Origin of the sequence: Shuttleworthella sp. MSX8B, from assembly GCF_000524295.1 — a bacterium.
GTDB lineage: Bacteria > Bacillota > Clostridia > Lachnospirales > Lachnospiraceae > Shuttleworthia > Shuttleworthia satelles.
On sequence record NZ_JAQT01000009.1, the window covers coordinates 115,344 to 157,496 of the forward strand.

37 protein-coding genes and 1 pseudogene (1 of these 38 cut by a window edge) are annotated in these 42,153 nt (G+C 53.5%); 1 reads left to right on the forward strand and 37 read right to left on the reverse strand.

Annotation, left to right across the window (positions count from 1 at the left end):
- The 37 genes and pseudogenes from leuS to HMPREF1508_RS01950 all read right to left on the reverse strand — a co-directional run.
- A protein-coding gene (gene leuS / locus HMPREF1508_RS01770) for a leucine--tRNA ligase (protein WP_044958853.1) crosses the window boundary here: on the reverse strand, positions 1-1,209 show its 5' end (the start). Its footprint begins 1,224 nt before the window's first position; the window shows 1,209 of its 2,433 coding nt (coding positions 1-1,209); it begins with the start codon at positions 1,207-1,209; its stop codon lies off the left edge, out of view.
- A gap of 17 nt (positions 1,210-1,226) precedes the next feature.
- Complete coding sequence (locus tag HMPREF1508_RS01775; protein WP_044958856.1) at positions 1,227-2,522, reverse strand: adenylosuccinate synthase; 1,296 nt, start codon at positions 2,520-2,522, stop codon at positions 1,227-1,229.
- 29 nt (positions 2,523-2,551) lie between these two features.
- Positions 2,552-3,436 (reverse strand): DegV family protein, encoded by an 885-nt coding sequence (locus HMPREF1508_RS01780; protein WP_044958858.1) that lies wholly within the window; start codon positions 3,434-3,436, stop codon positions 2,552-2,554.
- A gap of 304 nt (positions 3,437-3,740) precedes the next feature.
- A complete protein-coding gene (groL, locus tag HMPREF1508_RS01785) occupies positions 3,741-5,357 on the reverse strand; it encodes a chaperonin GroEL (protein WP_006906123.1) in 1,617 nt (538 codons plus the stop codon).
- A 54-nt stretch (positions 5,358-5,411) separates the two neighbouring features.
- Complete coding sequence (locus tag HMPREF1508_RS01790) at positions 5,412-5,696, reverse strand: co-chaperone GroES (RefSeq protein ID WP_006906122.1); 285 nt, start codon at positions 5,694-5,696, stop codon at positions 5,412-5,414.
- Positions 5,697-5,839: 143 nt separating this feature from the next.
- Positions 5,840-6,559 carry a hypothetical protein gene (locus HMPREF1508_RS01795; RefSeq protein WP_044958860.1) on the reverse strand — a complete coding sequence of 240 codons (720 nt, stop codon included), beginning with the start codon at positions 6,557-6,559 and terminating at the stop codon, positions 5,840-5,842.
- A 45-nt stretch (positions 6,560-6,604) separates the two neighbouring features.
- The gene (locus HMPREF1508_RS01800) at positions 6,605-8,848 is read right to left on the reverse strand and encodes a DNA gyrase/topoisomerase IV subunit A (RefSeq protein ID WP_044958862.1); all 2,244 of its coding nucleotides are present in this window, start codon (positions 8,846-8,848) and stop codon (positions 6,605-6,607) included.
- A gap of 10 nt (positions 8,849-8,858) precedes the next feature.
- Complete coding sequence (locus HMPREF1508_RS01805) at positions 8,859-10,781, reverse strand: DNA gyrase/topoisomerase IV subunit B (protein WP_044958865.1); 1,923 nt, start codon at positions 10,779-10,781, stop codon at positions 8,859-8,861.
- Between the two features lie 11 nt (positions 10,782-10,792).
- On the reverse strand, positions 10,793-11,230 hold the full coding sequence (dut, locus tag HMPREF1508_RS01810; RefSeq protein ID WP_006906118.1) for a dUTP diphosphatase: 438 nt from the start codon (positions 11,228-11,230) through the stop codon (positions 10,793-10,795).
- Positions 11,231-11,253: 23 nt separating this feature from the next.
- Positions 11,254-12,261, reverse strand: coding sequence for an NAD(P)H-dependent glycerol-3-phosphate dehydrogenase (locus tag HMPREF1508_RS01815; protein ID WP_044958867.1), 1,008 nt, complete (start codon positions 12,259-12,261; stop codon positions 11,254-11,256).
- Positions 12,262-12,263: 2 nt separating this feature from the next.
- Entirely contained in the window at positions 12,264-12,929 is a 666-nt protein-coding gene (gene plsY, locus HMPREF1508_RS01820; RefSeq protein ID WP_044958869.1) for a glycerol-3-phosphate 1-O-acyltransferase PlsY, read from the reverse strand.
- Positions 12,926-14,251 carry a ribosome biogenesis GTPase Der gene (gene der, locus HMPREF1508_RS01825; protein WP_044958871.1) on the reverse strand — a complete coding sequence of 442 codons (1,326 nt, stop codon included), beginning with the start codon at positions 14,249-14,251 and terminating at the stop codon, positions 12,926-12,928. Before der ends, plsY begins: the two co-directional genes overlap by 4 nt.
- Positions 14,252-14,268: 17 nt before the next feature.
- Positions 14,269-15,618 carry a DUF512 domain-containing protein gene (locus HMPREF1508_RS01830; RefSeq protein WP_084640184.1) on the reverse strand — a complete coding sequence of 450 codons (1,350 nt, stop codon included), beginning with the start codon at positions 15,616-15,618 and terminating at the stop codon, positions 14,269-14,271.
- 18 nt (positions 15,619-15,636) lie between these two features.
- Positions 15,637-16,527, reverse strand: a complete 891-nt coding sequence (pgeF, locus tag HMPREF1508_RS01835; protein WP_242834479.1) for a peptidoglycan editing factor PgeF — start codon at positions 16,525-16,527, stop codon at positions 15,637-15,639.
- A gap of 78 nt (positions 16,528-16,605) precedes the next feature.
- The gene (locus tag HMPREF1508_RS01840; protein ID WP_044958874.1) at positions 16,606-16,956 is read right to left on the reverse strand and encodes a YraN family protein; all 351 of its coding nucleotides are present in this window, start codon (positions 16,954-16,956) and stop codon (positions 16,606-16,608) included.
- 18 nt (positions 16,957-16,974) lie between these two features.
- Positions 16,975-17,757 (reverse strand): ribonuclease HII, encoded by a 783-nt coding sequence (locus tag HMPREF1508_RS01845; RefSeq protein WP_044958875.1) that lies wholly within the window; start codon positions 17,755-17,757, stop codon positions 16,975-16,977.
- An 8-nt stretch (positions 17,758-17,765) separates the two neighbouring features.
- Complete coding sequence (lepB, locus tag HMPREF1508_RS01850; RefSeq protein WP_044958877.1) at positions 17,766-18,350, reverse strand: signal peptidase I; 585 nt, start codon at positions 18,348-18,350, stop codon at positions 17,766-17,768.
- 37 nt (positions 18,351-18,387) lie between these two features.
- Positions 18,388-19,233 (reverse strand): ribosome biogenesis GTPase YlqF, encoded by an 846-nt coding sequence (gene ylqF / locus HMPREF1508_RS01855; protein WP_044958879.1) that lies wholly within the window; start codon positions 19,231-19,233, stop codon positions 18,388-18,390.
- A gap of 11 nt (positions 19,234-19,244) precedes the next feature.
- Complete coding sequence (gene lepB / locus HMPREF1508_RS01860) at positions 19,245-19,898, reverse strand: signal peptidase I (protein ID WP_049906832.1); 654 nt, start codon at positions 19,896-19,898, stop codon at positions 19,245-19,247.
- A gap of 226 nt (positions 19,899-20,124) precedes the next feature.
- Entirely contained in the window at positions 20,125-20,478 is a 354-nt protein-coding gene (gene rplS / locus HMPREF1508_RS01865; protein ID WP_044958880.1) for a 50S ribosomal protein L19, read from the reverse strand.
- 194 nt (positions 20,479-20,672) lie between these two features.
- Positions 20,673-21,374 carry a ferric reductase-like transmembrane domain-containing protein gene (locus tag HMPREF1508_RS01870; RefSeq protein WP_044958881.1) on the reverse strand — a complete coding sequence of 234 codons (702 nt, stop codon included), beginning with the start codon at positions 21,372-21,374 and terminating at the stop codon, positions 20,673-20,675.
- Between the two features lie 9 nt (positions 21,375-21,383).
- The gene (locus HMPREF1508_RS01875; RefSeq protein WP_044958882.1) at positions 21,384-25,127 is read right to left on the reverse strand and encodes an FMN-binding protein; all 3,744 of its coding nucleotides are present in this window, start codon (positions 25,125-25,127) and stop codon (positions 21,384-21,386) included.
- Between the two features lie 163 nt (positions 25,128-25,290).
- Entirely contained in the window at positions 25,291-26,586 is a 1,296-nt protein-coding gene (trmD, locus tag HMPREF1508_RS10690) for a tRNA (guanosine(37)-N1)-methyltransferase TrmD (protein WP_084640188.1), read from the reverse strand.
- A 14-nt stretch (positions 26,587-26,600) separates the two neighbouring features.
- Positions 26,601-27,119, reverse strand: a complete 519-nt coding sequence (gene rimM / locus HMPREF1508_RS01885; protein ID WP_044958883.1) for a ribosome maturation factor RimM — start codon at positions 27,117-27,119, stop codon at positions 26,601-26,603.
- A gap of 126 nt (positions 27,120-27,245) precedes the next feature.
- Entirely contained in the window at positions 27,246-27,476 is a 231-nt protein-coding gene (locus HMPREF1508_RS01890) for a KH domain-containing protein (protein ID WP_044958946.1), read from the reverse strand.
- A gap of 36 nt (positions 27,477-27,512) precedes the next feature.
- Positions 27,513-27,758: a 30S ribosomal protein S16 gene (gene rpsP, locus HMPREF1508_RS01895; protein WP_044958884.1), complete on the reverse strand. Its 246-nt coding sequence runs from the start codon at positions 27,756-27,758 to the stop codon at positions 27,513-27,515.
- A gap of 75 nt (positions 27,759-27,833) precedes the next feature.
- Positions 27,834-29,189: a signal recognition particle protein gene (gene ffh, locus HMPREF1508_RS01900; protein WP_044958885.1), complete on the reverse strand. Its 1,356-nt coding sequence runs from the start codon at positions 29,187-29,189 to the stop codon at positions 27,834-27,836.
- Positions 29,189-29,527 carry a YlxM family DNA-binding protein gene (ylxM, locus tag HMPREF1508_RS01905; protein WP_006906098.1) on the reverse strand — a complete coding sequence of 113 codons (339 nt, stop codon included), beginning with the start codon at positions 29,525-29,527 and terminating at the stop codon, positions 29,189-29,191. Before ylxM ends, ffh begins: the two co-directional genes overlap by 1 nt.
- Before the next feature lie 93 nt (positions 29,528-29,620).
- Positions 29,621-30,832: a threonine ammonia-lyase gene (gene ilvA / locus HMPREF1508_RS01910; RefSeq protein ID WP_006906097.1), complete on the reverse strand. Its 1,212-nt coding sequence runs from the start codon at positions 30,830-30,832 to the stop codon at positions 29,621-29,623.
- Positions 30,833-31,305: 473 nt separating this feature from the next.
- Positions 31,306-32,232: pseudogene (ftsY, locus tag HMPREF1508_RS01915) on the reverse strand (signal recognition particle-docking protein FtsY); the annotation flags it as partial.
- 50 nt (positions 32,233-32,282) lie between these two features.
- The gene (gene smc, locus HMPREF1508_RS01920) at positions 32,283-35,843 is read right to left on the reverse strand and encodes a chromosome segregation protein SMC (protein WP_044958887.1); all 3,561 of its coding nucleotides are present in this window, start codon (positions 35,841-35,843) and stop codon (positions 32,283-32,285) included.
- Positions 35,833-36,525: a ribonuclease III gene (gene rnc, locus HMPREF1508_RS01925; protein WP_044958888.1), complete on the reverse strand. Its 693-nt coding sequence runs from the start codon at positions 36,523-36,525 to the stop codon at positions 35,833-35,835. Before rnc ends, smc begins: the two co-directional genes overlap by 11 nt.
- Positions 36,526-36,655: 130 nt before the next feature.
- On the reverse strand, positions 36,656-36,889 hold the full coding sequence (gene acpP, locus HMPREF1508_RS01930; protein WP_006906093.1) for an acyl carrier protein: 234 nt from the start codon (positions 36,887-36,889) through the stop codon (positions 36,656-36,658).
- Positions 36,879-37,916, reverse strand: a complete 1,038-nt coding sequence (gene plsX, locus HMPREF1508_RS01935) for a phosphate acyltransferase PlsX (RefSeq protein WP_044958948.1) — start codon at positions 37,914-37,916, stop codon at positions 36,879-36,881. Before plsX ends, acpP begins: the two co-directional genes overlap by 11 nt.
- A 361-nt stretch (positions 37,917-38,277) precedes the next feature.
- Positions 38,278-38,457, reverse strand: coding sequence for a 50S ribosomal protein L32 (gene rpmF, locus HMPREF1508_RS01940; RefSeq protein WP_044958890.1), 180 nt, complete (start codon positions 38,455-38,457; stop codon positions 38,278-38,280).
- A 2-nt stretch (positions 38,458-38,459) separates the two neighbouring features.
- The gene (locus HMPREF1508_RS01945; RefSeq protein ID WP_049906834.1) at positions 38,460-38,993 is read right to left on the reverse strand and encodes a YceD family protein; all 534 of its coding nucleotides are present in this window, start codon (positions 38,991-38,993) and stop codon (positions 38,460-38,462) included.
- Positions 38,994-39,164: 171 nt separating this feature from the next.
- On the reverse strand, positions 39,165-40,355 hold the full coding sequence (locus tag HMPREF1508_RS01950) for an acetate kinase (protein ID WP_044958892.1): 1,191 nt from the start codon (positions 40,353-40,355) through the stop codon (positions 39,165-39,167).
- A gap of 202 nt (positions 40,356-40,557) precedes the next feature.
- On the opposite strand from HMPREF1508_RS01950, the gene HMPREF1508_RS01955 reads away from it, so the two are divergent.
- Positions 40,558-41,940 (forward strand): nucleotidyltransferase family protein, encoded by a 1,383-nt coding sequence (locus HMPREF1508_RS01955; RefSeq protein WP_044958893.1) that lies wholly within the window; start codon positions 40,558-40,560, stop codon positions 41,938-41,940.
- The last annotated feature ends 213 nt before the right edge of the window (positions 41,941-42,153 follow it).

Sequence of the window (42,153 nt, forward strand, 5' to 3'; positions counted from 1 at the left end):
CATCCTGGCAATGGAGTCCTTCTTTTTGGTCAGACCATTTAAAATGCCGGAGTTGATCATGGGACCCTCGCCGGTATAGGCCTCCGTCTCGATATCTCCTCCCTCGATCACAGGGATGATCCTGACGCCGAACTTCCTGGCAAATTCCCAGTCTCTCTGATCATGCGCGGGCACAGCCATGATCGCCCCAGTACCGTAGCCCATCATGACATAGTCGGAGATAAAAATCGGGATCTCTTCCCCCGTGATGGGGTTTATGGCTGTCAGTCCATCAATCCTGACCCCGGTCTTGTCCTTGACAAGCTGCGTTCTCTCGAACTCGGTCTTTTTGGATGACTCCCTGCGATAGCCGGCGATGTCATCCCAGTTGCTGATACGATCCCTGTACTGATCCAAAATGGGATGTTCAGGGGCGCAGACCATGAAGGTGACCCCGTAGAGGGTGTCACAGCGAGTCGTATAGACCTCCAGCCTGCTGTCGTCCAGGGCTTTCCCCTCGCTGTCGGCGACGGGGAAATTGACGAAGGTCCCCTCGGACTTCCCGATCCAGGATATCTCCTGCTGCTTGACGGAGTCCGGATAATCCACATCATTCAGGCCGTCCAACAGCTTGTCCGCATAGTCTGTAATGCGCAAAAACCAGACGTCCTTGGACATCTGAACCACATCCGAACCGCAGATATCACACTTGCCCCCCTGAGAATCCTCGTTGGAGAGGACGACCTTGCAGTTGGGGCAGTAATTCACAAGCGTCTTGGAGCGGAATACCAGACCATGCTTGTAGAGCTGCAGGAAGATCCACTGGGTCCACTTATAATAGTCTGGCCGGCTGGTCGCGAAGCACCTGTCCCAGTCAAAGGAAAAACCCACTCTGCGAAGCTGCTCGGAAAAATGCTCGATATTTTTCTCCGTAATCACATGCGGATGCGTGTTGGTCTTGATGGCATAGTTCTCCGCCGGAAGGCCAAAGGAATCAAATCCGATGGGGAAGAGAACATTATAGCCCTGCATCCGGCGTTTTCTGGCCAGGACCTCGATGGAGGAATAGGCCTTAATATGTCCAACATGCATCCCTGCGCCGGAGGGATAAGGAAACTCTACCAGGCCATACCACTTGGGCTGATCCGCGAAGTCAACGGCCCGAAAGATCTGAGCGTCCGCCCAGCGCTTCTGCCACTTGGGCTCGATTTTCTTGAAGTTATACTGCATGGGAATCCTCTTTCCTCTTACTTCTTCAGGGGAGACTGGCGATAGATAATGTCTTCACGGGCAGGTCCGTTGGACACCATTGTAATGGGATAGCCCAACTCTGCCTCGATAAAATTGACATAGTCCCTGGCCTCTTTGGGCAGATCCTCAAAATTCTTAATTCCGCGGATATCGCACTTCCAGCCCTTGAAATACTGATAGACAGGCCTGCAGCGGGACAGATCCTTGGTCACTGGAAACTCCCTGATCTGCCTGCCATCCAGTTCATAGGCCACACAGACAGGAATCTGATCCAGGTATCCCAGATCATCCAATACCGTAAATGCCACATCCGTGCATCCCTGCAGACGACAGCCGTACTTTGAGGCGACGCAGTCATACCAGCCGACCCGGCGCGGGCGTCCGGTTGTCGCCCCATACTCACCGCCATCTCCGCCGTGATTTCGCAGGGAGGACGCCTCGTCACCAAAGATCTCTGAGACGAATTCGCCGGCGCCGACTGCGGAGGAATAGGCCTTGGAGACGACGACGATCTTCTTGATCTCATAGGGGGGGATTCCGGCGCCGATAGCCCCATAGGCCGCCAGGGGTGAGGAGGAAGTGACCATGGGATAGATTCCGTGGTCGGGATCCTTCATCGTCCCAAGCTGTCCCTCGAGAAGGATGGTCTTGTTCTCCCTGATTGCCCGATCCAGGTAGAGGGATACGTTGCCAAGATAGGGCTTGACGCGATCTCTCATCTCTTTGATCCAGGCCAAAAGCGCCTCCTGATCAATGGGATCCGCATCGTAGAGGTGAACCAGCATGGTGTCCTTGATCGCTGCAATACGGGCAATCTTCTCTCTCAGGACCTCATCGCTCTGGTAGAATTCATTGATCTGCCAGCCAATCTTTGCGTACTTATCGGAATAAAAGGGGGCGATACCGGACTTTGTGGACCCGAAGGACTTGCCTGCCAGACGGGCCTCCTCCAGAGAGTCGAACGTGACATGGTAGGGCATGAGCACCTGCACACGGTCTGAGACCATAATCTGAGGAACAGGCACACCCTTGGATGTGACGTCATCCAGTTCCGCCATAAACTTCTCGATATCGAAGGCCACACCGTTGCCGATGATATTCATGATACTGGGATGAAAGACGCCGGAGGGCATGGTGTGCAGGGCGAACTTTCCATACTCGTTGACGATGGTGTGACCGGCATTGGCGCCGCCCTGAAAGCGGATGACAACATCGGCGTCATCTGCCAGGGTATCCGTGATCTTTCCCTTGCCCTCATCGCCCCAATTGGCTCCAACGACTGCTTTAACCATGACAAATCCTCCTGTATCTATAGAACAGCTTACGCATAATAGGAATCATCCAGATTCCTGGTGCAGGTGATCGCAAGAGCGCCCGGGCCCAGATGACAGGCGATGCTCGACGGCAGGGGATCAATGATAATCTCCTGATCCGGCCAGAGAGCCCTCGCCTCCTGCCGGAAGAGGTCTGCCTCCTCCCTGCTCTGAATGTGGGCCATGGATATCGTGATGTCAGACATGGGCAATCCGGCAAAACGATTCCTGAGATCGGACGCGACCGCGTCTAACATAATCTGCTTTGCCTGTTTTATCGTTCTGGCCTTGGCAAAGGTGTCAAGCTTCTCTCCCTGGATCTGCAGCACCGGCTTGATGTGAAGCAGGGTCCCGATCATCGCGGCCGCCGGGGTGAGCCGTCCGCCTCTCTTTAGATACTCTAAGGTATCCAGCGTAATATAGATCGATGACTCATGCGCCGTCTTCTCGAGAACCCGGCGAATCTGATCGGCGGACTTTCCGGCGTCAGCCATTTTCTTAGCTTCGATAACAGAGAGCTTCAGTGTGACGGAAATCCGGTGATTGTCGACGACAAACACCTTCCCCTGATATTCCTCCTCCTCAGCGAAGTTCCTGGCCGTCAGGCAGGAGGAAGAAAGTCCGGAAGACATGGGAATATAGACCACTTCCTCATAATCCTTAAGAAGTCTGTTCCAGCAGTCCATGACATCGCCGACAGCAGGCATGGAGGTGGAAATGTCCCGGCTTGAGGTCAGTTTCTTATAGAATTCCTCAGAACTCAGATCAACTCCTTCCAGGTAAAGCTGTCCGTCAATATAAAAAGGCATCGGCAGGACCGTGACGCCAAGTCTTTTCGCCTCTTCCTGCGTAATGCCGCTGTTTGAATCCGTTGCAACTGCCACTCTGCTCATTGCCTGTATCCTTCTGTTTCCTGCGTCCACTCATGGCTTTTCACACGCGTCTAATACTAGCACATACACAGAGTTCACGCAACGAAGCTGCTGAAGCCAGACATGTAAAAGGTCTGGACAAGTAGGTGCAAAAAAGCCGGGCCAACCTTGTAAATGACCCGGGCCGGTTCACGCCAAAAAGCATCGGAAAAACAAATATGCAGTCACACAAAATTAAAGCAAAGAGACCTCTCCAACCGCGGCCAGAATATGGTCGCGTTCGAAGAGATCTCTCAGATTGGAAAAACTTATCCTGCGAATGACATTACATCATTCCGGGTGCAGCGGCGGGCATGGCCGGTGTATCCTCCTTGATGTCGGCAACGACAGACTCTGTTGTGAGCAGGGTGCTGGCAACAGACGCCGCGTTGAGAAGAGCGGTTCTGGAAACCTTGACCGGATCCAGGATCCCTGACTCTACCATGTCGACATAGTTCTCATGATAAGCGTCAAATCCAAAGCCGATTTCAGACTCTCTGACCTTGTTGATGATAACGGATCCCTCGAGACCGGCGTTGTCAACGATGTAGAAAAGGGGAGCTTCCAGGGCCTTCTCGATAACCTGAGCGCCCGTCTTCTCATCGCCTTCCAGCTGCTCGGCCAAATCGTGCACCTTCTTGGCAGCGTGGATATAAGCGGAACCGCCTCCTGCGATAATTCCCTCTTCCACTGCGGCGCGGGTCGCGTTTAAGGCATCCTCCATGCGAAGCTTGGCTTCCTTCATCTCTGTCTCGGTGGCTGCGCCCACGCGGATTACAGCGACGCCGCCTGCCAGCTTGGCCAGGCGCTCCTGCAGCTTCTCGCGGTCAAAGTCGGAAGTGGTCTCTTCAATCTGACCACGAATCTGCTTGATTCTGGCAGCAATGGCATCCTTATCACCGGCTCCGTCTACCAGAGTGGTGTTCTCCTTGGTGATCTTGGCGCTCTTGGCGCGACCCAGCTGATCCATGGTCGTCTCCTTGAGCTCAAGACCGAGCTCAGAAGAGATCACCGTTCCGCCGGTCAGGATTGCGATATCCTGCAGCATCTCCTTGCGGCGGTCGCCATAGCCGGGAGCCTTGACGGCAACCACATTGAACGTGCCGCGAAGCTTATTGAGGATCAGGGTCGTCAGAGCCTCTCCCTCGACGTCCTCGGCGATGATCAAAAGTCTCTGACCCTGCTGTACGATCTGCTCCAAGAGGGGCAGGATCTCCTGGATATTGGAGATCTTCTTATCTGTAATCAGAATATAGGGATCGTCCAATACAGCTTCCATCTTGTCCGTATCGGTCACCATATAAGAGCTGATATAACCGCGGTCGAACTGCATTCCCTCGACCACATCCAGCTCCGTCTGCATGGTCTTGGATTCCTCAATAGTGATGACTCCGTCATTGGAGACCTTCTCCATGGCGTCTGCAACCATCTCGCCGACCTGCTCGTCGGAGGCGGAAATCGCCGCAACCTTGGCGATCTGATCCTTGGATGCAACCGGAGAAGACATCTCAACCAGAGCGTCTGCGGCAACATTGGTTGCCTTCTTCATACCCTTGCGCAGTACGATGGGGTTGGCGCCCGCAGCCAGGTTGCGCATACCGGCGTGAATCATAGCCTGAGCCAAAACTGTCGCCGTTGTGGTTCCGTCGCCGGCAACATCATTGGTCTTGGTGGCGACCTCCTTCACAAGCTGAGCGCCCATGTTCTCAAAGCGATCCTCCAGTTCAATTTCCTTGGCGATCGAGACTCCGTCATTGGTAATCAGGGGTGCACCATAGGACTTGTCAAGGACGACATTGCGCCCCTTGGGACCGAGGGTGACCCGCACCGTGTCAGCCAGCTGGTCTACACCGGACTGCAGAGCCGCCCTGGCCTCCGCTCCAAACTTAATTTCCTTAGCCATTTTTCTTACCTTCTTTCACAGTAATTGATGCAAACTCATCGAAAACAGAAAACCTTACTCTACAACAGCGAGAATATCGTTCTGGCGGACAATGACATATTCCTGACCGTCCAGCTTCACCTCTGTGCCGGCATACTTGGAATAAATGACCTTCTGTCCCTGGCTGACCTGCATGGTGACCTCTTTGCCATCCACCAGACCTCCGGGACCAACAGCTATAACCAGAGCTTCCTGGGGCTTCTCCTGGGACGCGGATGACAGAAGAATGCCGGAAGCGGTCTTCTCCTCTGCCTCAACCTGCTGCAGAACAACTCTGTCAGATAAGGGAACTAATTTCATGTAATAACCTCCTTGATGTCTAGTTATTAGCACTCGTTAAAATAGAGTGCTAACTCATAGGACTATATTAGTTTTTCACCCGGAACACTTCAAGGGAAAAAGGCAATAAAAATATGAATATTTTGTGAACATCACATGGTCTTCTACTCCGACTCATCCTCCGAAAGGATCTGCATGTCATCCTCTGAAGCTATGTCCCCTGCCTCAGCTCCATCCGCAATCACTTCCGTAGATTCATCCGCCATGAAGCTGCGGTTTGCCTCCTGCATCCGCCTGAACTCCCTCTTCTCCAGGTGTCTGCTGAAAAGAAGCTGCATCAGGGATAAGATTTGCGAGAAGATCCCCATGACTCCGACAAATACCATGGCAAAACAGGCCCTCTCGAACTTGCCGCTGATCAGGGCTCCGGGATCCAGAATCAGAAGAATCGCGCAAATTGCGGTCAGAATGGCAAAGAGCAGGGGCAGATACCAGAACTTTCTTTTCAGGAGGAGAATCTGAAGAGCGGACTGGGCGAAGCCCGCTCCGGCATAGAGAAAGAGGACGCCCAAAAAGAGAGAAAAATGCTCTGTGACGGCCCCCATGCGAATCGCTGCCAGGGCACAGGCCAGGGTCAAAAGCAGGCCGCTTCGAAAGCTGTCATTGCCAAGACTCCGGTAATGTCCCTTGACCACATAGACCGCCATGGACGACAGACCCCGGATCAGAAATCCCGAGAGCAGGAGGTAGGCGGCCAGACTCTGTCCCTCCGCCGACTTTCTGAACAGATAAATTCCAAGGCCGATAAAGAGTCCCTGCAGGGCAAGATCAATACTCCAATTGACGACCAGACCTGGGCGAAGCCCGCCATTGAACTTGTCCATAATCCTCTTCTCCTTCTTGCTTCCGTCAAAAACAGGGCCCGATCCTCAGCGCTTGACCCCCTTTGTCGCCCGACTTCCGATATGAAGCCGGTTGAGAACCACCTTCTTATTGTGCAGAGAGGTCAATCCACCCTCCTGATCCGTCAGAAGATACATCTGGCTGACCCGGTCGGCCCGGCCCAGCTTGATTCCGATCACCCCGACAGCCGCCTTCTTCTTCTCCGGAATATCAGAAACCGGAATGCGGAGGAAGTAGCCGGACTTGGTCTCCATAACCAGCGTCTCCGCGCCCCGGATCGTCCCGACGGCCACGAGCTCATCTCCCTGCCCCAGTTTGCTCGCGATGGAGCTGTAGCGGGAGACGTCGAATTCTGCCCCGTCCACCTGCTTGATATAACCTGCCCTGGTCCCAAAGAAGACCTTGCTCTCCTTGACCGCGCCAAGCGCCTCCGCGAAAAGGATCCTTTCCCTGGCGGAGTCAAATTTGGACAAATTATCAATGGGAGTTCCCTTATCCCGGAATTTTCCCCCGGGCATATCCAAGACCTTGATCAGGTGCAGCTGTCCGGTCGAGCTGAACACTGCCAGCCGGTCCAGATTGGAGCAGTGAATCACATACTTGTTCTCCTTGTCCGCGGCCTCCTGATTGCGGTCATAGACAGACAGGTCAATCGCCTTGACATAGCCGAAGCGATCCATAAGAACGACCATCTCCTGCTCCTCAATGGGCTTTTCCTCAATGACGGCCTCAGCCACATTGTCAATCAGCGTTCTTCTCTTTCGGGCGAAGGTCTTCTTGATCTCCTTGAGATCTCTGATAATCACCCTGGCCATTGAAGCCCTGTGCTCCAGAATATCCATGTCCTCCTGGATATTTTGCATGGTTTTCTCATAATCGGCTCTTAACTGCTCGATCTCAAGGCCGATCAGACGATACATCCGCATCTGAAGAATAGCGTCCGCCTGCCGCTGGGTGAAGTGCAAAAGCCTGGCGTCCTTCTCTGACTGCTCGCTCTTAAAACGGATTCCCTCCGTGATACCGTCTACCAGACAGGCCCTGGCCATCTTGACGCTCCTGGACCCGCGCAGGATCTCGATGATCAGATCGATGACGTCAACCGCCTTGATCAGGCCCTCCTGGATTTCCTTCTTCTCCTTCTCCTTCTTGAGCAGGTTTGTGTACTTTCGGGTGGCAAGCTCATATTGAAAGTTCACATGATGACGGATGATGGGGACAATTCCCATCGTCTCCGGCTTCCCCTCGGCAACAGCCAGCATATTGACGCCGAAGGTATCCTCCAGACGTGTTTTCCTGTAGAGAAGATTCAGGACATTCTGCGCGTCCGCTCCCCGCTTTAATTCGATGACAATGCGGATCCCGTCCTTGGAGGACATATTGGAAATGTCGACAATATCAGACGTTTTCTTGGACTCGACCAGGGCATAGGTGTCATTTAAAAACTTGCCGATATTCGCCCCGATCATGGTGTAGGGAATTTCAGAGACAACAATCGCCTCTCTTCCCCCCTTGATCTTCTCAATCGAGGCCTTCCCCCGGATCTTGATCTTGCCTGCGCCGGTCGAGTAAATCGCCAGCAGCTCATCCCTGTTGGTCACAATGCCGCCGGTCGGAAAATCCGGGCCCGGAATATATTCCATCATCTGTCTGGTGTTGATCTCCGGGTTTTTCATGTAGGCGATGACGCCGTCGATCACCTCTCCCAGATTGTGCTGGGGAATGGATGTCGCCATCCCGACCGCGATTCCGTCCGCCCCGTTGACCAAGAGGTTGGGGATCCGAACCGGCAGAACCTCCGGCTCCTTTTCCGTCTCGTCAAAGTTGGGGATGAAGTCCACCAGGTCCTTGTCCAGGTCTGCTAAGTATGCCTCCTGGGCAATCTGAGACAGGCGGGCCTCCGTGTATCGCATGGCAGCCGCTCCGTCTCCCTCAATCGACCCGAAATTGCCGTGGCCGTCCACCAGAGGGACTGACTTTTTGAAATCCTGGGACATGACCACTAGGGCGTCATAAATCGAGGCGTCTCCATGAGGATGATATTTACCCATGGTGTCACCCACGATACGAGCAGACTTGCGGTAGGGCTTATCGTAGCGAATCCCCAATTCATGCATATCATAGAGGGTGCGCCTCTGGACGGGCTTTAAACCGTCTCTGACATCCGGCAGGGCTCTGGCCACAATGACCGACATGGCATAGTCGATATAGGACTTCTGCATGACATCCGAGTACTCGGTCTCAATAATCTCTTCTCTTATTTTCTCAGTCATTTACAGTCCCTCATACATCCAGATCAGCGTCATTGGCATTCTCGTAGATAAAATCGCGGCGGGGACCGACTTCATTGCCCATAAGCATCTCCGTGACGTCGGAGGCCATGCGTCCGTCCTCAATTCCGACCCTGCGAAGCCGCCGGGTCTTGGGATTCATGGTCGTCTCATAAAGCTGCGCGGCGTCCATCTCTCCCAGGCCCTTGTAGCGCTGGAGCGTAAAGGCTCCGGTCTGTCTTTTTCGGTATTTCTCCAGGGCAGCGTCATCGTAGAGATACTCCTCTTCTCCCTTCGCGGGCATGGCCTTATAGAGGGGAGGCATGGCCAGGTAGACATGGCCCTCATAGATCAGCTCCGGCATAAAGCGATAAAAGAGGGTCAAAAGCAGGGTGTCAATATGGGCTCCGTCAACATCGGCGTCCGTCATGACAATAATCTTGTCATAGCGGAGCTTTTTGATGTCGAAGTCATTGCCAAAGCCCTCGGAAAATCCGCAGCCGAAGGCATTGATCATAGTCTTGATCTCCGCGTTTGCCAAAACCTTGTCGATGGAAGCCTTCTCCACGTTCAAGATCTTGCCCCTGATGGGCATGATGGCCTGATAGAGACGATTTCTCGCCATCTTGGCAGACCCGCCCGCGGAGTCTCCCTCCACAATAAAGATCTCGCATTTGGAGGCGTCCCTGGACTCACAGTTGGCCAGCTTCCCATTCTGGTCAAAAGAGAACTTCTGCTTTGTCAGAAGATTGGTCTTGGTCCGCTCCTCTGTTCTTCGGATTTTGGCCGCCTTCTCGGCGCAGGAAATGACTGTCTTTAAGGTCTCTAAGTTCCGGTCGAAATAGAGAACGATCTCATCTCCGGTCACCTTGGCTGTGGCCTTGGAGGCGTCCTTATTGTCCAGCTTGGTCTTGGTCTGCCCCTCAAAACGGGGATCCGGATGCTTAATGGAGATGACGGCCGTCATGCCGTTTCTCACATCCGTTCCGGTAAAGTTGGCGTCCTTATCCTTCAGGATCCCTAACTCTCTGGCATAGGAATTGATCACCGTCGTGAACTGAGTCTTAAAGCCCGTGATGTGCTCTCCGCCCTCAGCGTTATAGATGTTGTTGCAGAAGCCCAGAATATTCTCGTGAAATTCATTGACATACTGAAAGGCAGCTTCCACCTGAATCCCCTCAAACTCTCCCTTGTAGTAGATGACATCGGTCAGCCCTTCCGCCTTCTTGTTGAGCTCCCTCACAAATCCCCGAATCCCCTCTTTCTCATGGAAAACCAGATGCTCCGCCGTCTCCTGCCGCAGGTCATCATAGATAATGGTCAGCCTGGGATTTAAGTAGGCGGTCTCATGCAGACGGGACTTGACATCCTTCTCTGAAAAACGGGTCTTTTCAAAGATCTGCGGGTCGGGCAGAAAGGTGATCTTGGTTCCGGTCTCTTTTGTCTTTCCGATGACGGGCAAAAGCCCCTTGACCAGCTTCTCCGTGGGCTTTCCCATGGCGTAGTGATCGTGATGAATCTCCCCGTCTCTCCTGATCTCAATGTCCATATAGCTTGAGAGGGCATTGACCACGGAGGAGCCCACACCGTGCAGGCCCCCGGACGTCTTATAGGCTTCATTGTCGAACTTGCCTCCGGCGTGCAGGGTGGAAAAAACGAGGCGGGCCGCGGAGACGCCCTTAGCATGCATGCCCACAGGAATTCCCCTTCCGTCATCCTCAACCGTGCAGGAGCCGTCCGGATTCAGGCTGACATGGATGGTATCGCAGTCACCGGCCAGGTGCTCGTCGACGGAATTATCGACAATTTCATAGATCAGATGATTGAGCCCCTTGGTCGATGTTGACCCGATATACATGCCGGGGCGCATGCGAACGGCGTCCAGCCCCTCCAGAACATGGATGCTGCTCTCGTCGTAGCTCTTCTTCTTCGCCATAGATCACTCCTTTAAAGCTTTCCGGTAGAGCCGAATCCGCCGCCTCCGCGTTCGGTTGCGTCCAGATCCTCTACGGTTTCAAACTCGACGGGCAAAAAAGCCTGTACTACCATTTGAGCGATTTTCTGGCCGGGCAGGATCGTTCTGCTCTCCTTTGAATCATTGTGCAGAGCGACCTTGATCTCTCCCCTGTAATCAGAGTCCACGACACCGGTGCAGTTGGCCGGACGCAGTCCCTCTTTCGCGGAGAGACCCGAGCGGGCATAAATCCCCCCGAAATAGCCCTCCGGAATGGCGCAGGCAATGCCGGTCCCGACCATTTTTGTCTCCTGAGGCAGAATCGTCACCGCCTCGGAAAGATCCGCAAACAAATCGTATCCCGCCGCCTGCAGACTCCCTCTGACAGGGATTTGGGCGCTTTCTGTCATTTTTCTCAGTGCAATTTTCATCTCATCCTCCCCACACAGATCTTCTACCAGGAACAGTGGTCCAACTCCGCCTTCTTCTCTCTTCCCATCAGTTCAAGAACCGCCTTCCTGACATCCATTTGCTCAAAGAGAACCCGGTTGACCTGCTCAATAATCGGAAGATCCACCCCGTATCTCTGGCCTAAGGCCCTGGCCGCCTTGGCGGAGTAGACTCCCTCGACCACCATTTTCACCTTGTCCATGGCCTCCTGCGCGGAATCGCCCTGTCCGATATAATAGCCCGCCATACGATTTCTGCTGTGCATGGACTGGCAGGTGACAATCAGGTCGCCGATGCCGGAGAGTCCGGCCAGGGTATCCTCTTTGGCTCCCATCGCGACCGCGAGGCGGGTGATCTCCTTGATGCCTCTGGTAATCAGAGCCGCCTTGGTATTGTCCCCATAGCCAAGGCCGTCGGACATCCCTGCCGCAAGAGCGATGACATTCTTGAGAGAGCCGCCGATTTCCACCCCAAGCAGGTCCGGGCTGATATAGACCCGGAAGTTGGCGTTCATAAAAAGCTCCTGAGTCAGAAGGGCCAGATCATGACTCTTCGAGGCCGCGACTACCAGGGTCGGAATCCTCCTGACAACCTCTTCCGCATGGGATGGTCCTGACAAGGCGGCGGTGAGGGCTCCTTTCAGAACGTCCTCGAGGATTTGGGTTTGACTGTAAAGGGTCCCCTCTTCAATCCCCTTTGAGACGGAGACGATCTTCTGATCCTCCGGGATCAGGTCCTTTATTTTTTTTGCCGTTTCTCTGGTCGCTTTTGATGGAACCGCAAAGACGAGGAGATCCTGATTTTTGACAGCCTCCTTCAGCTGGCTGCTGTAGCGGATCTCACGGGGCAAGACCACTCCGGGCAGCTTACTCTCATTGGCAGAGGTCCGCTGCATCGCAAGAACCTCTTCCGCCCGATGGGACCAGAGGGTCACCGTATGTCCGTTTCCGACAAGAAGGACGGCCAAGGCCGTCCCCCAGGAACCAGCTCCGAGAATGCAAATCCGAGCCATATTCACTCCTTCTTATGCAGGGAGATGGGATTCTCCTCTCCTGCCAAAAGCCGCTTGATGTTGCTGCGATGGCGAATCAAGATGAAAAGCAGGACAAGCCCGCTGACCAGATATGCCCAAGAGAGCTGATTCTGATAAAACATCAGATGACCGGTCGATCCGAGAACCAGCACCTGAACAAAAAAGATGAAGGCCGCCAGCATCGATCCCAGAGAGACAAAGCGGGTTTTGATCACCGCCGCGAAAAAAACAATGGCGATCAGGGGAAAGGTCTGCGGAAAACAGGCTAAAATCAAGCCGAGGGAGGTCGCCGCCCCCTTGCCGCCCTGAAAGCGCATATAAATTGGATAATCGTGTCCCATAACGGCCCCGAAGGCCGCCAGCAGAGCGAGAACATGGATCAGTTCTTTCGCGTAAAGGGGATTTCCTCCATAGATCAGATGTATGACAGCGACAGCAATCATGGATTTTAAGACATCCAGGATCAGAGTGACAAGGGCCGCTCTCGGCCCCAAAATGCGCAGGGCGTTGGTCGTTCCGATATTGCCGCTGCCCTCTTTTCTTAAGTCTACGTGAGCGTGCTTTCCCAGGAGAAAACCGGAGAGAAAATTCCCGCAGAAATATCCGATCCCCAGGGAAACCAGGACTGCAATTACAAATGGACTCATGACTTGTCATCCCTCTGTCTGGTGATCATGCGCAGGGGCGTTCCCTCAAATCCGAAATTCTGACGGATCTGATTCTCCAGATATCTGACATAGGAGAAATGCATGAGCTTCTTGTCATTTACAAACACAACAAACGTGGGCGGTTTGACGGCTACCTGGGTCACATAGAAGATCTTCAGGCGCTTTCCCTTGTCTGTGGGAGGCTGCTGCATGGCGACAGCCTCTGCGACGATCTCATTGAGAACGCCTGTCCCCACCCGCATGGTAGAGGCGGCAATCACCTGATCAATGGCTTCATAGAGCTGCCCCAGTCTCTGCCCGGTCAGGGCGGAAATAAAGATAATTCTGGCGTAGAGCATAAAAGACAGGGTCTTGTGAATCCTGTCAATCTGGTCAGACATGGTGTGATTATCCTTCTCAACCGCGTCCCATTTATTGACGGCGATGATCACGGCCTTGCCTCCCTCGTGCGCGATTCCGGCGATCTTGGCGTCCTGCTCAGAGACTCCCTCCGCCCCGTCGATCACAAGGACCACTACATCGGCCTTCTCCACTGCGGCGACCGCGCGAACAATGGAGTAGCGCTCAATGTCCCCCTGAATTCTGGATTTTCTTCTGAGTCCGGCGGTATCGACGAAGATATAGTCCTTTTTGTTGAACCTGACCCTGGTATCCACCGCGTCACGGGTCGTGCCCGCGATATCGGAGACGATCAGTCTCTGCTTGCCGCAGAGCCTGTTGATCAGAGAGGACTTGCCCACATTCGGCTTTCCAATGACGGCAATCCGCGGCGTGTCATCCTCCTGGTCCAGGATATCGGACTCCGGGAAATGCGCGATCACAGCATCGAGCATATCTCCAAAGCCCAGCTTGCCCGCAGCGGAAATCGGATGGGGATCCCCGATCCCAAGATTGTAGAACTCGTAGCTGTCCATCACATGCTTGTCGAAGTCGTCGACCTTGTTGACAACTAGGACAATCGGTTTTTTAGAGCGGCGGAGCATATCGGCCACCTTGGCGTCCGCGTCCACCAGCCCCTGGCGGACATCCGTCATGAAAATAATAACATCCGCCGTATCGATGGCAATCTGAGCCTGTTCTCTCATCTGGCTCAAGATAATATCCGAGGAATCCGGCTCAATTCCCCCGGTGTCGATCATTGTAAACTCATGATCAAGCCAGCTGACATCCGCATAGATACGATCTCTGGTCACCCCCGGCGTATCCTCGACGATGGATATGCGCTCGCCTGCCAGGGCATTGAACAGGGTTGATTTTCCTACATTTGGGCGTCCGACCACGGCCACAACCGCCTTGCTCATATGCTCCTCTTTCCCGCTTAACGTATATGATTCCTGCGGGACTTAAGAATTGCCTCCAGCAGGTCATCTCCGCCCGATTCTACAATATCGACCGGTACTTGTAAAGTTTGCTCCACTTCCTCTACTGTCACATCATCTAGAAATACATTCTCTCCGGAGCGCAACATATTGCATGGAAGGAGGAGTCTTTCTCCCAATTTCTGACCGGCCAGCTGGCTGATCAAGTCACCTCCTGTGATCAGTCCCGACACAGTAATCCGCTCCCCGTAAAAATGATTGTGAATGGTGTAGACCCTGACCTTAATTCCGGGAAATCTTGCCTGGGCCTGATCGCAGAGCGCGCGAATAAAGGGGGCGGCTAAAAGCCCTGTCGCGATGGACAGCTCCTGCTCCTTTTTCACCTCCTCATCCGCGTCCAGCTCCCGCAGAGCCGCCCGAAATTCCTCCATCAAAAGGCGAAGCATCCCCACGCCATTCTCCAGCTGGGTGTATCCGTCATAGACCTCCTCCGGGGGAATTTCCTCCTCAGCCAGAAGGTAAAACTCATCTCCGGCCTGGACGAAGGGATGACCAAATCGTTCCATGGAAAAGGCCTGCCATCTGCGAATCTGCTCGACAACCTCCCTCGCGTCCTCCTTCTTGAAGGGCTTCAGGGGATAGAGGCCCTGGCGAAATCTTGTCAGGCCGACGGGGACGACGGAGAGCGTCCCCATATAGGGATAGAAGGACAACAGGTCCTTTATGGTCCGGTCCAGATGCTCTTTGTCATTTAAGCCCTTACATAAGACCACCTGCCCGTTCATGGAAATTTCCGCGTCATAGAGCTTTTTGAGCTTGTCCATGAGCTGACCGGCAAAACGGTTGTGGAGCATTTTCTCCCGGAGCAGGGGCTCTGTGGCCTGGACAGAAACATTGATTGGTTCCATGCGATAGGCGATCAGACGATCGATCTCCTCTTCCTTCATATTGGTCAGAGTGACATAGTTGCCCTGCAGAAATGAGAGGCGGGTGTCGTCGTCCTTGAAGTAGATGGTCTTTCGCATCCCCGGCGGGTTCTGGTCAATAAAGCAAAAGAGGCATGCGTTGGAGCAGGATCGGTAGTCGTCTAAGAGGCCGTTGACAAAGGTGACGCCTAAGTCCTCGCCCTCATCCTTCTCTATTTCCACGAGATGCTCAAGTCCCTGGGCGTCCCGGATCAAAAGGGTCGGATCCTCCTCGTCCGAGTAGTAATGATAATCAAAAATATCGGCCAGCCTGTGTCCGTTGATGGAGACGATCACGTCTCCTGCCTCTAAGCCCGCGTCATAGGCAGCCGAACCCGGTCTGACATATTCAATTGTATGGGACGCGCTGGATTCCATACCCATCTTCCCGGCTCCTTATCTTCATCTGTCAATCACACGCGGGGTAATCATAAGAAAAGCCCCAAGATTTCCCCTTCGCCCATGGGAAGCCCGGTGGGAAAAGAGCTTATCTGAATTACAGCAGGTGCAGAGATTGCTGACAATGATCCGGTCAGAGGAGAGACCCGCGTCTGAAAACACGCGTCGGTTGCACTCCCAGAGGTCCAGCTGCCCATGCTCTTGATCCGTAAAATCCGCAACACCAGGACCGAATTCCTCTGTAAAGCTCTCCGCCAAATCGCGGCTGACCTCATAGCAATCGCGGCAGATCGAGGGGCCGATCGCGGCCAGCATATCCTGGGGCCTGCTCCCATAGGCCTCTCCCATGGCCCTGACGGTCTTGGCCCCCATACGTCCAAGGGTCCCCCTCCAGCCCGAGTGGGACAGGCCGATCGCCCTGTGCACGGGATCGATCAGATAGAGAGGGACGCAGTCGGCGTAGAAGGTCGCCAAAAGCAGACCTGGCACGTCCGTGATCAGGCCGTCCGTATCCCTGTAGTCCCTCTTTCTTGTGATTCCCTTGCCCGCGTCCTCAGCCGTCACCAGGCGGACATTGGTCGTGTGGGTCTGGTCAGAAGTCACAATGTGCGCCAGGTCCGTTCCCATAGCCCTGGCCACCCGTCGATAGTTCTCTGTCACAGCCTTTGGATCATCTCCCCTGGTGTAGGAGAGATTGAGACTCTGAAAAATCCCCCGGCTGACACCCCCGGCGCGGGTGGTAAAGCAGTGACGAATCCAGGCCTCCCTCGACAGACGCTCAAACGCAAGCAGGGGCAATCCATCCAATTCGTCCGCCTTTCTCTTTGCATTCTCTCTTCCCGAACCCTTTTGTTCATATGTGCGCAGGGAAAAGACGCTCTCTTTATTTTTCAATACAAAATTCTTCAGCTCAAAGGATGAATCCGATACGCTTGACGTCAAATTCTCACCTCTTATTCCATCAGATACCTGTCAGAAGGCCCCCCGGTAATGCCGGATCTCTTCTCCCTCGATCGCGACCAGATCAAAGCGGACAGGTGTCGTCTGGCAGATCCCGTGCGTCAGGCAGTAATAGTCAGCCACCTTGCGAATTGTCCTCATCTTGGACGGACCAACTGCCTCCTCCGGGAGGCCGAAGCGGCGGCTGCGTCGATATTTGACCTCGACAAAGACCAGACAGGGCCCCTCTCTTGCGACCAGGTCGATCTCTCCCAGGCGGCAGGAAAAGTTGAATTCAACAAGGGTCAAACCCTGCCCGGTCAGATAGTCGCCTGCCCTGCGCTCATAGAAGCTCCCCTCTTTTCTTCGATTGACACTCCCCATAGTATTCCCTGTTCCCCATCAGACAGACTGCGAGCCTGTGAAATGTCCGATAAAGGACCTTCGATGAATCGGAGTGGGACCCATCTTTCTTAAGGCCCTGATGTGATCCGCCGTTCCATATCCCTTGTTCTTGGCAAAGCCATAGCCCGGATAGGACTTGTCGTAATCTTCCATCATATGATCCCGGGTCACCTTGGCGACAATGGAAGCCGCGCCGATGCTGATCGACCTGGCATCCCCGTGTATGATCGGGATCTGCCTGACCAGAAGCCCCGGCACAGTCACGGCGTCATTCAAGACGAGCTCCGGCGCCGGATCCAGCTGACTGACCGCCTCTCGCATGGCCTCATAGGTGGCCTGGAGGACATTGATCTGATCGATCCTCTCGGGTGAATTCATCCCGATGCCGACCGCGAGAGCCTCCTCCATAATCTGTCTGTAGAGCTCCTCTCTCTTTTTGGGGGAGACCTTCTTGGAGTCATTGATTCCGAGGATTCGATGCCCCCTGGGAAGAATCACGGCTGCCGTCACAAGAGGTCCCGCCAGAGGTCCACGTCCCACCTCGTCCATTCCCGCGACATACTGACAGCTTTGCCAGGCCTCTCTCTCAAAGACCATGAGTTCATCGATGCGGGCTTCTTCCCTCCTTCGCCGATCCAGTTTCCTTCGTGCCTGTTCTACGATTGTCTTCACGCCGCTTCTGCCATCAGACGCATACACGTCGATGAAGGTCTTAAGCTTCTCCTCGGGACAGGCCCGCATATGCTCGCGAATCCGCCCGATGGGCTCCTGGTCTGTCATATTGCCTCCTACATACTGTGCCGGACCAGACCGAACTTATTCAGCGGCCAAATTCTGAGAAAGGCCTTGCCGACCATACTCTTTCCACTGATCAGGCCAACCCTCGAATCCCGGCTGTCCATAGAGTTGTTTCGGTTGTCCCCCAGGACAAAGTACTGGTCCTCTCCCAGCTTGATCGGCTCTTGCGCCAGGCCCGGATTGGAAATGACTTCTCTGCCGAAATTCTCCTCTAAGACCTGCCCATTGATGTAGATCTTGCCGGAACTGTCGATCTGCACTGTCTCGCCGGGAAGACCGATCACCCGCTTAATGAAATAGGTGGACGGGTTCTGGGGGTAGGGGAAAACCACGACGTCAAACCGCTTTGGACTTCCCAGGCGGTAGGATATCTTGTCGACAATCAGGTTGTCCCCGTTATCCAGCGTGTTCTCCATAGAAGAACCGTTGACCTCTGTTCTCTGTCCCACGAAAGTCACAATCAAATAGGCGGCCAAAATCACCAGGGCCAGATATAGAATTGTCGATAAGACCTCTCTGACCGGATTCTTCTCCTGTCTCTTCTCGCTTGTCTCCTGTCTCTTCTGCTCTTCCACGTGAACTCCTTATCATCTCTTTGGCAAAATACCGTTCTTACTCCGCCGTCATCTCAATGCTGATCCTGCCCAGCTGTCCCTTGCGGAACTCATCCAGGAACAGATCCGCTGTCTTTCGGTAGTCTATCTCATTTCCCCGCACAAGACAGCCCCTCTTTCGAGCAATTGCCGACAGAATATCGACATCCTCTTTCTCTTCGTCAACGGCATAGCGGTCCGATAGAGCTCCGGGATAAGCCTCTCTGAGAAAATGAATGACTTTTAGGGACAGATCTTCCACCTGCAAAACATGATCAGAGATGGCTCCGATCATGGCCAGATGGGTTCCTGTCTCCTGGTCCTCAAATTTGGGCCAGAGGATCCCCGGGGTATCCAAAAGATCAATATTGTCTCTCAGGTGAATCCACTGTTTTCCCTTGGTGACTCCCGGTTTGTTTCCGGTTCTGGCCGCTGCCCTGCCGGCCAGTGAGTTGATCAGAGTCGACTTGCCGACATTTGGAATACCCGCAATCATAGCTCTGACCGGTCGGTTTTTAATCCCCCGCCGCAGGTCGCGGATCCTCTTCTTTTCTGTCGCGTCCATAATCGCCTTTTGCATGGGCTTGCGCAAAGAAGCTGACCTGGAATCCAGCGCCAGAACCGTCATCCCCTGACGCTCAAAATATTCCTTCCAGCGGGAGGTGGCCTTGGGGTCAGACAGGTCGGCCTTATTGAGCAGGATCATCCGCGCCTTATCTCTGGCCAGTTGATCAATCTCCGGGTTTCTGCTGGCCAGAGGAATACGGGCATCCAGGAGCTCGATCACCAGATCGATCAGCCTGATATCCTCCTGCATCTGTCTTTTTGCCTTGGTCATATGGCCCGGAAACCATTGAATATTCATCTCAACTCCTCTTATGACGCGGGCCCGAAGTGGGACAGGCTGACATCAAACCAAATTTTACCGACAAAGTCCCTCCTGGAGAGCAGACCGATGCTCGCGTAGCGGGAATCCTCACTGTTGTTGAAGTTATCGCCCATCACCAGATATTGATCATCCCCCAGCTGCGTCTTCTCCGCCAAATTTCCGGCGTAACCGATACCACTGAAGCTGACGGTTCCCTGGCGGAAGGCACTGTTGTTGACATAGAGCTTGCCTCCGGAAATATAGACGGTATCGCCGGGTCTGGCAATCAGCCTCTTTACCATATACTGGGCATTTTGCCTGCCGGACGGGCGAAAGACAACCAGATCCCCGGCTCGGGGTTTTCGAATATGATATACCAGGCGATTGACAAGGACCCGATCCCCTGCCCGCAGGGTCGGCTCCATGGAAGAACCGGAAATCGTTATTGTCCTTCCAAACGAAAAAACCAGGAAAAAGGCCAGGAAAATAACCGAGCAGATCTGAGCAGTCCAGATCAGGCGGGCTTTGGTCTCCTCTTTTGATCTGGGTCTTCTTCGCTGTGAAAACGAGAGATTCTTTGTTGTCCGCCGGGTTGATTCCTCACTCTTCTGTAGAAAGATATTCTTGTTCATGTGTCCGGGATTAGGTCGAAATCTGGACATAAGGCGCTCCTTGGTCGAAAAAACTTGCTACTATTTTATCTGATCCCTCCCGGCCCTTCAAGAAAGCAGGTGTGCGCGTCAAAAGAAACAGCAAAAAAACAGTGCGCGCGCGTCAAAGGAAGACGAAAAAAGAGAGCCTCCTCTCATATCCCCGCTCACCCCGTCGAGCGTACAAGGCATATAAGAGTCAGCTCTCCCTTTTTCATGCTTCATTATTCCCGCAGAATCAGCGGATGATCTCCTTGACCTTGGCGGACTTGCCGACACGGTCGCGAAGATAATTGAGCTTGGCGCGGCGAACCTTACCCCGGCGAACCACCTCAACCTTCTCAACCCGGGGGCTGTGCAGGGGCCAGGTCTTCTCAACACCGATCCCGTTGGAGAACTTGCGGACTGTGAATGTCTCACGGTTGCTTCCGCCCTGCTTCTTCAAAACAGTTCCCTCAAAAATCTGGATACGCTCGCGGTTGCCCTCCTTAATCAGGTTATGTACGCGGACCGTATCACCCACGTTAAAGTCCGGGGCCTGATCCTTGAGCTGTTCCTTCTCAATGTTAGCTATTATCTCGTGTGCGTTCATGGGTTTCCTCCACATTCATCTCGATGTTCTTAATGCCGTCCGCAACAGAGGACCATCTCCAAATAAACAACATTGCAACTATAGCACAAGGTCCGATTGCCGGCAAGCTTTTTCGCCGGCAACGAAAGCGGGTATCCGTCACGGCATCCAAAGCGCCGCGTCGAAAGCCAGCGTCTCGCCCTGGATCCGGGCTCTTACGCCAGGCGCGCCCGCGCCGCACTCTTCTTCTGCATGTGGGCCAGGATGGCTTTCTTGAGACGCAGAACGACATAGGCGACATAAATTACCGTGTAGACGATGATCGAAAGCCGGTTCTTCTCCGGCGCCATGGAGAAAAGAACCATAACATGCACGTAGAGGAGGATGTAGAAGGGGTAGGCCAGCCTCTGGAGATTCTTCCAGGATTTTCCCTTCATTCTTCTTCGCACCGCCCCGAAGGATGTCACAAAAAGGGGAATCATCATCGCGATCAGCGTCATGCTGATCAGAGCCGCGATTCTGGTCTGAACTGGCATGAAAGCGTCCCTGTCAAAGAAAGCGACAAAATAGTGAATTCCAAAGAGAATGTTGTGGGTCAGAGCCATCAGGCAAGCCACAATGGACATCTCTCCCCGAATCCGCATATATCGCCTTGTGAGAGCGCTATGCTTTCTGATGACGCCCAGATACATGACGATGATAAAGGTCGCCGTTGCCATGACCCCTCTGTGAAAGAGGTCCGTGACAAATTTCAGCCCCGCCGGCATGACCTGATCATATCCTCTGCTGTAGATCACGACCATGAGAAGGACAAGAGCGTAAAAGCAGAGATAGAATCCTCTGCTGTATTTTTTCATTAGATCCGCTGCCGCGCCGTAAAAGACAAGCGCGATCAGCAAGCCTGCAATCAAATTCATAGATCTCTCCTACTCTACTCTGATCCCTATGCTCTTGCTGGAAACCCCGGTCACATAAGTGGAATGAAAGCGCAGCTTGACCACCGTGTAGCCGGCCCTGGTCATATCCGGGCTCCCGACGATCTCCATGCGAACAGACCCGTCGTCGGGCAGATTTTTAATCATGGCCTTATAGTCGTCTTCTGTCGGAGCCGGGTCGCCAACCTTCCTGTTAATAATCAGAGAGCCCTTAAATTGAGCTGTGAACTCATTTGCATAGTGATCGCCCTCATCATTGTCATTGATTCCGTCCCGGTCACGATCCTGGTAGACGCCCAGGCTTGTACTCATGACAATCTTCTTGCCGGCCTTTTTTCCATAGAGCTTAACCGGATAGGTCCGGTAGAAGCTCCCGTCAAAATCCGCGTCGGGAATGTCGATCTTACCTGTGACGCTTCCATTGGAAAGAGACAATCCGCCGGGCAAGCCCTCCGCAGAGATCAGCTTTACCCCGGAGGCGCAGGATACCTTTGTATCAGAGAAAACCTGATGGTTTAAGCTCACCGCCGGGAAATTCACCTGGATATCTCCCGCCTTTGCTTCCTGAGCAGGCCCCTCCGGCTGACTTCCGGCCTTCTCCACAATCAGGGCAACGCTGACCTTAGACAGGCCTGAGACGTACTTTGACTTAAATTGCAGCTTTACAATCTGGTTCCCTGTCACTGACATGTCCGGATGTTTCAGCACTTCAATCGTCACGGAATCGTCGTCCGGTATATTTTTAAAGAGGGCCCGATACTCTTCCATTGTCGGCTCCGGATCCCCTGCTTCTTTATAGATCGCCTTTTCCTGGTAGGTCTGCCCCTTAAAGAGCGGAGTAAACTGGTTCGCGTAGTGCTCGCCCTCATCGTTGTCACTGATGCCGTCCCGATCCTTATCCTGGAAGACAAGAAGCTTCTTTTGAACCGTCAGCTCCTGACCGGCCTTACTTCCAAGAATTGTAAGCGAATACTCTTTGGACATGGAATCGTCGAACTCAGAATCCGCGATGTCAATGGCTCCGCTGATTTTCCCGTCTCGATAGGAAAGTCCTCCCGGAAGACCCCGGACTTGACGGACTAAAACCCCCTCTCCGGTTTTCACAGGAATCCCTTCTACTTTCTGGTGATTGAGATAGCTTGCGGCAAAATCCACCTGAATCTCATCTTCTCCTGTGGGCTGACCGGGATTGGGAGAGGGCTGATCTGCCTTGTCTTCATCCACGGTGATAAAGAGAGCGAAATTGGCGTTCTCATTGTCCTCAAAAGAGGAATCCATGCAGGGCAGGGTCATCTTCTTAAACGCGATTCCCTCATTGGATTCATAGAGATAAATCTGTCCGCTCTTTGCGCGGGTCCTGAAGCGAAGCTTCTTTCCAAGCTCCTGGCTGGAAAGCTTGATCGTCTGCCGCTCAGAGATATTCTCGCTCTTCTCGTCAGACATCTGCGGGTGATCCAGTGTCTTCCAGTCTCCGTCGCCGATCCTGTACTCCATGGACACGATATAGTCCTTGCTGTAAGCTCCAAAGACGATTCCAAGTCTCGCGCTCCGCTTGGACTCCTTATGGGTGATATCCGTAATTAGCGTTCCGTTTTTGACGAACTTGGAAATGTCCATTCCGTCTTTGATCTCCTGGCCGTCCTGTGCCCGAATCTCAAGTCCATACTGTCCGAAGCTGGCATAAGGAACTGAAACCTTACCTCCGTCCTTTTTGGTCAGCTCCACAACAAGTCCGCTCAGGTCCAGCGGTTTCTTCCGATTCTGCTTCAATTCAGACTGCTTATTATAGACATTGATATCCGACGGGGAGACGATAGAAATAGAGACGATCTCATTTCCCGTCTTCGCGTCTGTCTCAGACAGCTCCAGGGCCTGATCGACAGACCTGGCCAGTCCCCCGGCGCTGATGGTGGCCCCTGAAACAGCGTCAAAGACATCTCTCTCCCCCATCTTCTCCTGAAGGAAGGCCTTAATCGCCCTTGATACCTCGCTCGCCTTCTTCGAATCGTTGATTTTAGCGGCATAGTCCTTGCCAATCAGCTTCTCGGCCATTTTCTGAGGATTGTCCGCGGCGAGAATCCGGTCGAGATAGTCGTGGTGCAGCTTCATGACGGCAATGTTGTGCCGGCCCTTCTTCTTGTCCATGAGGAAGGGCACCACCTTGACGGCTCTGGCCCGGTACTCCTCGCCGTCATCCGCGTAGTCCTTGCCCTGTCCGACTTCAATGTCTTTGATTTCGTTGTCCTCGATGGAGACCTGGGTCTTCAGCCTGCCCTTTGAAGTGTTAAAGCCTGCTCCCAGCCCCTGATAGCTTCCCGATTTCAGCTCTCCCTTGCGCAAAAGAGCTGCGATCTTCTTTCTGGTCTTATCCTCGAGGATCTTCCCCTGCTTGGGCGAGGGCTTTGTTGTCCCGCCCATCGGCTGAAAGAAGGAGACCTTCTCTCCTGTGCCCGATTGATTCAACTCGACCGCCTTTGACAGAGCGTCGTTGACCGCGTTGATGATCCCGCGGCTGCTGTATGTCGCCCCGGAAACCGTGTCGATCGAACCGGACTTCTTCCCCTTCATGCTCTCAAGCACGGCAAGTGAGCGCTGAAAGAAGCGGCGCGAATCTGACTGTTCGACCACCTTGATATCCGCCACCTTTCCGTCCTTTACACTGACTTGAACGGTAATCTCGCTCTTGAATCCGTCAGCAGACCCCTGGTAGTCGCCGTCTTTGAGGGTCCATTTCTCTTCAGAATCCCTGCCCGGATCCGGTTTGGAAGGATTCTCCGGCTGACCGGGATCAGGCCTGGAGGGATTGTCTGGCTTAACTTCAGGCGTCGGGATCTGCCCACTTTCTGACTTTTCGGGGTTCTTCACAATCGCCTTGGACAGGGCGTTGTTGACCGCGTCGATGATTCCGCGACTGCTGTAGGTTGCCCCGGAAACCGTATCGACAGATCCGGTCTCTCTTCCCTTCATCCGGCCAATGACAGCCAGAGCCCGATTGAAATAAGAGGGCGTATCTGAATTGCTGAGGACTTCGACATCCGCGATTTTCCCATTCGCGACGGTCACACGCACCGTGATCTTCCCGTCAAAGCCATCTGCGGACCCCTGATAGCTTCCGTCCTTTAGTTTACTGTCCTTGGGCAGAACGGTGGGAGACACGGTCTTCTGCAGGCGATCCAGGCGGGCTTTCCGGGCCTTCTGCTTCTCCTGCGACTGCGCCTTGGCCTGACGCTGATGCTCCTCGATCTTCCCTTCCAGATTCGACTCCTGAGCCACAGACCTGCCATCCGGAAGCGCCTGCTGCAGGGCCCTGAAAACCGCAAGCTTCAGAGCGTCAGAAGAAATGGTGGCTCCGGAGACGGCATCTACGTCCGGACTATTGGTCGCCTTGATCTGCTCTAAGACCTTCTTTGCCCTGGCGAAGTATTCCGGCGACTCATTTTGAGACAGGATCTCGATCTCGGCGATCTTGCCGTCTTTGATGGTTACCGCAACCGTCACCTGACCTCCATAGCCCTGGGCGCTCCCTTCATAGCGGCCATCCTTGTAGCCCTCTTTCTGTGCCTCGGCCATTGCGCCTGACATCTTCCCGGAGTCGGCGAGGGATTCCTGCTGATTCTTCGATTCCTTCGAAGAGCTCTTGTCCCCTCCCTGGCTGATCACAAAAATGATCCCTGCACTGATCGCAATGATCAGGGCAAGGGTCAGAATTGAACTGAAAATGTGCCTGACTTTCATACGTTCCCTTTCTAAGAAATGCTTCCCGCCTGAAGATAGCAGGATATTAGCACTACCTAACATTAGCATTAACTAACTTATCGGGGATCGATAAAAAAGTCAAGTATTCATCCAACAAAACACCAAATCATCAAATTCGACAGCAAATACGATAAGCTAAAAATCACTGCAGAAGCAGCACTGGTCCTTTTGCCGCGTAGATTCCGAACGACTCCAGTTCTCTTACCGGGAATGGATCTTCCTCGTTCAGGTAATATACCGGCCTCAGTCCCTCCATAAGACCTGATGTGATCCCCTCTTCAATAAAGGCGATCATTTCAGGGGACGCCTTGTCCTTTATTTTTTCTCTCAGGGCGCGGATTCGGGCATTCGCCGGCCTCTCCCTGGGCGTGTAGACTAAAAGCCTGGTCCGTCTGACCTCCGTCAAACCAAGCAGCTTTGCCAGCTGCTTCGCCTCATTAATATCATCCGTATCATGCATAACAAAGCGGCGAATCCCCGGTCTGTCCTGTCCGCGGATCAATCCCTGTTTTTTCAAAAAATCAACAGGACTTTCGGCTTCTTTGACAGTGTCCTCTGTAGCAATATCCCTGATAAATGTATCTCCGGTCGGATGCGCAAAATAAGAGGCCTGGTCCCTCCGGTCCCGCATGAGAATCACATTTCTGTCCCAGCAGACTATCTCCCCATATCCAAGCTCCAGCGGATTCAAAAGATCCGCGTATTCTCTCTTGTGCCGCAGGAGGATCTCCTCTAACTGGACCAGTCTGCAGTAATCCCGATAGAGGTCTTCTCTTCTTTCTCGCGTCCTCTGAATCGACTCCTTGATCCGCCAGCTCTTAATTCTGGCGGCGTCTCCGGACAAAAGAACCGATGGGACCGCCTTGTCATGCCAGACCTCAGGCCTGGTGAACTGGGGGTACTCCAGCAACTTTCCATGGAAGGACTCGATCTCGGCGGAGGCGTCATTCCCCAAAACTCCGTCAACCAGACGGGCTATGGTATCGATCATGACCATAGCCGGCAGTTCCCCTCCCGTCAGAACATAGTCGCCGATCGAGACATAGTCTGTGACAATTTCCTCCAGGACCCGCTCGTCGACGCCTTCATAATGTCCGCAGAGGAAAATGAGGTCATCATTTTTAACCAGTTCTTCCGCTATCTCCTGGCAAAACGGCCTTCCCTGCGGTGTCACATAGATCACCCGTTTCTTATGGCCGTCCGGAATCTGAGAGAGCAGGTTCTGATAACACTGATAGACCGGCTCCGCCTGAATCAGCATACCGGCTCCGCCGCCATAGGAATAGTCATCCACCTTGCCATGCCTGTTATCGCTGTAGTCGCGAATGTTGACGCAGTTTAATGAAATCAATTTCTCCCTGAGAGCACGTCCCGTTATGCTGTTTGCCAATCCCTGTGCAATCATTTCAGGGAAAAGAGTCATGACGTGAAATTGCATCTGTTTTCTCCATGTCAAATATCTTCGAGTCCGGGGAGAAGATGAACCAGAATCTCACCCACCTCAAGATCCGTCTTGAGGACGCACTGTCGAATGGCGGGAATCATAAGATCTGACTGCCCCTGGCGTCCAATGACATAGACGTCATTGGCTCCGGTCGTCAGAACATCTTTCAGTATCCCCAGTTCTCTTCCGTCGTCCGCGATAACCTTCAGTCCCAGCAGGTCTGCCACGTAATATTCCCCCTCCTCCAGGGGGAGGGCCTGCTCTCGTGAAATCAGAAGCCGGGCCTGTCTTAAGGGACTGACCTCTTCAATATCATTTTTCTCCGCAAAGCGAAGGATCACCTGCTTCTTGAAATAGCGCACAGAGACAATCGTCAGTTCTTCCAGGCTTCCATCCCGCCCGGCATATACCTTCTGTCCACAGAGATCATCAAAACGGCGGCTCTCCTCTGTGGTCGGATAGACCTTCACCTCTCCCTTGAGACCATGTGTCGATGTGATCACACCAACCTGAAAATAATCCTGCATCCCGACTCCTTCTCCTTTGATACTCCGGTAATTGATGACAAAAATACTCCTCGCCGGCCCGATAAATGAGAAAAAGCAGACAGGCTCCTGGGGAACCTGCCCGCTCTTTTCACTGCGTCATCCGAATCACTCGACGATATCCACAACAACCCTGCAATTCTCACGGGTCGCCGCGGCCTTGACAAGAGACCGAATCGCCTTGGCGATCTTGCCCTGCTTGCCAATAACCTTGCCCATGTCAGAGGAAGCGACCTTGAGTTCTACAATCGTAGTCCTTCCGGCCTTGCGCTCCGACACTTCAACCTGATCCGGATCATCTACCAGTGACTTGGCAATCACTTCGACTAATTCTCTCATCTCAATCACCTCGTGCTTTGCCTGGAACAAAAAGCCTTACTTCTCGATGCCGGCATTCTTTAAAAGGCGAGCAACCGTCTCTGTTGGCTGTGCTCCATTAGCGAGCCACTTCTTCGCGGCCTCTACGTCAACGCTTACCGCTGAGGGATTCTGGTTGGGATCATAGCTGCCAATCTCAGCGATGTTGCGGCCATCGCGAGGAGCGCGAGAATCCGCTACGACAATCCTGTAGAAAGGAGCCTTCTTCTGTCCCATTCTTCTGAGTCTGATTTTTACTGCCATCTTGTTACCTCCGATGATATGTGAATCGTTACTTTATTTGATCGCAGGATCTTTGACCTGCGGATCAAGCTGCTGTTAAAAGGGGAACCCCCCTCTTCTCCTGCCCTTGCCTCCCATGAGACCGGGCATCTTCTTCATCATTTTGCGGGTCTGCTCAAACTGCTTGACAAAGCGGTTGACCTCAGCGATATCAAGACCGGCCCCTCTGGCGATCCGGTGCTTGCGGTGGATATTCATGATTTTGGGGTCTGACCGCTCCTGCGGTGTCATCGAATGAATGATCGCCTCGGTTCTGGCCAGCTTCTTCTCATCGACCGCGCCCTCAATCTGGCTCATCTGTGACTTGGAGACGCCCATCCCAAGTCCAGGCAGCATACCGAGGATGGAGGAAATGCCTCCCATCTTGCGCATTTGCGACAGAGAGGTCAGATAGTCGTTGTAGTCAAACTCCGCCTTCTTAACCTTATCCGTCAGCCTGGCGGCCTCTTCGGCGTCAATCTCCTGCTCCGCCTTCTCGATCAGGGAGAGGACATCGCCCATACCTAAAATTCTGGAGGCCATGCGATCCGGATAGAACTGTTCCAGATCAGACAGCTTCTCGCCCATGCCGACATAGAGAATAGGCTTACCTGTGACGGCGCGGATGGAAAGAGCCGCTCCGCCCCGGCTGTCGCCGTCCAGCTTAGTGAGAATCACTCCGTCAACCCCGACCTTCTGATCGAAGGTCTGAGCTACATTGACCGCATCCTGACCGGTCATGGCATCGACAACCAGGATGGTCTGGGCTACGTCTACCCCGGACTTGATCTCCTCCAGCTCGGCCATCATATCCTCATCAATATGAAGGCGACCGGCCGTATCCAGAATCAGGACATTGTTATTGTTCTTCCTGGCGTGCTCATAAGCGGCTCTGGCAATATCGGAGGGCCGATTCTTGTCTCCCATGGAGAAAAAGGCAACCTGCTGTTTCTCCGCGTTGATGCGCAGCTGATCAATAGCCGCGGGGCGATAGATGTCGCAGGCGACCAAAAGAGGTCTCTTGCCCTTCTGTTTCATCTTGCCGGCCAGTTTGGCCGCAGTCGTCGTCTTACCCGCGCCCTGGAGTCCGATCATCATGATCACAGTGATCTCCTGGCCAGGGCGATAGGCGATCTCCCTTGTCTCGGACCCCATCATCCTGGTGAGTTCCTCATCCACCAGCTTGACAACCTGCTGGGCGGGGTTTAAGCCGTTTAAAATATCGGTTCCGACCGCCCTCTCCTGCACCGCCCTGGTGAAATCCTTGACAACCCTGTAGTTGACATCCGCCTCGAGAAGAGCGATGCGGATCTCCTTGAGGGCGAGCTTGACATCATCCTCCGAGAGACGGCCCTTTCCACGCAGATTGCGAAAGGCATTCTGTAGTTTTTCAGATAAGCTCTCAAAAGCCATTACAATTCCTCCAGAATCCCCCGTGAAATTCTGCGAATTTCTCCCAGGCTATTCTCTGTGACCCTGTCGCCTTCTGTCAGCTTCTGGATTCTCTCAATATCCTCTTTGATTTTCATGAACCTGGCGACCAGATGCAGCGCCTGCTCGTAATTCTCAAGACTTCTGGTGCAGCGGCGAATGATGTCGTAGACTCCCTGTCTTGAGATCCCCTCCTGCTCGGCGATCTCAGAGAGCGACAGATCATCAAAGGCATATGCCTCATAGATCTCTCTCTGATGCGCATTGAGCAGCTGTCCATAGAAATCATACAGGTATCCGCGTATAATTTTCTCTTCCATTCTTTCCACCTGGCTATTTTAGACAAGCCTTCGCATGGTGTCAAGTATAATATCTTTACAGCATGTAATCATTCAACCAAGTCAGTCCGGCTTTCAGAGAACTGTTCTCGTGATCTTGGGGCGATAGCCCGCCTCTTCCAGAGTATCGATGATCTGATTCTTATGCTCTGTTCCGAAGGCCTCCAGCGTAATGGTCAATTCCACTGCCACGCTTCGGTTGGTCGTGATGAACTGGTTGTGATCCAGCTTGATGACATTCCCCTGAACCCCGGCGATGGTCTGCGCCACCTTGGCCAGCTCGCCCGGCTTATCCGGGAGCAGGACGGAGACGGTGAAGATGCGGTCGCGGAAGATCAGACCCTGCTGAACAACCGAAGACATGGTAATCACATCCATATTGCCGCCCGACAAAACGGATACCACATTTTTCCCTTTCACCTTCAGATGGTTCAGGGCTGCCACCGTCAAAAGCCCGGAATTTTCGACAATCATCTTATGATTCTCGACCATATCCAAAAAGGCAACAATCAGCTCATCGTCTTCGACGGTAATAATCTCGTCAATATTCTTCTGCAGATAAGGGAAAATACTGATCCCGGGCTTTTTTACCGCAGTGCCGTCGGCGATCGTATTGGCGCTCGGGAGCATGACCGGCTTCCCCGCCTCAAAAGAGGCCTTCAGACAGGCCGCTCCGACGGGTTCCACAGCGATAATCCTGATCTTGGGATTCAGCAGCTTGGCCAGAGTGGAGACGCCGGTGGCCAACCCGCCTCCTCCTACCGGAACCAGAATATATTCCACCAGGGGCAGCTCCTTGAAGATCTCCATGGCAATGGTTCCCTGTCCCGTTGCAACCGCCAGATCGTCAAAGGGAGGAATAAAGGTATAGCCGTGTTCCTCAGCCAGCTCCAGGGCCCTCGCGTTCGCGTCATCAAAGACATCACCGAAGAGAAGGACCTGTGCCCCGTAGCTCTTTGTCCGATTTACCTTGATCAGAGGCGTCGTTGTCGGCATGACAATTGTCGCCCTAACCCCAAATTTTTTGGCCGCTTTCGCCACCCCCTGGGCATGATTTCCGGCCGAGGCGGTAATCAATCCCCTGTCCCTCTCCTCATCGCTGAGAGTACTGATCTTGTAATATGCCCCCCTCACCTTGTAGGCCCCGGTTACCTGCATGTTTTCGGGCTTGAGATAGACCTTATTGCCGCAGGCATTCGAGAAGAAGTCACTGTAGACCAGCTTGGTGTCATTGGCCACCTGGCTGACGATCTGAGACGCTTCCTCAAAATCCTTTAAATCCAACATTCCAGTTTCCTCCTCTGCTCTTTGCGTTACTCTTTGCGCTTTCTGCGGAAAAATCCAAAGAAAGCGCCTCGCTTCTCTTCTTTTGATTCAGACTCCGTCTCAGTCGCTTCTGCTTCCATTTCAGTTTGATCGGAAGGTTCAGCCTCTCTCTCTGGCGCTTCTGCTTTCTCTTCAGCTTGATTGGAAAGTTCAGCCTCTCCCTCAGACACTTCTATCTTATCTTCTGTTTGATCCGAAATCCCGGTCTCACTCTCAGAAGCTTCTGCTTTCTTTTCAGCTTGATCCAAAAATTCAGCTTCCCTCTCGGGTACTCCCACAGATGCTTCAACTTCCTCTTCAGTTTGATCCGAAAGTTCCGTTTTCCTCTCGGGAGCTTCTGTTTCCTGCTCGACGGAATCTGAAAGCTCTGCCTCCGCCTCAGAGACGGATACTTCACCGGCTCGGGCTTGGCCCTCTGCATCCGCGGCAATATCATCGTCTTCATCCTTCAGATCAAAGAGGGCATTGACGTACTGGTCGGCATCAAATCGCTCCAGATCCTCGACGGTCTCGCCGACCCCGATATACTTAACCGGAATTCCCAGCTCCGATTGAATGGCGACGGCAATTCCTCCCTTGGCGGAACCGTCCATCTTGGTCAGGACGATGCCTGTGACATTGGCGGCTGCCGCAAACTCTCTGGCCTGGACCAGGGCATTCTGACCACTTGTCGCATCCAGTACTGCCAGAGTCTCACGATGAACACCCTCGTACTCACGGTCGATCACCCTGTTGATTTTTTCCAGCTCATGCATGAGATTTGTCTTGTTGTGGAGCCGTCCCGCCGTATCGACTAAAAGAATATCGCAATTTCTGGCCTTGGCGGACTGAACCGCGTCAAAAACCACCGCAGCCGGATCAGAGCCTTCCTGACCCCCGATCATATCGACACCGGCTCGATCGGCCCATTCTTTTAACTGTTCATTGGCTGCCGCGCGGAAGGTGTCCGCCGCCGCGATCAGGACTCTTTTTTTCTTCTCCTGCTTGAATTTAGCGGCGAGTTTACCGACTGTGGTGGTTTTCCCCACCCCGTTGACGCCAACCATCATGAGGACGGATGTCTCCTGCTCAAAATCATAGGCATTCTCGCCGACGTCCATCTGGCGGCGGATGTCATCAATCAAAAGCTGGCGGCAGTCCCCCGCCTCCTTAATGTGCTGATCCTTCACCTCCTGGCGCAGGTTCTCTATCAGGCGCATGGACGTCTGGACTCCCAGATCTCCGCTGATCAAAACCTCCTCCAGTTCCTCGTAGAAGTCCTCATCAATTCGGGAGAAACCGCTGAAGACATAGTCCATATTCTTCACAAAGCCGTCTCTTGTCTTGCTCAAACCGGCTTTCAATCTGCTGAAAAAACCCATAGCCACTCCTTGTTCATAACAATTTTATCGCCGCGACCTGTCGGCGGCCTTTAATCGTCCAGCTTGCTCTCAATCAGGTTGACAGATACCAGGGTAGAGACTCCCTTCTCCTGCATTGTAATTCCATAGAGCCGATCCGCCGCGTTCATCGTTCCCCTCCGGTGGGTAATCACGATGAACTGGGTATTCCTGGTCAGCTTGTGTAAATATCTGGCAAAGCGGTCGACATTGGCATCATCCAAAGCGGCCTCTATCTCGTCGAGCAGGCAAAATGGCGAGGGCTTCAAGCTCTGGATGGCAAAGAGAAGAGCGATGGCTGTCAGGGACTTCTCGCCGCCTGACATCTGCATCATATTCTGCAGCTTCTTGCCCGGAGGCTGCGCAATAATCCGAATCCCCGTCTCAAGAACATCTTCTCCCTCTGTCAATTCCAGACTTCCCTTGCCGCCGCCGAACAGCTCCCGAAAGGTTGCGTCAAACTGGTCCTGAATTCGACGGAATCCCTCACTGAATTGACGCCGCATCCCCTGATCCAGATCTTCGATGATCTGCACAAGCTGGTCTTCCGCCCTGACCAGGTCATCGTGCTGGGTCTTCAGGAATTCATAGCGCTCCGCCAGCTCTCTGTACTGTTCAATGGCATTGACATTGACATTTCCCATCGAACGGATGTCGTCCCGAATCGAACGGATGCGCTGCTGCATCTGACTGCGGTCTTTCAGATTTTCATCCATAAGCTCCATGGCCGCGTGCAGGGTCAGCTCATACTCCTGCCACATGTAATTGTTCTGGCTCTCCAAGGCCTCCTGGGCTTTCTGCCGCTGGGCCTCCAGTCGATAGAGCTCCTTATCCAGGCTGTTGATAACATCGGACAGCTTCTCTCTCTCCTCAAAGCCGCTTTTGTAGGCCTCATTGAGACTGACGTAGGCTTCCTGCTTCTCTTTCAGAGATGTCTCGATCTCCTCCTGCCTGTCTTCGGCAGCCAGGATGGTCTTTTTGATCTCCTCGATCTGCGCCTTCTTTCCCTGGGCCTCTTCCCCACTTGTCTTTTTCTGTCTGGTCAGCTCCTCAATCGTTTGATCCGCCCGGTCGACCTCCGCTCTGAGCCTTATGATATTTTCTTCCTCGAAATCAACCTTCTGCCGGGCCGCCGCCTCAGCCATCTGAATCGCAGACAGCTGCTCAAAAGCGCTTGCCGCGGACAGGTTCAGCTTCTCAAGATCAGTGCCTAAGATGCTGATGCGCTCCTTCAGCCGGACTTCCCTCTGACCGGATGACTGCCGCCTTTGATCCAGCTCTTTTTGTCCCTCTTTGATCTCCTTGATCTGTTCGTCTAAGGAGACCTTTTCTTTTTGCAGGGAGGCAAATGCCTGCTCGGAGTTTCTGCTGATCTCCTTTGCTTGCTCCCACTGCAGTTTCGCTGTATTGACCTCGAGATTAGCGGCCTCCAGTTCTGCCTGGACTTCCGCCCGATCATCGGACAAAAGAGCAAGGGCCGTGTCAATTTCCTCCAAATGCATGCGGGCCTGACTCAGCGCCTCTTTTAACCCGGCGACCTCTTCTTCCAGCTGCTTTACCTCGCGGTTTCTTGCCAGAAGATTTCCGCTGTGCTTGAAGCGTCCGCCGGAGATGGATCCGCCGGGTCTCAGATAATCGCCATCTAAAGTGACAATGTGCAGACTGTAGTGATTCGCCTTGGCCAGGGCGATGGCATGATCAATTTGATCGACGAGCAGAATTCTCCCCAGAAGATAAGAAACAATCCCTCTGTATCTGGAGTCTGTCTGAACCAATTGGCTGGCAACTCCTATGACCCCGGGCTCGTTCAGAAGCGACTCTATCTGAGATTGACTTTTCCCCTTCACAGAGGTCAGGGGGAGAAAGGTGGCGCGTCCGGCCCTGTTTTCCTTCAGGAAGGTCACCATGCGCTTGGCCGTTGTCTCCGTGTCAGTGACAATATTTTGAATGTTCCCGCCCAGAGCCGTTTCAATTGCTGTCTCATAGTCTTTGGGAACATGGATCAATTCAGATACGAGTCCCTCGATGCCGGGATACTCTCTCTTCTGCTCCATGACCTTCTTAATGGCATTGCCATATCCGTCATAGCGCTCAGCGATATTTCTAAGGGACTCCAGGCGGGAATTGGACCTGTGATAGGCAACTGTCTTCTGGTCAATATCCTGGCGCAGGTCCCGTCGCTTGTTCTTCCAGTTGAGCTGATCGGCATCAAGAGTCTCTTTCTTCTCCTGAATCGCATCCCTTTTGGCCCTGGATTTTTCATAGGCCTTTTGGGCCTGGTCCGCCTTGGCTCCAATATCGCCTTCTTCGGTCCTGCGCTCTAACATTCGCTGCGTCAGCCTTGATTTGCGGATGTTGATCTGCTCCAGCGTCGTCTTATATTTCTGCTCCTCCGATTTTAAGTCTGCCCGTTCGGCCACAAGCTGCAGGAGCTTTCTCTGTCCCTCCTCAGCCTCGGCGGACACGGCATTACACCTGTCCTGAAGGTCCTGATATTCTGACCTTGCGGCAGCAAGCTTTTCTCTTGCGGCAAGCAAAGAGGCGTTTAATTCCTCCCTTGCTCTCTCATGCCGGCTCAGTTCTTCGGCCCGATCCTTCCTGTCAGACCGGGCAGTCTGTATCTGGTCTAAAATACTGGCGTCGGCATTCTCCGCGGACCGAATCTGCTCTTCAAAAAGAGTAATCTGATTCTCCAGTCGGCTTTTGGTCAATTCATTTTCTTTTTGTCTCTTGCGCAGCTCCTCCATCTGCAGGTCGCGCTGATTCAGGTCCTCCTCCATCTTAGAGTAGGTCAGCTTCAGATCCGCGAGCGATTTCTTCTGCTCATCCATCTGATCTTCAGCGATCCGGTATTTATCGGAAATGTCCTGAAGCTGTCCCTTGAGACGCTGAGCCTCCATCAAAAACATATTGACGTCCAGATGCTTCAGCTCCTCTTTTGCCGCCAGATAGCGCCTGGCCGTTTGAGACTGCTTCTGCAGAGGGCCAACCTGACGCTCTAACTCCGAGAGGATATCGGTCACACGAACCAGATTTTCTCTCTCGTCCTCAAGCTTCTTTAAGGTGACCTTCTTGCGCTGCTTATACTTGACAATCCCGACCGCCTCGTCAAAGAGCTCCCGTCTTTCCTCCGGCTTGCCGGACAGGATTTTTTCAATCTGCCCCTGCCCGATAATCGAGTACCCCTCCTTGCCGATGCCTGTGTCAAAGAAGAGCTCGTTGACGTCTCGCAGGCGGCAGGGAGTTCCGTTCAGGAGATACTCGGACTCGCCTGAACGATAGACCCTGCGGGCCACTGTCAGCTCCTTGTAATCGACGGGAAGAGCCTGATCAGAATTATCCAAAGTGATGGCCACATAGGCATAGCCCAGGGCTTTTCGATTCTGTGTGCCGGCAAAAATCACATCCTGCATGGAAGCGCCGCGCAGCTGTCTGGCAGACTGCTCCCCCAAAACCCAGCGCACCGCGTCTGAGACATTGGATTTGCCGGACCCATTCGGGCCAACGATAGCTGTAATGCCCTTGTGAAAATCCAGGACAATTTTGTTGGCAAATGACTTAAAGCCATGGATCTCAATACTCTTAAGATACATGTCCTCTCTCCTTTAAATACAAGAGTCCCTGATAAGCGGCTTCCTGCTCCGACGCCTTCTTGGATCCTCCCTCTCCGCGCCCGATTGTCCTGCCGTCAAGTCTGGCCTCCGTCACGAAACGCTTGGCGTGATCGGGTCCCTCTTCCCTGACCAGCACATAGTCCAGACTGGCCTCTTCCATGGCCTGAACCATCTCCTGAAGCCTGGTCTTAGAGTCATGATAGAGCTTTTTGTGCTCGATGTCCGTCAGGATATAGCGGATAATCAGTGCCCTGGCAGGCTCAATCCCCCCATCCAAAAAAACAGCGCCGATGACGGCCTCCAGAGCGTCCGACAGAATACTGTCCCGCTCTCTTCCCCCGGACTGATCCTCTCCCCTGGCCAGACGCAGACAGGCGCCAAGCCCAATCTCTCTGGCCGCGATCGCCAGCGTCGGCTCGCAGACCAGACTTGCCCGAAGAGGAGTCAGACGCCCCTCCGGCAGATCCGGGTAGTTTAAATACAAAAATTCACTGGATACCACTTCTAACACCGCATCTCCCAGGAACTCCAGGCGCTCATTGTCCGAGTGCGCTTTCATATGCCTCTCATTGGCGAAGGAGGAATGGGTCAATGCCTGCCTCAATAAACTTTTGTCTTGAAACTGATAGCCGATCTTTGCCTCTAACGTTTCATTTCTCATAGCTTGCCTCGAAGCAGTCAAATACGCGCGAAAACCGCAATGATCTGACTGCCATAAATCAGAAAAGGGAGGATGAGCTGTGACTTTGCCTGGGCATTTCACCGCTCTCTCTCCCTGATGTTCCTGTCTCTTAAGCCTCCATTGTCTCCTTGATCAGACGGACAGCATCTCCGACTGTCTTGATGGACTCTGCCTTCTCCTCGTCGACTGTCATGCCAAGCTCCTCCTCGACATCCATAAGGATCTGGAAGGTATCCAGGGAATCCGCGCCCAGGTCCTTGTCGAACTCCATGTCCTCCGTGATTTCATTGGCGTCTACCCCCAGGACCTCGCTGATATGCTTCTTCAACACTTCAAATTCCATTCTTCTCTCCTTTCTCTGCCAATTGTCTGCTGGCATATTCCTCAATATAGCCGTTTACATTCTGTTTTGAAAACTGCCTGCACTGAATCAGGGAATTCTTAATTTCCTTGGCCGTCGCGGATCCATGAGCCTTGACAACCAGCCCCTTGACTCCCAGAAGAGGAGCTCCGCCGTACTGACTGGCATCGAAGGTTTTGATCGTCTTCTTTAAGGCCGGCAGGGCCAGAGCGGCGCCGATTTTAGAGATCAGAGTGGACATCAGGCCCTCCTTGATCACTGAAATCAGGGTCTTTGCAACCCCCTCGTAAAATTTCAGAATCACATTGCCGACGAATGCCTCGCAGACAATGACATCCGCTGCCCCCTCCGCGATATCTCTCGCCTCAATATTGCCTGTGAAATTGATCTGGTCACAGTCGCGCAGCAGAGGATAGGCCTCCTTGGTCAGAGCGTTTCCCTTATCCTCCTCCGCCCCGATATTCACAAGGGCAACCCGGGGATGATCAATTCCCATGACATGCTGCATATAGAGGGATCCCATGATGGCAAACTGGAGCAGATGATCTGCTCTGGCGTCCACATTCGCCCCGCAATCCACCAGAAGCGAGACTCCCCTTCTCGTTGGAATCAGGGGGGCCAGAGGCGCGCGCTCAATCCCGCGGATCCTGCCAACCAAAAGAGTTCCTCCCACCAGAGTCGCTCCGGAAGATCCTGCCGAGACGAAGGCATCCGCCTCCCCATTCCTGACCATATTAAGAGCGACTACCATAGAGGAATCCTTCTTGCTGCGGATCGCCTTAACCGGCGGCTCAGCCGTCTCAATCACCTCTGTCGCGTCGCGGATCTCGATTCGGTCTGCGGGGAACTGATACTGATCCAGTTCTCTCTTGATCTCCTCCCTGCGGCCAACCAAAAAAACCTTGATCTGTTGGTGCTCATTCACCGCGTCAACTGCGCCCCTAACAATCTGAGCGGGAGCATTATCTCCCCCCATCGCGTCCAGGGCAACTCTTGTCACATCTGCCATATCTCCTCCCCGGCTGAAAACGAACGCATACGCCGGATCTTCTTCATTGTTGAAAGCTGTCAAATTTGCTGAGCATCATCCCCTGCGAAGCTCTCTCCCGCATATGATGTCTGTAGGCTTCCCGGGCATCCATTGTCGAAAACCAGACATCTGCGGAGGATTCTGATTAAGTCTACTATATCGAAACTTTCCGCGCAAGAAAGCGGCTTTGGGTCCACCTGCCTGCCGCGGCTTTTGAATCCTCCCTTACAAAATCTTCAAATTTCCGTCGGCATTCTTTTAAAAGCATAGAGCGCAAAGAAACAGACGGTTAAGAAAAGGCCCGGCGGATTTCCCGCCGGGCCGATCTCGTTTCTTCTGATTAAGCCTGAGCAATGATCTCACGCTTGTTGTAAGAACCGCATGACTTGCAAACTCTGTGGGGAACCATAAGCTCACCGCACTTGCTGCAGCGAACGAGTGTGGGAGCACTCATCTTCCAGTTCGCTCTTCTGCGATCTCTTCTTCCCTTAGAAGACTTATTCTTAGGACAGATAGACATGATTACACCTCCTTAAAATTCTGAAACAGATCCTGGATCCCTGCCATTCTCGGATCCGGCACAAATCGGTCATGCCCGCAGTCTTTATCATTGAGATTCTGACCGCAGACCGGGCACAAACCCTTGCAGTCATCTCGGCAGAGAACCTTCGCCGGCCAATTGACCAGAATTTCATCGAAAACAAGTATGTCGCAATCAATGCTGTGTCCATCCGCCGGATAAGCAAGCGTGTCGCTCTCTTCTTCTGGAATCACAATCATCCCGTCCGATAAACGCAGGATGCGATCAATAACCAGTGAAAAGGGCACCCGCGTCCTCCTCAGGCATCTGTCACATGGAATCGCGACCTGCAGCTCACCTTCAGCGTGAACATACAGTCGTCTGTTCTCTTCATTGACAAAATGAAACTCGAATGGCTCCTTTTTGAGAATAGGATAGTCCTCAGACATGATATGCAGGACATCTCTGTCGAAGGAGACCGTAACATCTTCGGAGAAATTACGCTTGGAGAGAGATTCCGCAAGGTCAATTATCATAGGCCGCTCCCATTCACACTCGAAATATTATACATACCCGGATCTGCCCTGTCAATGAAAATCCTGCTTTTACCGCGCGCAACCGTGTGCGCCGCGCGCACCAGGTATCAGCCACTGCGACCGCAAGGAGGCCGGGTCAGCTAACCGGGACAGGTCAGATCAGAGCAGAGCTCAAAGCAACGCGACCGTTTCGCGGGCAATGGCCAGCTCTTCATTGGTGGGAACCGCATAGACCATGACCCTGGAATCATCGGCAGAGATTCTGGCATCGACGCCTGAAGCCGCCATGTTGGCCTCCTGGTCAACCTTCACACCCATAAAGGTCAGATAGTCCAGAATCCTGGCCCGGGCCGGACCGGAATTCTCTCCCAGACCCGCGGTGAAACAGATCAGATCGACGCCATTCATGGCCGCGGCATAAGCGCCGATGTACTTGGCAGTCCGGTAAAAGAACATATCCAGAGCAAGGCCGGCCCTCTCATCTCCCTCTTCACTGGCGGAAAAGAGATCGCGGAAATCCGAGGAGACCCCGGAGACCCCGGCCAGCCCGGACTTCTTGTTGAAAATGTTGAGGACCTCCTCCACGGTCAGTCCCTCCTTCTTGCAGAGGTACTCGACAACCGAAGCGTCAATATCGCCGGTCCTGGTCCCCATCACCAGCCCCTCCAGGGGGGTCAGTCCCATGGAGGTATCAATGGATTCGCCGTTTTTGACGGCGGTGACAGAGGCTCCATTGCCGAGATGGCAGACAATAATCTTGGAATTCCCGTAATCAAGATGCGCGAGCTCTGCGCCATGTCTGGACACGAAGCTGTGGGATGTTCCGTGGAAGCCATAGCGGCGGACCTTGTACTTCTCATAGTACTCATAGGGAAGGGCATAGGTATAGGCCTTCTTGGGCATGGACTGGTGAAAAGCCGTGTCGAATACAGCGACCATAGGAACATTGGGCATCAGCTGCCTGCAGGCATTGATGCCGATAATATTGGCCGGATTATGAAGGGGGGCCAGGTCGGATTCCTCCTCAATTCCCCGGATCACCTCATCTGTAATCAACACAGACCCGGTGAACTTCTCACCCCCGTGGACCACGCGATGGCCAATCGCGTCGATCTCGTCCAGACTCTTTAAGACTCCGGTCTTAGCGTTGGTTAAAGCGTCAAGGACCATCTGTACCGCCTCTGTATGGCTGGGCATAGGCGCGTCAGCCTCCTCCTTGATCCCCCCCTCGGGCTTATACGAGAAATGGCCGTCTATGCCAATGCGCTCGCAGAGTCCCTTGGCCTTAACCAGCTCTGTCTCGGAGTCGATCACCTGATACTTCAGAGATGAGCTTCCACAGTTAATCACCAAAATATTCATCTTACTCTCCTTGTTCTGTCCTCCGGGGCCGATTTTGACCCCGCCATTACATCATTATATACTGGTGTAAAAAGTGGAACAAGGCAGGAATTGTCCCATGTCCCATACAAGAGGCGTGAATTCGCGAGAGAATAGCGAATCTCTTAATCCTCCATGGGACTGGCCCCCATTGAAGGGGCGGGTGGTGAGAAGAGGATACTCTATGCGAACAGTCGGCATCATAGCGGAATACAATCCCTTTCACAGGGGCCATCTCAGGCAGATCCATTACGCCAGAGAGGTCCTCGGCGCCGACCGCGTCCTGGTTGCCATGAGCGGCTTCTTTACCCAGCGCGGAGAACCGGCCCTTCTGCCGGTTCGCGACCGGGCTCATATGGCCCTTGCCGGGGGCGCCGATCTGATTCTCATGCTCCCCGGCCTCTATGCCAGCTCCGCGTCTGTCGATTACGCGCGCGCCGGTGTCCGCCTGCTGGCCGCCAGCGGTCTGGTCGATACCCTTCTCTTCGGGGCGGAGACCGAAGATATGGCTCTCCTGCGCAGGGCAGCCCACTATGAGCGACTCCTCAGCCCCCATACCCGGCCCTGTTCCGGACGCGCAGAAGGGACTGATCGATCTGCTTCCGGCGATACGGCGGAGCTCCTCTCTTTCGAGCTTCAGAAAAAACTTCAGGAGGGAATCAGTTACCCGAAAGCGTCCCGCAGACTGATCGCCGAGGCCCTCTATCGGGATCTCTGCTCTCAATCACATGCCAAAAAAGCATCAGGCTCTCTTTCTTCTCCTCTGTCCGTCGATCAAATCGAGCAAATACTCTCCTCGCCAAACAACACTCTGGCCATTGACTATTTGGCCGCGATTGAGGAAGAGAAGCTTTCCTGGGATCTTGCCCTGATCAAACGCGACAGCGACTACCACAGCAGGGATGTCTCGCCCACGGGTACCGCGTCCGCCAGCGCTATACGGTCCAGGCTCTCTGATTTTCACTTTCTTCGCTCGCAGATGCCGCCTTTGGCTGCCGAAATATGTATTGACCGCATCGAGAACCGGCGCTATCTGCTTCCCGGGGATCTCGACTCCGCATACGCCTGTCTGATCAGCCGGCTTCAAAGTCCATCCGATAAAAGAGAGATTCTGGATCTGGACAATGAGCTTTGCGCGAGGATCATGGCACGGGCGGGACAGTTCCGTGGCCTTCGCAGCTTTGTCGAGGACATGATCTCGAACAAATCCTACACCGGCGGCCGTATCTGCCGCGCCCTCTGTCATCTTCTTCTGGACTATCAGTCTGAGGACAAAAAGCTTCTGGAGGAAGTCGGATCCATCCCCTATCTGCAAGTCATCGGTCTTCGAGAAGACGCAGGGCCAATGCTCGGCCAGCTTGGGCAAAGGGCAAGCCGTCCTCTCCTCGTGCGCCACTCCGATTACAGAAAAATGCTTGCATCCGAACAGAATTCCCTGCTGACCCGGGCCATCTCGCGCAACTACCAGATGGATCTTCTGGCCGAAGAGATCTACTGCACACAGATGCAGCTGAAGTGCAGACAAAGGATCCCCCGGATCCGCGAGCAGAAGCTCCTGCTTGTGTAGTCCTGATCTCCCAGGCCTTTTCCCATGACAAGGCAATGGAATAAGGCTTCACATGCATTTGCTGTCACAGACCATGAAATACGCGCTGTGAGTATTCCTGAATCAGGAATAAGAAAAACCGCTGTAAGTCCGACACAATGGTGTGCATCCCGTCAAGTAGACAATTGAAAAACAAAAAAGTTTTCCTGTCCGGCATTAATGCCGGGCAGTTTT

Coding starts and splice junctions, on each gene's coding strand:
- HMPREF1508_RS01790 (WP_006906122.1), bottom strand. CDS start 5,696: ATGAAATTAGTTCCCTTATCTGACAGAGTTGTTCTGCAGCAGGTTGAG.
- ylqF (WP_044958879.1), bottom strand. CDS start 19,233: ATGAATATTCAATGGTTTCCGGGCCATATGACCAAGGCAAAAAGACAG.
- smc (WP_044958887.1), bottom strand. CDS start 35,843: ATGTATCTTAAGAGTATTGAGATCCATGGCTTTAAGTCATTTGCCAAC.
- HMPREF1508_RS01890 (WP_044958946.1), bottom strand. CDS start 27,476: ATGAGAGAATTAGTCGAAGTGATTGCCAAGTCACTGGTAGATGATCCG.
- ylxM (WP_006906098.1), bottom strand. CDS start 29,527: ATGGAAGAGAAAATTATACGCGGATACCTGTATGATTTCTATGGACAG.
- lepB (WP_049906832.1), bottom strand. CDS start 19,898: ATGTCCAGATTTCGACCTAATCCCGGACACATGAACAAGAATATCTTT.
- HMPREF1508_RS01840 (WP_044958874.1), bottom strand. CDS start 16,956: ATGGGGAGTGTCAATCGAAGAAAAGAGGGGAGCTTCTATGAGCGCAGG.
- rpsP (WP_044958884.1), bottom strand. CDS start 27,758: ATGGCAGTAAAAATCAGACTCAGAAGAATGGGACAGAAGAAGGCTCCT.
- HMPREF1508_RS01805 (WP_044958865.1), bottom strand. CDS start 10,781: ATGGCGAAGAAGAAGAGCTACGACGAGAGCAGCATCCATGTTCTGGAG.
- HMPREF1508_RS01955 (WP_044958893.1), top strand. CDS start 40,558: ATGCGAACAGTCGGCATCATAGCGGAATACAATCCCTTTCACAGGGGC.
- HMPREF1508_RS01950 (WP_044958892.1), bottom strand. CDS start 40,355: ATGAATATTTTGGTGATTAACTGTGGAAGCTCATCTCTGAAGTATCAG.
- ffh (WP_044958885.1), bottom strand. CDS start 29,189: ATGGCTTTTGAGAGCTTATCTGAAAAACTACAGAATGCCTTTCGCAAT.
- HMPREF1508_RS01800 (WP_044958862.1), bottom strand. CDS start 8,848: ATGACTGAGAAAATAAGAGAAGAGATTATTGAGACCGAGTACTCGGAT.
- HMPREF1508_RS01775 (WP_044958856.1), bottom strand. CDS start 2,522: ATGGTTAAAGCAGTCGTTGGAGCCAATTGGGGCGATGAGGGCAAGGGA.
- HMPREF1508_RS01795 (WP_044958860.1), bottom strand. CDS start 6,559: ATGGACAAGTTCAATGGCGGGCTTCGCCCAGGTCTGGTCGTCAATTGG.
- HMPREF1508_RS01945 (WP_049906834.1), bottom strand. CDS start 38,993: ATGATAATTGACCTTGCGGAATCTCTCTCCAAGCGTAATTTCTCCGAA.
- rplS (WP_044958880.1), bottom strand. CDS start 20,478: ATGAACGCACACGAGATAATAGCTAACATTGAGAAGGAACAGCTCAAG.
- ilvA (WP_006906097.1), bottom strand. CDS start 30,832: ATGTTGGATTTAAAGGATTTTGAGGAAGCGTCTCAGATCGTCAGCCAG.
- groL (WP_006906123.1), bottom strand. CDS start 5,357: ATGGCTAAGGAAATTAAGTTTGGAGCGGAGGCCAGGGCGGCTCTGCAG.
- rpmF (WP_044958890.1), bottom strand. CDS start 38,457: ATGTCTATCTGTCCTAAGAATAAGTCTTCTAAGGGAAGAAGAGATCGC.
- plsX (WP_044958948.1), bottom strand. CDS start 37,916: ATGGCAGATGTGACAAGAGTTGCCCTGGACGCGATGGGGGGAGATAAT.
- HMPREF1508_RS01875 (WP_044958882.1), bottom strand. CDS start 25,127: ATGAAAGTCAGGCACATTTTCAGTTCAATTCTGACCCTTGCCCTGATC.
- HMPREF1508_RS01870 (WP_044958881.1), bottom strand. CDS start 21,374: ATGAATTTGATTGCAGGCTTGCTGATCGCGCTTGTCTTTTACGGCGCG.
- HMPREF1508_RS01780 (WP_044958858.1), bottom strand. CDS start 3,436: ATGAGCAGAGTGGCAGTTGCAACGGATTCAAACAGCGGCATTACGCAG.
- rnc (WP_044958888.1), bottom strand. CDS start 36,525: ATGAGAAATGAAACGTTAGAGGCAAAGATCGGCTATCAGTTTCAAGAC.
- dut (WP_006906118.1), bottom strand. CDS start 11,230: ATGAAAATTGCACTGAGAAAAATGACAGAAAGCGCCCAAATCCCTGTC.
- der (WP_044958871.1), bottom strand. CDS start 14,251: ATGAGCAAGGCGGTTGTGGCCGTGGTCGGACGCCCAAATGTAGGAAAA.
- rimM (WP_044958883.1), bottom strand. CDS start 27,119: ATGCAGGATTATTTTCAGGTTGGTGTGATCACATCGACACATGGTCTC.
- HMPREF1508_RS01845 (WP_044958875.1), bottom strand. CDS start 17,757: ATGACAGACCAGGAGCCCATCGGGCGGATTCGCGAGCATATGCGGGCC.
- trmD (WP_084640188.1), bottom strand. CDS start 26,586: ATGCAATTTCACGTCATGACTCTTTTCCCTGAAATGATTGCACAGGGA.
- acpP (WP_006906093.1), bottom strand. CDS start 36,889: ATGGAATTTGAAGTGTTGAAGAAGCATATCAGCGAGGTCCTGGGGGTA.
- HMPREF1508_RS01830 (WP_084640184.1), bottom strand. CDS start 15,618: ATGGGTATGGAATCCAGCGCGTCCCATACAATTGAATATGTCAGACCG.
- HMPREF1508_RS01815 (WP_044958867.1), bottom strand. CDS start 12,261: ATGGCTCGGATTTGCATTCTCGGAGCTGGTTCCTGGGGGACGGCCTTG.
- plsY (WP_044958869.1), bottom strand. CDS start 12,929: ATGAGTCCATTTGTAATTGCAGTCCTGGTTTCCCTGGGGATCGGATAT.